Annotated in this window: 50 protein-coding genes; 30 read left to right on the top strand and 20 right to left on the bottom strand. The window is 51.0% G+C overall.

What is annotated here, in order from left to right; all coding sequences use genetic code 11:
• Positions 1-158: 158 nt before the first annotated feature.
• Positions 159-3,083: a c-type cytochrome gene (locus tag AACZ40_RS02865; RefSeq protein ID WP_291176926.1), complete on the bottom strand. Its 2,925-nt coding sequence runs from the start codon at positions 3,081-3,083 to the stop codon at positions 159-161.
• A gap of 350 nt (positions 3,084-3,433) precedes the next feature.
• On the opposite strand from AACZ40_RS02865, the gene AACZ40_RS02860 reads away from it, so the two are divergent.
• From AACZ40_RS02860 to AACZ40_RS02840, 5 genes are read left to right on the top strand one after another with little or no spacing between them, the layout of a single operon-like run.
• Complete coding sequence (locus tag AACZ40_RS02860; protein ID WP_291176923.1) at positions 3,434-4,576, top strand: sugar-binding protein; 1,143 nt, start codon at positions 3,434-3,436, stop codon at positions 4,574-4,576.
• The gene (locus AACZ40_RS02855; RefSeq protein ID WP_291176921.1) at positions 4,569-6,101 is read left to right on the top strand and encodes a sugar ABC transporter ATP-binding protein; all 1,533 of its coding nucleotides are present in this window, start codon (positions 4,569-4,571) and stop codon (positions 6,099-6,101) included. The genes AACZ40_RS02860 and AACZ40_RS02855 overlap by 8 nt, the downstream gene beginning before the upstream one ends.
• A gap of 39 nt (positions 6,102-6,140) precedes the next feature.
• Positions 6,141-7,130 (top strand): ABC transporter permease, encoded by a 990-nt coding sequence (locus AACZ40_RS02850; RefSeq protein WP_291176918.1) that lies wholly within the window; start codon positions 6,141-6,143, stop codon positions 7,128-7,130.
• Positions 7,131-7,160: 30 nt separating this feature from the next.
• Positions 7,161-7,415 carry a hypothetical protein gene (locus tag AACZ40_RS02845; RefSeq protein ID WP_291176917.1) on the top strand — a complete coding sequence of 85 codons (255 nt, stop codon included), beginning with the start codon at positions 7,161-7,163 and terminating at the stop codon, positions 7,413-7,415.
• 57 nt (positions 7,416-7,472) lie between these two features.
• Complete coding sequence (locus AACZ40_RS02840; protein ID WP_291176914.1) at positions 7,473-9,137, top strand: formylmethanofuran dehydrogenase subunit A; 1,665 nt, start codon at positions 7,473-7,475, stop codon at positions 9,135-9,137.
• A 114-nt stretch (positions 9,138-9,251) separates the two neighbouring features.
• On the opposite strand, the gene AACZ40_RS02835 is transcribed toward AACZ40_RS02840, so the two are convergent.
• On the bottom strand, positions 9,252-9,917 hold the full coding sequence (locus tag AACZ40_RS02835) for a carbonic anhydrase (protein WP_291176911.1): 666 nt from the start codon (positions 9,915-9,917) through the stop codon (positions 9,252-9,254).
• A 1,037-nt stretch (positions 9,918-10,954) separates the two neighbouring features.
• On the opposite strand from AACZ40_RS02835, the gene AACZ40_RS02830 reads away from it, so the two are divergent.
• The 4 genes from AACZ40_RS02830 (at position 10,955) to mog (ending at position 17,677) form a co-directional block, all read left to right on the top strand.
• Positions 10,955-14,080 carry a DUF2309 domain-containing protein gene (locus tag AACZ40_RS02830; protein ID WP_291176906.1) on the top strand — a complete coding sequence of 1,042 codons (3,126 nt, stop codon included), beginning with the start codon at positions 10,955-10,957 and terminating at the stop codon, positions 14,078-14,080.
• Between the two features lie 62 nt (positions 14,081-14,142).
• Complete coding sequence (locus AACZ40_RS02825; RefSeq protein ID WP_291176904.1) at positions 14,143-15,534, top strand: proton-conducting transporter membrane subunit; 1,392 nt, start codon at positions 14,143-14,145, stop codon at positions 15,532-15,534.
• The gene (locus tag AACZ40_RS02820; protein WP_291176901.1) at positions 15,531-17,012 is read left to right on the top strand and encodes a proton-conducting transporter membrane subunit; all 1,482 of its coding nucleotides are present in this window, start codon (positions 15,531-15,533) and stop codon (positions 17,010-17,012) included. Before AACZ40_RS02825 ends, AACZ40_RS02820 begins: the two co-directional genes overlap by 4 nt.
• 122 nt (positions 17,013-17,134) lie before the next feature.
• On the top strand, positions 17,135-17,677 hold the full coding sequence (gene mog, locus AACZ40_RS02815; protein WP_291176898.1) for a molybdopterin adenylyltransferase: 543 nt from the start codon (positions 17,135-17,137) through the stop codon (positions 17,675-17,677).
• Between the two features lie 72 nt (positions 17,678-17,749).
• On the opposite strand, the gene AACZ40_RS02810 is transcribed toward mog, so the two are convergent.
• The 7 genes from AACZ40_RS02810 to AACZ40_RS02780 all read right to left on the bottom strand — a co-directional run bounded on the left by AACZ40_RS02810 (position 17,750) and on the right by AACZ40_RS02780 (position 24,535).
• On the bottom strand, positions 17,750-18,601 hold the full coding sequence (locus AACZ40_RS02810; protein ID WP_291176895.1) for a TatD family hydrolase: 852 nt from the start codon (positions 18,599-18,601) through the stop codon (positions 17,750-17,752).
• Between the two features lie 161 nt (positions 18,602-18,762).
• Positions 18,763-19,002, bottom strand: coding sequence for a hypothetical protein (locus AACZ40_RS02805; protein WP_291176893.1), 240 nt, complete (start codon positions 19,000-19,002; stop codon positions 18,763-18,765).
• Between the two features lie 257 nt (positions 19,003-19,259).
• On the bottom strand, positions 19,260-19,778 hold the full coding sequence (locus AACZ40_RS02800) for an N-acetyltransferase (RefSeq protein ID WP_291176890.1): 519 nt from the start codon (positions 19,776-19,778) through the stop codon (positions 19,260-19,262).
• Between the two features lie 2 nt (positions 19,779-19,780).
• On the bottom strand, positions 19,781-20,734 hold the full coding sequence (locus tag AACZ40_RS02795) for a metal ABC transporter substrate-binding protein (RefSeq protein ID WP_291176888.1): 954 nt from the start codon (positions 20,732-20,734) through the stop codon (positions 19,781-19,783).
• Between the two features lie 8 nt (positions 20,735-20,742).
• Entirely contained in the window at positions 20,743-21,921 is a 1,179-nt protein-coding gene (locus tag AACZ40_RS02790; RefSeq protein ID WP_291176886.1) for an ABC transporter permease, read from the bottom strand.
• A complete protein-coding gene (locus AACZ40_RS02785) occupies positions 21,918-22,589 on the bottom strand; it encodes an ABC transporter ATP-binding protein (RefSeq protein WP_291176883.1) in 672 nt (223 codons plus the stop codon). Before AACZ40_RS02785 ends, AACZ40_RS02790 begins: the two co-directional genes overlap by 4 nt.
• A complete protein-coding gene (locus AACZ40_RS02780) occupies positions 22,586-24,535 on the bottom strand; it encodes a hypothetical protein (protein ID WP_291176880.1) in 1,950 nt (649 codons plus the stop codon). The genes AACZ40_RS02785 and AACZ40_RS02780 overlap by 4 nt, the downstream gene beginning before the upstream one ends.
• Before the next feature lie 160 nt (positions 24,536-24,695).
• Here AACZ40_RS02780 and AACZ40_RS02775 point away from each other — a divergent pair, with 160 nt between their 5' ends.
• A complete protein-coding gene (locus AACZ40_RS02775) occupies positions 24,696-25,685 on the top strand; it encodes a hypothetical protein (RefSeq protein ID WP_291176877.1) in 990 nt (329 codons plus the stop codon).
• Entirely contained in the window at positions 25,682-26,176 is a 495-nt protein-coding gene (locus AACZ40_RS02770; protein ID WP_291176875.1) for a hypothetical protein, read from the top strand. Before AACZ40_RS02775 ends, AACZ40_RS02770 begins: the two co-directional genes overlap by 4 nt.
• 5 nt (positions 26,177-26,181) lie before the next feature.
• Here the strand turns inward: AACZ40_RS02770 and argB are convergent, their stop codons facing one another.
• Positions 26,182-27,084: an acetylglutamate kinase gene (argB, locus tag AACZ40_RS02765; RefSeq protein ID WP_291176872.1), complete on the bottom strand. Its 903-nt coding sequence runs from the start codon at positions 27,082-27,084 to the stop codon at positions 26,182-26,184.
• Positions 27,085-27,583: 499 nt separating this feature from the next.
• Between argB and AACZ40_RS02760 the strand changes: the two genes are divergently transcribed.
• Positions 27,584-28,081, top strand: a complete 498-nt coding sequence (locus AACZ40_RS02760) for a hypothetical protein (protein ID WP_291176869.1) — start codon at positions 27,584-27,586, stop codon at positions 28,079-28,081.
• Positions 28,082-28,178: 97 nt separating this feature from the next.
• Here AACZ40_RS02760 and AACZ40_RS02755 read toward each other — a convergent pair whose 3' ends face one another.
• A complete protein-coding gene (locus tag AACZ40_RS02755; RefSeq protein WP_291176866.1) occupies positions 28,179-28,865 on the bottom strand; it encodes an ABC transporter ATP-binding protein in 687 nt (228 codons plus the stop codon).
• A 54-nt stretch (positions 28,866-28,919) separates the two neighbouring features.
• Positions 28,920-30,275: an ABC transporter permease gene (locus AACZ40_RS02750; RefSeq protein ID WP_291176863.1), complete on the bottom strand. Its 1,356-nt coding sequence runs from the start codon at positions 30,273-30,275 to the stop codon at positions 28,920-28,922.
• Between the two features lie 288 nt (positions 30,276-30,563).
• Here AACZ40_RS02750 and AACZ40_RS02745 point away from each other — a divergent pair, with 288 nt between their 5' ends.
• The 4 genes from AACZ40_RS02745 to yidD are packed head-to-tail and all read left to right on the top strand — an operon-like array spanning position 30,564 to position 32,585.
• Positions 30,564-31,490, top strand: a complete 927-nt coding sequence (locus AACZ40_RS02745; protein WP_291176861.1) for a DnaJ C-terminal domain-containing protein — start codon at positions 30,564-30,566, stop codon at positions 31,488-31,490.
• 5 nt (positions 31,491-31,495) lie between these two features.
• The gene (locus tag AACZ40_RS02740; RefSeq protein ID WP_291176859.1) at positions 31,496-31,933 is read left to right on the top strand and encodes a hypothetical protein; all 438 of its coding nucleotides are present in this window, start codon (positions 31,496-31,498) and stop codon (positions 31,931-31,933) included.
• On the top strand, positions 31,930-32,334 hold the full coding sequence (gene rnpA, locus AACZ40_RS02735) for a ribonuclease P protein component (protein WP_291176857.1): 405 nt from the start codon (positions 31,930-31,932) through the stop codon (positions 32,332-32,334). Before AACZ40_RS02740 ends, rnpA begins: the two co-directional genes overlap by 4 nt.
• Positions 32,334-32,585 (top strand): membrane protein insertion efficiency factor YidD, encoded by a 252-nt coding sequence (yidD, locus tag AACZ40_RS02730; RefSeq protein WP_291176854.1) that lies wholly within the window; start codon positions 32,334-32,336, stop codon positions 32,583-32,585. Before rnpA ends, yidD begins: the two co-directional genes overlap by 1 nt.
• A gap of 7 nt (positions 32,586-32,592) precedes the next feature.
• On the opposite strand, the gene AACZ40_RS02725 is transcribed toward yidD, so the two are convergent.
• Positions 32,593-33,705, bottom strand: coding sequence for a hypothetical protein (locus AACZ40_RS02725; protein WP_291176851.1), 1,113 nt, complete (start codon positions 33,703-33,705; stop codon positions 32,593-32,595).
• A 486-nt stretch (positions 33,706-34,191) separates the two neighbouring features.
• Here AACZ40_RS02725 and AACZ40_RS02720 point away from each other — a divergent pair, with 486 nt between their 5' ends.
• The 3 genes from AACZ40_RS02720 (at position 34,192) to AACZ40_RS02710 (ending at position 36,295) form a co-directional block, all read left to right on the top strand.
• On the top strand, positions 34,192-34,662 hold the full coding sequence (locus AACZ40_RS02720) for a universal stress protein (RefSeq protein WP_291176849.1): 471 nt from the start codon (positions 34,192-34,194) through the stop codon (positions 34,660-34,662).
• A gap of 123 nt (positions 34,663-34,785) precedes the next feature.
• Complete coding sequence (locus AACZ40_RS02715; protein ID WP_291176846.1) at positions 34,786-35,145, top strand: 2Fe-2S iron-sulfur cluster-binding protein; 360 nt, start codon at positions 34,786-34,788, stop codon at positions 35,143-35,145.
• 121 nt (positions 35,146-35,266) lie between these two features.
• Complete coding sequence (locus AACZ40_RS02710; RefSeq protein ID WP_339673163.1) at positions 35,267-36,295, top strand: prenyltransferase/squalene oxidase repeat-containing protein; 1,029 nt, start codon at positions 35,267-35,269, stop codon at positions 36,293-36,295.
• Between the two features lie 27 nt (positions 36,296-36,322).
• Here the strand turns inward: AACZ40_RS02710 and AACZ40_RS02705 are convergent, their stop codons facing one another.
• A complete protein-coding gene (locus AACZ40_RS02705; protein WP_291176840.1) occupies positions 36,323-37,255 on the bottom strand; it encodes a histone deacetylase in 933 nt (310 codons plus the stop codon).
• A 636-nt stretch (positions 37,256-37,891) separates the two neighbouring features.
• On the opposite strand from AACZ40_RS02705, the gene AACZ40_RS02700 reads away from it, so the two are divergent.
• The 3 genes from AACZ40_RS02700 to AACZ40_RS02690 all read left to right on the top strand — a co-directional run bounded on the left by AACZ40_RS02700 (position 37,892) and on the right by AACZ40_RS02690 (position 41,401).
• Positions 37,892-39,211, top strand: a complete 1,320-nt coding sequence (locus AACZ40_RS02700; protein WP_291176837.1) for a hypothetical protein — start codon at positions 37,892-37,894, stop codon at positions 39,209-39,211.
• Positions 39,212-39,349: 138 nt separating this feature from the next.
• Positions 39,350-40,387 (top strand): mandelate racemase/muconate lactonizing enzyme family protein, encoded by a 1,038-nt coding sequence (locus AACZ40_RS02695; RefSeq protein ID WP_339673161.1) that lies wholly within the window; start codon positions 39,350-39,352, stop codon positions 40,385-40,387.
• Between the two features lie 33 nt (positions 40,388-40,420).
• Positions 40,421-41,401: a leucine-rich repeat domain-containing protein gene (locus AACZ40_RS02690; RefSeq protein WP_291176831.1), complete on the top strand. Its 981-nt coding sequence runs from the start codon at positions 40,421-40,423 to the stop codon at positions 41,399-41,401.
• A gap of 11 nt (positions 41,402-41,412) precedes the next feature.
• On the opposite strand, the gene AACZ40_RS02685 is transcribed toward AACZ40_RS02690, so the two are convergent.
• A complete protein-coding gene (locus AACZ40_RS02685) occupies positions 41,413-42,216 on the bottom strand; it encodes a glycosyltransferase family 2 protein (protein WP_291176828.1) in 804 nt (267 codons plus the stop codon).
• Between the two features lie 284 nt (positions 42,217-42,500).
• Positions 42,501-44,225: a sensor domain-containing diguanylate cyclase gene (locus AACZ40_RS02680; RefSeq protein ID WP_291176825.1), complete on the bottom strand. Its 1,725-nt coding sequence runs from the start codon at positions 44,223-44,225 to the stop codon at positions 42,501-42,503.
• A 362-nt stretch (positions 44,226-44,587) separates the two neighbouring features.
• On the opposite strand from AACZ40_RS02680, the gene AACZ40_RS02675 reads away from it, so the two are divergent.
• The 4 genes from AACZ40_RS02675 to AACZ40_RS02660 all read left to right on the top strand — a co-directional run bounded on the left by AACZ40_RS02675 (position 44,588) and on the right by AACZ40_RS02660 (position 48,932).
• A complete protein-coding gene (locus tag AACZ40_RS02675) occupies positions 44,588-45,358 on the top strand; it encodes a DUF1080 domain-containing protein (RefSeq protein WP_291176822.1) in 771 nt (256 codons plus the stop codon).
• A 231-nt stretch (positions 45,359-45,589) separates the two neighbouring features.
• A complete protein-coding gene (locus AACZ40_RS02670; protein ID WP_291176819.1) occupies positions 45,590-46,528 on the top strand; it encodes a hypothetical protein in 939 nt (312 codons plus the stop codon).
• A gap of 450 nt (positions 46,529-46,978) precedes the next feature.
• Positions 46,979-47,995: a 3-deoxy-7-phosphoheptulonate synthase gene (gene aroF, locus AACZ40_RS02665; RefSeq protein WP_291176816.1), complete on the top strand. Its 1,017-nt coding sequence runs from the start codon at positions 46,979-46,981 to the stop codon at positions 47,993-47,995.
• A gap of 49 nt (positions 47,996-48,044) precedes the next feature.
• Positions 48,045-48,932: a sugar phosphate isomerase/epimerase family protein gene (locus tag AACZ40_RS02660; protein WP_291176813.1), complete on the top strand. Its 888-nt coding sequence runs from the start codon at positions 48,045-48,047 to the stop codon at positions 48,930-48,932.
• A gap of 14 nt (positions 48,933-48,946) precedes the next feature.
• On the opposite strand, the gene AACZ40_RS02655 is transcribed toward AACZ40_RS02660, so the two are convergent.
• The gene (locus AACZ40_RS02655) at positions 48,947-50,416 is read right to left on the bottom strand and encodes a sulfatase (protein ID WP_339673155.1); all 1,470 of its coding nucleotides are present in this window, start codon (positions 50,414-50,416) and stop codon (positions 48,947-48,949) included.
• Positions 50,417-50,551: 135 nt separating this feature from the next.
• Between AACZ40_RS02655 and AACZ40_RS02650 the strand changes: the two genes are divergently transcribed.
• On the top strand, positions 50,552-51,241 hold the full coding sequence (locus tag AACZ40_RS02650; protein ID WP_291176807.1) for a protein-L-isoaspartate(D-aspartate) O-methyltransferase: 690 nt from the start codon (positions 50,552-50,554) through the stop codon (positions 51,239-51,241).
• A gap of 11 nt (positions 51,242-51,252) precedes the next feature.
• On the opposite strand, the gene AACZ40_RS02645 is transcribed toward AACZ40_RS02650, so the two are convergent.
• On the bottom strand, positions 51,253-52,731 hold the full coding sequence (locus tag AACZ40_RS02645) for an amidohydrolase (protein ID WP_291176804.1): 1,479 nt from the start codon (positions 52,729-52,731) through the stop codon (positions 51,253-51,255).
• Positions 52,732-53,210: 479 nt separating this feature from the next.
• Between AACZ40_RS02645 and AACZ40_RS02640 the strand changes: the two genes are divergently transcribed.
• On the top strand, positions 53,211-53,699 hold the full coding sequence (locus tag AACZ40_RS02640; protein WP_291176802.1) for a hypothetical protein: 489 nt from the start codon (positions 53,211-53,213) through the stop codon (positions 53,697-53,699).
• 128 nt (positions 53,700-53,827) lie between these two features.
• Here AACZ40_RS02640 and AACZ40_RS02635 read toward each other — a convergent pair whose 3' ends face one another.
• The gene (locus tag AACZ40_RS02635; RefSeq protein WP_291176799.1) at positions 53,828-54,397 is read right to left on the bottom strand and encodes a tetratricopeptide repeat protein; all 570 of its coding nucleotides are present in this window, start codon (positions 54,395-54,397) and stop codon (positions 53,828-53,830) included.
• Between the two features lie 391 nt (positions 54,398-54,788).
• Here AACZ40_RS02635 and AACZ40_RS02630 point away from each other — a divergent pair, with 391 nt between their 5' ends.
• Both AACZ40_RS02630 and AACZ40_RS02625 read left to right on the top strand, forming a co-directional pair.
• Complete coding sequence (locus tag AACZ40_RS02630) at positions 54,789-55,811, top strand: DUF1559 domain-containing protein (protein ID WP_339673148.1); 1,023 nt, start codon at positions 54,789-54,791, stop codon at positions 55,809-55,811.
• 145 nt (positions 55,812-55,956) lie between these two features.
• On the top strand, positions 55,957-56,442 hold the full coding sequence (locus AACZ40_RS02625) for a hypothetical protein (RefSeq protein ID WP_291176793.1): 486 nt from the start codon (positions 55,957-55,959) through the stop codon (positions 56,440-56,442).
• Positions 56,443-56,445: 3 nt separating this feature from the next.
• On the opposite strand, the gene AACZ40_RS02620 is transcribed toward AACZ40_RS02625, so the two are convergent.
• The coding region (locus AACZ40_RS02620; protein ID WP_339673143.1) for a DUF1501 domain-containing protein at positions 56,446-57,671 on the bottom strand (1,226 nt) is incomplete at its 5' end.

Here is a 57,671-nt window from a genome sequence, read left to right as displayed (position 1 = left end):
GGATTCTTCATCGTTTCACTTTGGCCCTTTTCGGATGCAGGTTATCGATTCAAATATCAGTATGCTCTATTTACATAGAAACTTGATCCCCTTTGATTCTGATCCATCCTCTGACCAGATCATTATTGCATCTGGCTTGAAAAGGACTTTGCCTGGAATTACTCCTTCTTCTGAAACAGGGGATGCTGGGGATCTCCGCCGGAGCGTAAGAAAGCGAGCAGGTCGAGTGCTTCTTCTTTCGTGAGTGTATCGATGAGTCCCGTAGGCATCATGGATGATTTGGAAGGCAGCATTTCTTCGACAGTATCACGGTCAATCGAAGTCAGATTACTGGGATTGGCCATATCCGTAAGCACCATCAGGTTTTTTCCATTGAGATTAATTACACGACCATTGACCACGCGACCATCATCCAGGATGAACATGGTCGAGGCATACTGATCTGAGATGACCTTCGAGGGCTCAATGATCGACTCCAGCAGGTTCTGTGCATTGAAACGGCCCCCTGCCCCGGTCAGATCGGGGCCAATAGTGCCTCCCTCTCCGGCAAAGCGATGACATTTAAAACAGGTGGCAGCGGCAAACATCCTGCGTCCCTGTTCGAAGTTTCTTTGTGAATCATCGCTGACTTCCGCATTCAGTAATTCATCCACCGTCCATTTCTTTACGAAAGGTCGCGGCGGCCCTTCTGCTATCGGTTCTGCCTTTTCGAGGTTCACTTCCAGAACAGGTTTTAACATTTCCTTTTCCGCATCAGACAGGTTTTTAATCGCTTCTGCCCGAATATTGACCAGGAATTTATTGAACGACATCCCCCCTTTATGGGCGGTTGACTTGAGATACCACTCGAAATATTTCTTTCGCAGTTTGTCATTCCAGCCTGTTCTCTGATTCATCAGCACCTTCGCATAATGAATCTGTTCTTCCTGTGTGAGCGCTTTGTCCTGCAGTTCCAGAGTCCGTTCAATGACCTGGGGCGCATTTAGATAAACCAGTACCCGGCTCAGCTCACGATTCATAAAGGAATTGTCAGCCGGATATGCCTTGTTAATCTGCGCCAGCACATCCAGACGTTCTTTTTCTGTCGGTGCTCCGAGCCGAATAAACACCAGCTGATACAACCGCAGCAGATCTATTTTCTGAGTGTCTGAGAGTTTCTTCCAGTCCAGTTTTTTCAATACATTCACTAACGGCGTTTTGAATGCCGGGCTCCCATTGCGTGCCAGTGCGATTCCAGCTGTGATGAGCGTACTCGGATCATTTTCCAGCAGCACACAGTTCTGCCATTGTTCGACAGGCTGGTGCTCAAGGGCAATCCGGGCAGCGAAGCGGATGTGCCGATCTACATGTCCCAGGTAAGGCCAGACCGAATAGACAATCGTTTCATCCTTTTGTCCATGCAGTTCTTCCAGGTCACGGCGTAATTCCCGCAAACCGGCGAGCGCATCTGGATCTGGTTCTGCAGGAGCCGTCGATTCATCGCCTGTATAAGTAATACGATATAAACCGGACTGCGTGCGTCGACCGCCAATCGTAAAGTAAAACGCACCATCCACAGGACTGACGACCAGATCGGTCACAGGCAGAGGCGTAGCGGAAGCAAACTTTTCGTACGTCGCGGTATAGGATGATCCTTCAGGCTTCAGGTGGACGGCATAAATAATCCCGTAACTCCAGTCTGAAATGAATAACGCCTCCTGATATTTCGCAGGAAACTTCGCCCCGGTCCCAAAGATAATTCCCGTCGGTGATCCCTGACCAATATTTACCACTGCCGGCAGACTGTCGGGATAATAGTCGGGCCATTTCCCCGTCCCCGATCGCCAGCCGAATTCACTCCCGCTGGTTACGTGGTTAACACGGGTTGGACGATACCAGGGAGAGCCCACATCCCATTCCATGTCGGCATCATAAGTAAACAGTTCCCCTTCCGGATTAAAGGCGATGTCATATTCGTTCCGGAATCCAGTACTGATGACTTCAAATTCTTTCCCTTCCGGATCGGTACGGCAGATCCAGCCACCCGGCGCCAGTTTACCGGCAGCATGACCGCGGGCATCCCACAACCGATGCAGCAGCAGATCCTCGCCCCAGTTACGGGGAACCAGCGATTTTTCGGGATCGGGCAGGTCGGTATGATTTCCCGCAGCGATATAGAGCGATTTTTTATCGGGCGAAAGAATGATGGCATGCGGTCCATGCTCTCCGCCTCCTTTAATTTCGCGCAGGAATTTTACTTCGTCAAACTGATCATCGCCGTTGGTATCTTTGAGGCGATACAGGCCCGAAGGTCGTTCCTTCCCACCATTCACAACGGCATACAGACTGTCGAAGGCATACAGCAGTCCGTGCGCCATGCCCATATCGACCTTCAGTTTTTCCACCTGAGTGTTATTTACTTCAAAGCCAATTTTCGCTGGCGTAATGCGATACAGGTCCCCGTACTGATCGGAAGTAATCAGACGTCCTTTGGGATCAATGGTCATACTCACCCACGAACCCTGGACTTCAGTGGGAACTGAATACAGTAATTCCACTTTGAAATCTTTGAGCAGTTTGATCTGGTCTGCTGGGGTTGCTGTTGCGGAGCGGGGCGCTTCGGTATTTCCCAGTGAGATCGATTCGATCTCGATCAATCCTGTCTGACTGGCCGGATCAATGCGCAGGCCGGTCATTTCCGAATCGGCGTAGAATACAAATGAGAGTTCCTGCCAGTCGGTGTTCTTTTTCTTCAAATCGAATCGTTCAGAACGCTGGTCCGCATAGCTGTTATTTTTCTCTGTTTTCCAATAGACCTCGCCTTTCAGTGGAAAGTCGGCCCGCAGTTTTAATTTGACCTGTTTCCAGCCGGCAGCTGATTTTAACTCGCGACCGAAGTGGGGATCTTTGCCGGTACTGTTGACCTGCAGCAGATGATCTTTGACCGACAGCTGGCAATCTGTGTAAGCAGTCCAGCCATGGTCCTGATTCTCAAAAGTCCATGTCTGAGTTGATGGAGCCTCAGTAGCGTCGGCGGCCATCAAGGTTTGAGAAAGCAGCATCAAGCTGATGGCGAAACACAACGATTGAATTACTTGAATCATGTAGCTGCCCCTGATTCGTGATCAATTGGAAATAGAATTGCAGTGGAACGGAAATGTGGTATTGTCAACTGGATCGAAAGCAATCTGCCAGCATCGCTGTTGAACAGATTGACAATAGGGAAAAGTTTCAGATATCGGATTTCGGCTGTTAAAATAGAGCGATTTCTTCATCATAACAGCTGGATTATGCATTGAAAACTCGTCTGTATCCATTTTTATTTTTTGATTTCCCGCAGGCGAACTCGAAATTTGTACGAAATCATTGCATCATATACGGGAGTGATTCATCATAATTCTTCTCAATTCTTTGAGCTGATCGTACGCACAATATAAACAAGGAGCCTCACTTGATGACCTGTCGCGAATTGATTCGGAACTGCTGCCTTTTTGCAATAATCTTTAGTATCTCACTCCTGTTACCCGCCTGTAACCAGCAGAAAGGGAACGGTAAAAAAACAGTTGCCTTCGTCACAAACGGAGTCGACCCGTTCTGGGTGATTGCCCAGAGAGGTGCTGAAAAAGCGGGTGAAGACCTGGATGTGAATGTCGAAGTGAGAATGCCCCCCCAGGGTGTGGCGGATCAGAAACGAATGGTTCAGGAACTGCTGGCTCAAAACGTCGATGGAATTGCGATCAGCCCGATTGATCCGGAAAATCAAAATGAGCTGTTAAAAGAAATCGCCGCGCGATCGATTCTGATCACTCAAGATTCCGACGCACCGGAAAGCCCACGTCAGTGCTATATCGGCATGGATAACTACACCGCCGGTCGCATGTGTGGAGAACTGGTCAAAGAAGCCCTGCCGGATGGAGGCGAGGTCATGCTGTTTGTAGGGCGTCTGGGTCAGGCCAATGCCCGTCAACGCAGGCAGGGTGTGATTGACGAACTGATGGATCGCTCGCACGACGGTTCACGCTACGACAAACCAGGTGAGGTCATCAAGAATGACAAATACTCTATTCTGGATACCCGTACTGACGACTTCGACCATCCGCAAGCCAAAGCGAATGCGGAAGACGCGATTGCCAATCATCCCAATTTAAAATGCATGGTCGGTCTGTTTGCTTACAATCCCCCGCTCTGCCTGGAGGCGATTCGTGACGCCGGGAAACTGAAAGAAATCAAGGTTGTCTCATTTGACGAAAATGAAGCCAGCCTGCAGGGAATCATGGATGGTACGGTCGTAGGCACTGTCGTTCAAAACCCTTACCAGTACGGCTACGAATCGGTACGCGTTTTGAAAGCACTCGCCAACGGTGACAAGTCGGTGATCCCGGAGAACGAAATTCTGCACATTCCGGCTCGCAAAATCCGTAAGGACAATGTTGAGGAGTTCTGGATCGAACTGAAATCACTGCTCGACGATTCTGCGAAAAAGGATCCGGGGCAAACCGTAAACGAGACAATAAAATCTGCAATGAAAACTGATCCGGGAGCAACACCAGACCCCCGTTACCCACAACAGCAGAAAGAACCGCAGAAGGATGAGTAGTCCTGCCACGACTCATCCGGCACCACTTCTCGAAGTAGCTCAGATCTCCAAACAGTTTCCTGGCATTAAAGCCTTGAGCCAGGTCAGCCTGTCGTTAAACCATGGGGAAGTACTGGCTGTCATTGGTGAAAATGGTGCCGGTAAAAGTACGCTGATGAAAATCCTGGCGGGTGTCCAGCCTCCGGATTCGGGGAAACTGCTGATTGAAGGAGCAGAAGTCTCAATCTCCGACGTAGAGGCTGCGTTGGAGCATGGGATCGCCCTGATTCACCAGGAGTTGAACCTCTGTGAAAATCTGGACATCGCAGCCAATATTTTTCTGGGACGTGAGCCCGCTTCCTGGAATGTGATTAACCAGCAGCAGACTTACGTCGAATCCGAAAAGCTGCTAAAGCAGGTGGGGCTGAATCTTCCTCCGCAAACCCTGGTAGGTGATCTGACCGTCGGGCAGCAACAGATGGTCGAAATTGCCAAGGCTCTTTCGATCAATGCCCGAATCCTGATTATGGATGAACCCACCTCATCCCTTTCTCTGCACGAATCGGAGGCCCTGTTTGCCGTCATCCGGGAACTGAAGGCGCGAGGGGTCAGTGTGATTTACATTTCCCATCGGCTGGGCGAGGTCAACGACCTGGCCGATCGTGTCGTCGTCTTACGCGATGGCGAAAACGCAGGCGATCTGGACCGTGCCTCGATCTCCCATGAACGGATGGTGCAATTAATGGTGGGCAGGAATGTCTCCCAGTTTTTTCCGCATACGCCCCATGAGCCCGGTCAGGTCGTTCTGGAAGTCAAACAGCTCCGTACCCCCGCCTATCCGTCCCACTTCATCAACTTTTCGATCAGGCAGAATGAAATTGTTGGTATTTCAGGACTGGTCGGAGCAGGCCGTACAGAACTGCTGCAGGTGCTGTTTGGCATCGACTCTCCTCTCAGTGGTTCCATCTCTGTTGCCGGACAGGAAGTACAGATCAATTCACCGCGGGATGCAATCCGAGCGGGTCTGGCACTGGTACCCGAAGACCGTAAACTACAGGGGCTGGTGCTGGAGATGGCAGTCCGCGAAAACATGAGTCTGGCCAGCCTGACGCGCGATCGAAAATCACTGGGTAGAATTAATTTTAATCAGGAACGCAACATCTCCGAAGAGATGATCGCGGTGATGAATATCAAAACTCCCAGCGATAGTCAGATCGTGCAGTTTTTATCTGGCGGAAATCAACAGAAGGTCGTGCTGGGAAAATGGCTGGCCATGAATCCCCGCGTATTGCTGCTCGACGAACCCACCCGCGGCGTTGATATTGGTGCGAAAGAAGAAATCTACACACTGATGAATCAACTGGCCTCTCAAGGCATGGCGGTCCTGTTTGTCAGTAGCGATCTGGAAGAAATCCGCGGTATCTCTGACCGTGTGCTGGTCATGCATGAGGGACAAATGACTGGCGAACTCTCCCGCGATGAATTTAGCGAGGAGGCCATCATGCAACTGGCGACCGGCCAGACTTTCAGCCACAGTCAGACGTAATGATCATCTAAGCTGAAATCATACCTGAGAATCAGAATCATGAAAAAAATACTGGGAATTTTAATCTTACTGATTGTTGTCTGCGGCGTGACTGCCATCTCGAATCAGAACTTTGTGTCTGCGTATAACATTCAGAATGTGACGCGACTCACATCCCTGTTTGGAATTATCAGTATTGGCGTCGCCTTTGTCATCATTTCCGGCGGCATTGATCTGTCGATCGGTTCGGTGATCTGCCTGATTGGAACCATGCTGCCATACCTGCTGGCCAAAGGGGTTCCCGTTCCGCTCGCCTTCTTGCTCGTCGGAGTCCTCTCTATCTGTATCGGCCTCGCACATGGTTTACTGATTACCAAACTGAAACTGCAACCCTTTATCGTGACCCTGTGTGGCCTGTTGATCTATCGGGGTGTCGCCCGGGGGATTACCGAGGATCAAACCCAGGGCTTCGGTACGGCTCATGCGGGACTCCGCTATCTGGCGACTGGTAAAATCGATCTCCCCTTCATCGAAGGATTCAAGCTACCTGTGCCGTTCTTAATCATGCTCGGTTTGGCTCTGCTGGCTGCTTTCCTGCTGAATAAAACGATTTTTGGCCGCTATCTGAAAGCCATCGGAAACAATGAAGCGGCCGCCCGTTATTCCGGCATCAATACCGACCGGACGGTGATCATGGCATATGTGATCTGTTCGTTTCTGGCCGGAGTCGGCGGGGTCCTGTTTGCCTTGGATATCAACTCCGTACAACCCGAGGGAATCGGCAACTTTTACGAATTGTACGCGATTGCAGCAGCCGTTCTGGGAGGTTGCAGCATCCGGGGTGGTGAAGGCAGTATTCTGGGTGTTGTGATCGGGGCGGCTTTGATGCGGGTTCTTCGAAATTCAATTACCATGCTGGGGATTCCCTCCCAACTGGAATTTGCTATCATTGGAGCAGTAATTTTAGTCGGCGTGATTACTGACGAGCTTGTGAAACGCTATGCACAAAAACGCAGAGCCAACCAGCAATCCGGAATGTACAGCGGATAAACCCGACAGATTATCAATGGATCAAACAACATGATTACTTATGAATATTTCTGTGAAGCAAACGGAAAAACAGTAGAAGTCAGCCACCGCATGTCAGAATCGTTTCAGACCTGGGGCGAAGTCTGTCAAAAAGCGAACCTCCCCTTAAACGGGACTTGTGAATCGGCCCCGGTGGAACGCCTGATTTCAGGGGGACTGTTATTCAAAGGGGAAAGTTCAAACAAGAAATCCCAGCTGCCGATGGCTGATCCTGGCTGTGGTCGCTCCAACTGCTGCCGTCATTAACTTCCCTTTCTGTCAACGCGCTACTCGATAAAATCCTCTGCTTCTTGAAGGTCCGCTGTGTCTTTGTCCCGCATTAAAAATGGAACGATTTACGATCCGGCAAATGGAGTCAATGGCGAAGTCCGCGACCTGTGGATTCAGGATGGTAAAATTATCGACCGTCCCCCCAACGCCGATTCGTTCTCGGGAAAGACACTGGATGCTACCGGCTACGTTGTGATGCCGGGGGGCATCGATATGCACTGCCATATTGCCGGCCCTAAAGTCAATGCGGGTCGCAAAATGACGCCGGACCTGAAACGCACAGCGCCCCCCATCTATCGCGGCGAACACACTCGATCGGGAACAGGCGGCGTTGTCCCCAGCACCTTCGCCACTGGCTATCTGTTTGCCAGCATTGGTTACACGACAGCCATGGATGCTGCCATTCCGGGACTGCATGCCCGTCATGCTCACGAGGAACTGCAGGACACGCCGATTCTGGATAAAGGCTTCTACCTGCTGTTCGGCAACAATCACTTTGTGATGAAACATCTGCGGAACCAGGACCAGAACGCCCTTGATGCCTACTGCGCCTGGCTGCTGGAATCAGCCAAGGGATACACCATTAAAATTGTCAATCCCGGAGGTGTCGAAGACTGGAAGCAGATCAGCCGCAAGTCGATCAAGGAACTTGATTCGCCAGTCCAGAATTTCGGCGTCACGCCTCGAGAAATTGTACGTGGTCTGGCTGGCACTGCAGACCGTCTGCAGCTGCCTCACTCTGTGCACATCCACTGTAATAACCTGGGGATCCCCGGAAACTGGGAAACCACCCTGAATACGATGGAGTCATTGGAGGGGCATCGCGGGCATTTAGCGCACGTCCAGTTCCATTCGTACGACGGCGATCCCAACGATCCAGCCAGTTTTTCCTCGGCGACTCAAAAACTGGTGGATTATGTCAATACGCACGAAAACATCACGGTGGACGTGGGACATATCAATCCCGGTACCACGCTCTCGATGACCGGTGACACACCTTTCAGCCAGTTTCTGCATAACATCAACCGAAATAAATGGTATACGGCCGACTGCGAACTGGAGAGCAGTTGCGGCGTGATTCCCATCGAATATCGACCGCAGAAAAGTCTGATCAACGCAGTTCAATGGGCGATTGCACTGGAATGGTATCTGTTGATGGAAGATCCGTGGCGGGTCATCATGACCAGCGACCATCCGAATGGCGGTGCCTTTTATCATTATCCGGAAATCATCTATCTACTGATGGATCGCAGCTTCCGCCTGGAATTTCTGTCCCGGATGCCCGAAGCGATTCGTGAACGCAGCGTGCTGGCTGATCTCGAACGGGAATATTCACTGTATGAAATTGCCATCATCACCCGGGCGGCTCCCGCGCGGGTTCTGGGCATGAAAGACAAAGGACACCTGGGAGTGGGTGCCCACGCTGACATTACCATCTATGCTCCACAGCAAAATCGACAGGAAATGTTCGAGCGTCCCCGCTGGGTCTACAAAGACGGTCAACAGGTTGTCGCGGACGGCGAAATCCAGGCGCATGCGTTCGGCAAAACGTACTACACTTCGCCTGACTTTGATCAGGAATTTCTGCCCCACATCGAAAGCTGGTTCAACGAGAACTATTCGATTCGTTTCCGAAACTACCAGATCGACAGCCAGGAAGTTCCCCAGGCAGAAGAAATCGCCTGCGCAAAACCTTAAGCTGTATCCGTCTGACGCAAGCACAAAAGCACTCTCAGAACTAATCCAAGAGTGCTTCATCCGGTTTAGACTCCAGTAGAAACAGCAGCTAAAACGCGTCGCATTTCACCATTGCTAAATCGGAGGCAGTGTTCTATCCAGATTCACGTCGGCTGCGACGACGTTTTCCAGGGGCAGGTACTGTCCTTCGTCCGGATTAAAGTTGAAGACATCACCCGTTTCGAATTTATAGACCCAGGCATGCAGCTTTAAACTTCCCCGACTGATGGCAGCAGCAACCGAAGGGTGGGTCTTCAGGTTTTCGATCTGAACCAGCACATTTTCTTCTACTGTTAAAATAAGTCGTTTATCCGGATCCGTCAGATGTTCATAGTTTTCAGAAACAATTCTACGAGTTGATTCTGCGTGTTCCAGATAGGCTTTGACTGCGGGCATTTTTTCAACAAGCTGCGGATTCAGTAAACCCGCCATAGCACCACAATGGGAGTGACCGCAGACAATAATATCTTTGACATTCAAAGCACTTACTGCATATTCAATTGTCGCTGCTTCCCCTCCATGGACGGCTCCATACGAGGGCACAATATTTCCAGCAGTGCGCAGAATGAACAGTTCTCCCGGCCTGGTTTGAGTCAAATAGTTCGGATTGATTCTCGAATCTGAACAGGTAATGAATAAGGCCAGCGGACTTTGACCTTCCGCTAACGTCTCAAAAAGTTTCTGATCCTGGCTGAAATAATTCCTTTGAAACTCATGTATCCCATCAACTAGTTTTTGCATCTGCCTGCTCCCAAAACCTGAGTTATTATTATCTGTTCCTGACAGAATTTTATTCAAATGACCTTGCTGTTAGTCAGATGATTTCTACCAGAACAATATTACACATACAGACAGTGATCAAGGGCTAGAAGCATTGCTTTTTAGGGACCTCAAAACTCAAGCTGCCCCTTCTCATAATCCAGCCGGTGTCCACTCATATTGGCCAGACCGAATGTGAATGTGATCTCTGGCCTCTCCCTGAAGCATGCTATGAGGGTGCCAGAATCACTGAAAACGAACTTGCAGTTACCCAGTGTAACTATTATATTAGCGCACTCAAATGCGTTAGTATAATTTTTCAGTATGGTGTCCTCATCACGGCTCTGATCAAATCCGTGGCAACGGAAGCTGTTGAACGACATCATCCTGCTGGAATCTTTGATGAAACTCTTTGTTTTACATATTCTCTTTTTAGGGGTTTCCTTCAGCACTGCATTGACTCTGGTCTCTCAGGAAGAACCACGGGACATTCCAGTCGAACAGCCTTTTGAGAAATTCGAAGAGACTGAATCCTTTGCAAAAATGAAAAAATGGGATCTGTCATTCCACCTGTTCAGGGCGGGAACTGCCGATTCCTATCCCGACCATTCATTTGATTTCCTGCATCTGAAACTGACTCACGTCCCCTCATCAGTCTCACAGAGTCCGGATTGCTCGCGCGCACCGCCAGTCGACATTTTTTGCTGCTAGTGCTTTGTCAAGCTGGAAATTGAGGGTTGGGGGTGTTGTTTACGTGCTCCGTTGTCGCACTCTCGTGATATCTATCAACCCAAATTTTAAAATGACACTCCACTGGTTCTCATACCTGCAACGCGCGCTCTCATGATCCTGCTCGATCATGATCTTCTTGCTCCTGCCCTGATTGAAGTGTTTTAAACCATTTCGCAGCTCTGAAATGGCTCCGGACAATCGCTTCGTGTCTACTTTGACAGTGCAAACAGCAAGTATGGAATACCCAGAGGTATTTCGAATTTCTGAATTTTATGCAGTGAAAAATCATGAATCAATCCGCCCATCAAGCTTCAGATCAACAAACCGTTCCCCCTGTGTCTGAGGATGACTCTGTTGATCTCCGACATTTGATCGAGCATACGGCTCATTATTTGCCGGCCCAAGGGCCGATCACTGTCTTCGTACACCATAACACTCTGCACGCTTTTGAAGACCTGCCATTTGAAGAAGGCGTCGTCGCAGGAGGTCGAACTTTCGGGTGCCATCCGTTTTTGTCGGAAGATCGATACCGGAAAAAACTGGATAACGGGCGGATTCGTATCCAGGACCTCGAAGCCGTTTTACTGGACGACCTTGGCGAAAGTTCCGAAATATTAATTGGTGGCTTCGGTACGCGGTTTGCGCTCCGTCTGGCGATGTTGCAGTTTCCGCTGCATTCCGGACCGGTATCTGAACTCCGCTGGTTCATCGCTCAAACGGATGCCTTACGTCATTTCCGCCAGGAAGTCGATCCGGTGGTCCGGGAGCAGACCATTACCGCAACGCGGCACTGGATCATGCGTGAGTTTCTGAACGGAGCTTCGGATAATCAACAGGGACACGAACAAATCCTGAACAGCCTGTTCGATCAGTTCGGGAAATCTTCGATTGAAAAATGGAATGACAGAAAATGGGAAGCTTTTGTATTACATTTTCTGTGGCGTGTCTGTTCTACAGGAGCACAAAAGATAAACGCTCCCTCTAAGCAGCCGTCTCAACCGCTCAGACACCGGGATCTGCTGCTGCGAGTTACTGATATGGATACGGACCTGATTGTACACGATGTCCTGATACGATTTTGTGCTGCATTTCTTGATCAGGGGATCAGTTCCTGGTCTTTACCTCAGCGGAATCTGGGATTCTATCATGCTTTTTTTCAAGTGTATGCCGATTCCAGGATCAGTCCGGCTATCGAACTGAAAGGCTTAGATCGTGAAATCCAGAGACTGGAGTCATCAGACACTGGTCCTCTCGAATCTATTGCAGAATCACTTTCCCTGCTGGGAGTCACTGCTGATGAGCGGGAAGCCTATATATCTCAATCACTTTTAGCATTGCGTGGCTGGGCTGGTATGCTGTGGCAAATGGAAACCAATGCAGAGTGGATGCCACAACCAGCGCCTGCTGACACCCTGATCGGATTTCTGGCGATCCGGCTGATACTGGACAGACTGGTCATCGAACATGTCATGAAGCATTCGTACGACGAAACAGGCCAGTTGGATTCGCTGCGGACAGCTATTCTCAACCAGACGGGTAAACAGAAATTCTGTCAGACCAGTCAGCGTGCTTTTACGATCTTTCAGCTTGCCCAGGTTCGGGGCTGGAACCCGGAAGATCTACTCCACCTTTCCCAGACACAGTGGTCGACTCTCATCAAAGAGATTGAGGCATTTTCCAGCCTTGAGCGTCGTCGTATTTATCACCTGGCTTTTGAGAGAAAATATCGCAATGAAACACTCGATGCGGTCTCCACGCACTCGAGCCGTCTTCGAATTCAGCAGGATCAAATCAATACTTCCCGATTAACTGCTCCCGCATATCAGGTTGTCTGCTGTATTGACGATCGCGAAGAATCGTTCCGCCGCCACCTGGAAGAAATTGCACCTGAGTGTGAAACATTCGGCATTGCGGGTTTCTTCGGCGTTGCCATGTACTACCGAGGCGCAGCAGATGCACACTTCACCCCACTCTGTCCGGTGAATATCAAGCCCGTACATTATGTCCAGGAAGAAACGCTGCATTCCTTTGAACAGGTCAGCCGACGACGGGCTGAGACGCGGCGGCGAATTGGACGGGCCATTCATCAGGCCCATGTCGGAACGCGAACTTTTATTGGAGGCTTTTTAACGGGGATCCTGGGATCACTGGCTGCATTTCCCCTGGTTGCCAGAATTCTGTTCCCCCGTACAACGGCACAGGTTCGCAGAATATTCAATCGCATTGTGCAGCCCCCAGGCACGCAGCTACGACTGGAACGAATTGACTCCCGACCGGGCTCCCAGGAGGAACAGCTTGGCTATTCCATTGAGGAAATGGCAGTCATTGTCGAAGGGGGACTCAAGGCAATCGGGCTTTCCAGATCCGAACTGTTTTCACCACTGGTGGTCATTTGCGGGCACGGATCGGCCAGCCTGAATAATCCCCATAAAGCCGCTTACGACTGTGGCGCATGTGGAGGAGGTCGTGGCGGTCCGAATGCCCGTGCATTTGCACAAATGGCGAACGATCCACGAGTCAGAAGGATCCTTGCCGATCGTCAGTTCATGATTCCAGACAATTCCTCTTTTATAGGCTGCTATCATAACACCTGCGATGACAGCGTCACCTGGTACGACCTCGACGGGCTCCCGTCTTCGCAGCGTAAATTATTCGCGAAAGTGGAAAAACAGTTTAACCAGGCGCGAGCTGGCAGTGCGCATGAACGTTGTCGCCGATTTGAATCTGCTGAACTCGCTCTCTCTGTGAATGAAGCACTGCGACATGTTGAGGGCCGTGCGGAAGATTTGTCTCAGACGCGACCGGAATGCGGTCATGCCACGAATGCATTATGCTTTGTCGGCCGCAGGAAATGGAGTCGGGGTCTGTTTCTGGACCGTCGTGCATTCCTGACCTCTTATGATCCAAGTCAAGATGATGCGGACGGCTCCATTCTGGAACGTACGCTCCAGGCCGTGATTCCCGTCTGTGCCGGGATTAACCTGGAATACTTTTTTTCTTATGTGGATTCCTTTGGATATGGTTGTGGTACCAAACTCGCTCACAATATTACATCACTGCTAGGCGTGATGGATGGAGCGGCCAGTGATCTGCGTCCCGGTCTGCCTTTACAGATGGTCGAGATTCACGAACCCGTTCGCCTGCTGTTCGTGATTGAAACCACGGTCGATGCGATGAATCGTATTATTGCCGACAATCAGTCGATTGCCCGGCTCGTACAGGGCAACTGGGTCCAACTGGCAGTTTTCGATGTGGAAACGTCCCAGATCCATTTATTTCATCGGGGAAGATTTCAGCCCTACCTGCCGGAGACGCAAGAGATTCCGACCGTAGACTCCTCCATCCACTGGTATCGTGGCTGGCGCGATCATCTGGGGTTTGCTTCCATCCGGGAACATCAGACTTCGCCATGAGAAACAAGAGATGTTTACCGTAAATCGATTTCCTCAGTTCTGAATTAGACATCTGGATCACCATGAACTCTGATACTGTATTTCACTTTTCAGGCGTGTGTGTCGTAGCCAGCCCTGCACTGCTGTTCGCGATCCTCGGCATCACATCTCTGATTGGCAGACCAGTCGGGGAACGAATAATCGCTCGCGCCACCCAGACACTGGTCTTGATTGGCCTGTTTGCCTCCATGACGATCCTGGGACTGATGCTGTCTTATGGAATAAGATATGTCCCGATTGAGCTTGGTAACTGGGTGGTTATTCCTGAACAGCATTTTCACTTTCATTTGAAATTTATTTTTGATCGTCTCTCGATTCCCTTCTGTATCCTTTCATTTATTCTCTGTGGTACCGTGGGGGCATTCGCCAGCCGCTATCTGCACCGCGACCCCGGCTACAATCGCTTCTTCGTCTGTTATTCCATTTTTCTACTTGGCATGGTGGTCTCTTCACTGGCAGGTACGATTGAGACGCTCTTTTTCGGATGGGAACTCGTCGGTCTGTCTTCGGCATTACTGGTTGCTTTTTTTCATGAAAAAGTCAACCCGGTTCGAAATGGAATGCGCATCTGGACCATTTACCGGATTGCGGATGCCGCTTTTCTGTTAGCCGCATTGATGCTGCACCATTTAACGGGAGCCGGTGATTTCGTAGGCCTGATGGGAACCGGTTCATGGCCCGACGGTCATGCGACGATTACCGAACAACATGCCCTGATTGTCGGAATACTGCTGTTAATTGCCGCCGCCGGAAAATCAGCACTCGTCCCGTTCTCCAGCTGGCTGCCTCGAGCCATGGAAGGGCCCACCCCATCCAGCGCGATTTTTTATGGCTCTCTGTCTGTCCACCTGGGAGCCTACCTGCTGTTACGAGTCAGCCCGATTCTCGAACTGTCCCTGACGTTAAGAATCGCCGTCATCTTGCTCGGGTTGATCTCAGCAATCTATGGAACCCTGGTAGCCCGGGTGCAGACAGATATCAAAAGTGCCCTGGCGTTCGCCTCTCTGACCCAGGTGGGTATTATTGTTGTCGAAATCGGCTGTGGGCTACGCTACATTGCACTGATTCACATCATCGGTCATGCCTGCCTGCGAACGCTGCAACTACTGCGAGCCCCTACTTTACTGCACGATTATCACACGCTGGAAAATGCGATTGGCTCCCCGCTTTCCCATAAGAAATCAATTTTTATTCGGGTGATTCCAGAACAATATCGCAACCGACTCTATCGATTTTCGCTCGAACGGGGTTACCTGGATGTCTTGAGCGACCAGTTCATCGTCCGTCCGTTTATCTCCCTGTTCTGTTGGTGTGATAACATGGAACGCCGCTGGAACAAACTGCTCACCGGCAATGAATCCAAAAAGTCGGATCCGATCAAAACACGTTCTGACTCGATGGAGGATTACCTATGATTCCTGAACTTCACCTTCCCTGGATGGAGATATCGATCCTGATTTCTCTGGCTGGTTCACTCTGGCTTAAGACGACACAGAATCGTGATATTGCCTACAAACGCTGTCTTATCATCTGCACCCTCGTCTTTCTGAACACAGTCGTCGGCTGGATAGACTTTGTCAGTCTGCAGACCTTTGCAGCGGCAGATCATTTCCGTCTTACAAAACTACTCTGGGATAAAGACATCTTCATTGTAGACGAATTGAGCGCCCCGTTACTCCCTCTGGGTGCGCTGCTGTATCTGCTGACCGTACTTTCTACTTTAAAAACCAAAGGACACCGCTTCTCATTCAGCAGGACTCTGTTATCGGAAGCCATTCTATTAGCAACGCTCAGCAGTCGGGAACCCTGGGTGATTATCTCCCTGCTTTCAGTAGCAACGATCCCGCCTTACCTGGAAATCAAATCGCATAGAGAATCTCCCCGCGTTTATGTACTGCATATGGGTCTCTTTGTCGCCTTACTGGTATCAGGAGGAGTTCTGTCTGGTTTCGGAAACGCGCATGATGCTATCACACTGATGGCCGGTGCCCTGCTCACCACTGCCGCTCTGTTGCGGAGTGGAATCGTACCGCTGCACTGCTGGATGACAGATCTGTTTGAAAAAGTCACTTTTGGAACGGCCTTGCTGTTTGTCACGCCAATGACAGGAGCGTATGCCGTCATGCGACTCGTATATCCGATCGCGCCTGACTGGGCTCTCCAGGGTATCGCACTGATTTCTCTGACCACGGCTGTCTATGCTGCCGGCATGGCATTAGTACAGAAAGAAGCACGACGATTTTTCTGCTATCTGTTTCTTAGCCATTCTTCTCTGGTACTGGTAGGCCTGGAAATGGCAACTCCCCTGGGATTGACCGGTGGACTGTGTGTCTGGATTTCAGTCGGTATTTCCCTGGCAGGTTTTGCGTTAACCTTTCGTTCAGTGGAAGCACGCATTGGACAGATTTCTCTTACAAAATACCATGGGCTTTACGAGCATACACCGACTCTGGCGGCACTGTTTCTCGTTACAGGACTCGCCTCAATCGGTTTCCCCGGGACCCTGGGGTTCATTGCAACGGAGTTACTGGTGGAAGGCGCTATTGAAGTTTATCCACTGGTGGGAACAGCAGTATTGATTGCGGCGGCTTTAAACAGCATCGCAATTTTACGTGCCTATTTTCGGGTCTTTACCGGTACACGCCATGTCGCATCTATCTCGCTGAGGGCCCGTGTTTCTGAACATATCGCAATTCTGATCCTGGTCGCGCTCATTCTGGGTGGGGGGCTTTATCCACAGTTCGGTGTGGCATCCCGTTATCACGCTGCAAAAGAACTGATTCAACAACGTGGCTCTGTTTTTCAGCATTCCACGTCAGATGCAAAGGGGGCCAAGACAGAGCTACCCGCTGCACAACCACCTGTGATCAGCACTCATCATAATAGCGAGTGAAAGGATTTCGGTTTTAAGCAGACAGATCTGGTCCTGGATTGCTTGCCTTGCGAATCGGGCTGACCGGTTATATGGTATTGTGGCAGAAGTTACTTGATATTTTGCTAACAGAAAGTTTCCCTGTGCCACATTCAAATATTGCCCGCATTGGAATTGTAACGGTTTCCGACCGCGCCAGCCGCGGAGAATATGAAGACCGCGGAGGTCCTGCGATCCAGGACTATCTTTCGGAAGTCCTGACCAGTGACTGGCTGCCTGTCGCACGCGTCATTCCCGATGAACTGCAGACAATCACGAAAACTCTGAAAGATCTTTGTGACCAGGAGCAGTGCTGCCTGGTTGTGACCACGGGCGGGACCGGCCCGGCGAAACGGGATATCACACCCGAAGCGACACTCGCTGTCTCTGAAAAAGAGATGCCGGGATTCGGGGAACTGATGCGAAAAGTCTCGCTCGAAAAAGTACCAACCGCGATCCTGTCCCGGCAGACAGCTGTCATCCGAGGTGGAACGCTGATCATCAACTTACCCGGTCAACCCAAAGCGATTCAGGAATGCCTGGACGCGGTGTTCCCCGCTGTGCCCTATTGTATTGATCTGCTCGAAGGTCCTTTTCTGGAAACAGATGAAGCTCGACTCAAAGCGTTTCGCCCTAAAAAGAAATAGGCGCAATAAAAAAACAGGAGCATCCGGACGAATCCCTGCTCCTGTTTTTTATTTCAAAACTGAATCTCAGAGTTAATTCTGTACTAAATTTGCACTGTCCTCTTCGATCGTCTCCAGTCGAACGGGCTTGATATCAAACTTGGGATTCTGCCCCAGGAATCGAGCCGGGTTGTTGTGAAAGACCTCGATGGCATCCTGAACGGAATACCCGCGAGCCCGGTACTGCACGACACACTCCTGAAGTGTGAATGGATCGCTGGGTCCCCAGTCGGCTGAGGAATTCACCAGAATACGTTCGTGACCGTACATTTCCAGCATGTCAACGGCCCGTCTGGGAGTACACTTGGTGATGGGATACAAAGTAAATCCGACCCAGTAACCAGCTTCCAGAGGCTCGCGGATCGTGTGTTCTTCCACATGGTCAATCCAGACCCGTTCCGGATTGACATTCATGTGGGACAGCACTTCGAGTGTCCGTTTGGTGCCACGTACTTTATCCTGCAGGTGGGGAGTATGAATCAGAATCAGCTGATCATACTTGATGGCCTGCTCGACCTGGGCTTCGAATATTTCTTCTTCGTTTTTAGTCGTTTTGTGGAAACCGATTTCCCCCACCCCCAGTACGGTGGGCTTTTTATAAAACTCAGGCATATGCTTGAGTACTTCACGACTGAGTTCCGGGTTCTCTGCTTCTTTGGGATTCACGGCAACCCAGCAGTAATGTTTGATGCCATATTCGGCAGCTCGGGTCGGTTCAAATTCACTGATCTGGTGAAAGTAATCCAGAAACGTTTCCGGGTACAGGCGATCAAAGCCGGCCCAGAATGCGGGTTCCGCAACGGCAACAACGCCGGACATGGCCATGCGTTCGTAGTCCTGGGCTGTGCGGGCAATAGCGTGATAATGAGGTTGAATGATTTGCATAATCGTCTCACTGATAAAATCTGATTGAAGCGGGCAGGGAGGAATTCGGTTCGACCACTGGTCCATCAATCCTGTGTTGACAGGTGGCCGATGTCAGGCGAACACACTACCGAGCGTGCGGACCATTTCGACCAAAATGCCATGCCAGGTCTGATAAGACACTAGTCGAGATCTGAGAAGAGCAACAGCATCCGCTCTGATCGATTGGGCAGATGGCTCTCCTCTTGCAAAAGGGCGATGGCCTCACTCAGGAGATCCAGCCGGGAATCCTGCAGGGGTCCCGACCCTTCTTCATGATCGTGAGCCCGGTCAATGCGATCCAAGGTCGCCGCAAGTTCTACCAGGGCACAACGGGCTTCGAGATACTCTCGATCCAAAACCTGTAAAGCTGTTTGCATCATTTAAACCTTTCGGATTTTTACGTCTGGTGAAGCTCCTTGATGATACACGAGCGTTTTCAACAAATCTTCAGCATGGACCTTCCTGAGGCAGGGCCCAGCGGATTCGAAAAACGCGTCATGGAACCCGTTCCCGGATTCCATGATTCACTCCTTATTATATACCTTACATCGGTACTTCCTACTCTCTCAACTGAGTTCAACTCACTTTCCCCGAAAGCAGAAACAAAATTCCAGTATAAATGAATCAGTCGTAGTAATTACGGCGAGTAAAAAACCGGATGATACAGGGCTCTTCCCGGTTTCTCCTGGAAACGGTCCCAACCCAGAAAATGGATCATAAACGCATCCCGGTTTTCACCGGTAAAGTCACAGGAAAGTCCATAAATCCATGCTGGTTCAAAGCCGAAACGGAGATAATACTCGGGATGCCCCAGCACAATCACAAACTGCTGCCCTCGTTTTTGTAGCTCCTGCAGTCCTGCCTGTACTAATTCAGACCCGACTCTCTGCTTTTGAAACTCAGGTAAAACGCCCAATGGTGCCAGCCCCCACCCGTTGATCTTCGAATCGTCTGTATAGTGGATTTTCGCGGGAGTCAACAGGATGTGCCCTATCAGCTGATGATCCTCGCTGAGGGCCACCAGGGAAATCTGCTCCGGACAAGCCGCTCTCAGGCAATCCACCAGATCCGCTTCCGCAGGTTGACCGAACGCTGCTTCGTGTACCGTTCTGATTGCGGCGTTATCCGCAGTTTGTTCAAAACGAATCTGCATCATTATTAATTTTCTGGAGTGGATGATTTTTGTTGTTGTTTGAGAAACGTTTGCAGATGGGTTAACTGCTGCTGCATGTTACTGACATAATCCCCCTGTGCCGGAGCCACCGTCAGCGGGTTCAGTGTGAATACTGTAATTCCCTGTTCTGCTAATTTGTGGACCAGTTCTTCGGCTGGCTCCGTTTCACACAACATCAGGGATATCTTCTTCTGTTCCTGTAAAGCCTTGAGCCGTTTCCAGTCCTCCGTGTTCGGGGCCTCATTTGATTTCCAGTGCAGATGAAACATCGTCCAGTCACAGCGCCTCGCCAGATATTGATACACGGGTCGACGGGAATACCATTCCAGTCCCGGATAGTCTTCCTGAATCTGATCCAACTGCTCATTTATCGGTTTCAGTGAATCGTTGAGTTTTTCCAGGTTGGCTCTGATCTCGTTTTCTGATGGGGGATTCAGTTTGATCAATCGCTCTGCAATCGCCTCAGCCTGCCTTGCCATAAGTTGCGGGTCCAGCCAGAAAAAAGCAACCGTCCCTGCATGCGAGTGTGCCCCCCCTGAACCATGGCTGTGCACTTCAAAATCAGGAACAGTAATCAACGCATCCTTGATCGCGAGCGAACTGCGTAAGACCTTTGAGCGAGGCAGAGAGAGTTTTTTAACCCAGTCTGCAAAGTCAGCACCATTCGTTACGATGAGGTCTGCCTGTTGTATGGTCTGAATTGTCGCATCGCCGGGCAGCCAGGTTTCCGGATCTTCAGCGGGGGGAACCGGATTCAGAATCTGAAATTCCGGTCCTGCCAGTGATTCGACGATAAACTGCAGCGGATAATTGACCACGACCACCAGTCGAGGCCCCTCCTCTGCTACCGGCCGTTGGATTTCTTCCGTTTGCGACTGACAGCCAGAAACAGCCAGGACAAGGCATAAAACCGATATTTTAAATATGGGTTGCATCATTTACACCACTAAATAAACCACATACGCATTAACTGATGGATATACACTCTCAACACTAAAGTCAAAACAGCAACGATGACCAGACTGGCTGCCAGGATGAAACAGAGTTCAGTCAGCTGCAGTTTCCAGATTGTAGAACGGCTGCAGCCCAGCTGAAACATCGTCTGTCGTTCCCGCTGGCGTAATCTCAATGACAGAATGAATACCAGCGCCAGCAGTAAACCTACCGAAATCGAAACCAGCAGTGTATTCGCATCGAACAACTGTTTGATACGAAAGACCAGCTGCAGTAATTCATTAACGATCTCGACTGGTCGTATCAGCTGGATTGCCGACTCTTTCGTATCATACATTCCCAGCAGCAGCACTTCCGATTTCGGATCATGGGGAACCAGGATCATGGATGTCACGGGAAAAGACTCGATATCACCATGAAAATGGAATGAAGCCAGATTCTCTTCGGTCACTTCATTGAACTGGGGAACCGCGGCGTTCGCTACGGTGCTCTGGCCCTGCTGTTGTAATACCAGGTCTTTATCGGTTTCCGCATCAATACTCTGATGTCCGTGCCCGATACCGGAGATAATCCATTCCGTTTTCAAATCGACGAACACGGCATCGTCATCGGGTGAAAACGCCTGGGCCAGCACGCCTGCCACTCTCATCTTGAGTGGATAGTTGCCTGACAGATCAAATACATTCAAGGGATCGGACATTAACCGGTCCCCCGGCTTCAACTGCAGTCTGTCTGCGACATTCGCTCCGACTACACAGTCACCCAGTCGCTGGAGACTCGTACCGTCAGCGACCTCAAGTTTGCGGAACTCAAAATAATCCAGCGTGGTTCCCGCAATCGGCGCCTGCTGCGCAGTGAAACGCACCGCCAGAGGAATTGGCAGAGCGTAGCCTGTTTCCTGTATCGTTTCGACTTCCTGCATTGAAGTCGTTTCCAGGTCAGCCTGGCTGAAATACATGCTCTGCAATGCCAGGTCAAAACGGCTTCCCTTCATCCCCGCCACCAGGGGCGTTGCGTGAGCCCGTGCCATCAGATCCTGTTCAAACTGTGTGACTCCAAACTGCAGCAGCACCGGCAATAATATTGCCAGCGAAACACACAGCACCAGCGTAATCGACTTCAGCCTGTTATACAGCAGATAGCGGATTGTCAGCCTGAAAATCCCACTCATGACTTTGATACCACTTCATGAAACTGTTCAATGTCAATGGTTCGGTCGAACTGATCCAGCAGACGATCATCGTGAGTAACCATAATCAACGTGGCATTGGTCCGTGTGGCATGTTCCAGCAGCAGATCCCGTATCAGTCGTTTGTTTGCGGGATCCAGATTCCCTGTTGGCTCATCGGCTAACAGTATTTGCGGCTGTGGTAAGAGTGCCCGGCAGATGGCGACCCGCTGGCGTTCTCCTTGCGAGATCTGATCGATCCGACCTGCCAGGTATTGGTCGATCTGCATGGAAGCTGCCAGGTCCCTTGCACGGGCTTCGACACTCTGATCCAGCTTCAACGCCTGATTGATATAGTACGGGAGCAGAATATTTTCGCGAACATTCAGGTAGTCAATTAACTCAAATTCCTGAAAGACAAATCCGATTTTCGAGATTCGATAATTGCGTCTCTGACTGTCATTAAGTTGATTCAAGTCGACATCGCAGGAAATCAGTGTGCCCTGATCGGGAACCAGGATACCTGAGATCAGATTCAATAGAGTCGTTTTCCCACAGCCACTCGGCCCAACCACGGCGACCTTTTCTGCTTCCCTGACTTCCAGTTGAGGGATATTCAGTTGAAAGGCAGAGTGCGGGTATCGGAACTGGAGCTGTTGAAAGCGGATCATGGCGAACTCTTATCAGCGGTCTTTTTTGAGGGAGTCGACTCTTCGGTATTCACAGGTGCTTCCTCTTTCACTTCACGCAGGCTGGTCTGAAAGCGCAGTCGCTGCTCATCCAGTAGATCCATGCCGGTCAGCTTCCATGTGCCCTCCACCGGTTCCAGATAAAAGATGCCTTCATACTGGTTGGTACGCGTATGAATATGCCCCCAGTGTTCGACCGTGCCTGCAACGGTCCAGGTTGATTTTACGGCGAAACTGCGTTCGTCCTTCAGATCTTGATTATTCTGATTTCGGTCGGTTTGCAATTCAATGACTTCCCAGTCAACATCAGTCACACGCGCGATGGCGCCTCCCTGTTCCTGCATTTTCAGGCTCTGGTTGATCTGTCGATAGAGGGTCTCCAGGAATGAACCCTCGGCACTCTTCGCCAGGGCATCATACACATCACTGTCAGAGTGATAGTCAAACGATCGATAAATGTTCTTATGCAGCGTTTTAAAAACAGCTTCCGCTTTCTCAGTCGAAATCTCAGGTACGGGTTGCAGTGGACTGGCAAAACTGACCTGGGCCAGCGGCAGGCAGAGCAGACTGACAAAAAACAGAATTGCAGCAGCGGTCAGGGTCCTCTTGCGGGAGTGCCCCCGCCGAACCAGGCTCAGACACATCATGAGCCCCAACAGAAAACCGAAGCCACTCACAACCGGGATCGTCCACACCGGTCGTGGCTCCAGCGTGACAGCGACCGGATTCACATCCAGGCTGACTTTGCGTCCCGGGTTTTCCCACATGAACTCACTGTTCCGCTCCAGCTTGGAAAACACCGGCTTATAAGACTGGTCAAAAGCAAAGCAGACCGCTTCCACACTCCAGACACTCCGATTAAACATATCCCAGGTCACTTTGACTGTATCGGGCGTCCCTTTGGTACTGTAAGTCAGAATGATCCCGACGCGAGCATTGGCGACACTCACACGCTTTTTCTCGGCTCGTTTGGCAAAGTCGGTGAAATCGAGACCATAAAAATCAAGCCGGGAAACCTCTGGTTTCACCGTGATTCCATCGATCTCAATCGGATTGGCTTTCGCAAAGTACTCCTCAATTCTGGCACGGGACGCTTCCTGCTCTGCGACCGAAAGAAAGTCCGGATTTTTTTTCTCGAGTGTGAAGAATGACTCCAGTGTTGCCAGCGGTATCAGAATTTCGTGCCTGACTTCGAAATCTTCGATGTACAGAAATGAATAGATCGTTCCGTAGCTGGTAATGCCGAGCGTCTCCTCGCGTCGATCTTTGAGCCACGCCTGCCAGTCTGCTTCCGATGCATCTGGATCTAACGGAGGATGTTCCCAGTTAAACCGAATCGTCTGCGGCTCGCGAGGCTTCATGGCTACGGCGTAAGGAGTTTCAGAACCTTCCTGTTTCAGATTGAACTGAACCATCGCCGGGAAACCCGCGTTGGAATCGACCAGTTGCTGGCTGAACGTAAGAAACTCGGGTGGTTTTTCCAGTGGGTATTCCAGTTCAAAGACCAGCGTAAACTGCATCAGGTCGCTCATCGCAACCCCTTCAGGCTTCACTGAAGAGTCATCGACGGAAACCACTTTCCCCTGCAGTTTCTCTCCATTGATATCGCGCACCAGCAGACGGTCCAGCAGGAACTGTTTATGCTGTTCGATGGCTTTTTTGATTTTCGCCTGGGAAACAATATTCTCTTCGTCGGGTTCCAGTTTCTGAAAGAAGTACAGATCTTCTACATAAATCTGCATCGAGATCAGAACTTTATCCCGCTTCACATACACATTTTCCTGGCTGACAGAAATCGGATGTGCCTCACTCGTCGCGGGAAAAAGTCCCCCGATCAACAGAGACAGGCAGAACAAAAACAGAAGTTGATACCGGTTCTTCGGACCAGGCAGTCTCTCAAAATCGCAGACTGTATTGGCAACTCGCATGGTCATATTTGATATTCGCAGCAGAATGATTGTGAATCAATAAGGAGAGTGGCGATCAGGCAGGTTTTGTTACTTTTCTGTACTATTTGATCCTACCGAGACACAGTATAGAATTGCAATCGTGGCCTGCTTATAAGACACTACGAATAAAGAATTCACGATGCTTGAGAAAAAAGGGACTCCGATGGAAGAAAATCAGAAATCAGACCAGCCCGAAACCAAAGAATCACAAGATGTTAACGCTGAACTGCCCCCTCCGGTGAAAACGCGGCTCCTGAAGCGAACCGCACTCTGGTTTCTGGCAGTAATTCTGGCTGCCTCCGCGATGATTTATCAGCGCGCCACAGGTCCCACTTATCCTATGAAGGTAGCGGTTACAGAAAATATGGTCGCGAAACTCATTCGGACGCATGAATCGACGGGCGACGCCACTGTGGAAGTCCCTGTCCCCCAGGCTGAAGCGAAAACGGCAACCGCTACCCTCTTCTATAAACGATTCCGTACTGACGACGATTTTACTCCCGTCCCCATGAAAATCGAAACCCGGGAAAACAGGACTCAGCTTGAAGGGGACCTACCCAAACAGCCGGCAGCGGGAAAGCTCGAGTATTACATTGAAGCAGAAATCGCCGGTCAGCCACTGCGGCTTCCCGAGAACAAAGACGACAATGTCGTCATCCGTTTTAAAGATCCTGTCCCGGATGGCGTTCTGATCCCCCATGTGACATTGATGATTATTTCCATCTTACTGGGGATGCGTTCCGGCCTGGCTGCGCTCTTCGCTCCCTATAATATGCGTCAACTGGCCTGGGCCACGCTGTGTGGCATGACAGTCGGAGGCATGATCCTGGGGCCAATGGTCCAGAAATATGCATTCGGTGAATACTGGACCGGCTTTCCTCTGGGAGGTGACTGGACTGACAACAAAATGCTGTTCATGTTCCTGGCATGGGTTTTCGCCTGCTCGGTCATCGGCCTCAACCCCTATAAGAAAAATACGAAGATCGGACGGGCGGCGGTCTTCACAGCCACGATCGTCATGACGGTCTGCTACCTCATCCCCCACAGCATGGGGGGCAGCGAACTCGATTACAGCCAGGTCGACAAAGGCATTGATCCCAGCAAAGCCATTGAGACAGGTCGAAAATGAACGCCGCTCAGGTCCACCTGATGACGGTCCACGTCCCCATTATCGGCTGCTGGGGCCTGTCGATCCTGTTTCTGCTGGCGTGGATCTTTCGCGATGAGCGTCTGTTTCAAATCTGCTGCTGGCTGTTACTGACAGTCCTGCTGATCGCAACAGTCGCTTACTTTTCCGGTCCCCTCGCCTATGAAATGCTGGAACAGCAGGTCGTACTGAATACAGAGACGGTTGAATTCCATGCGATGCTGGCGCGTTCCTGTCTGTTAGCGATGGTCGTGCTGGCGATGGTCGTGGGAAATGCCCTGCTCCAGGGCTTTCAGGGGGAAACGATCCCCCGCTGGCAGCGTATGCTCATCCTGACAGGTACGATTGCCATTGCTGTTTTCTGGAGTGCTGCCGCCCACTGGGGAGGGCTGATTCGGCATCCGGAAATCGGATTTTCCAAATCAGAACCCGTTATGGACGCAGATGCCACTCCCCTGATCAAAGAGCCGTGAGCGACTTATTTGACAATCTCTGTCCCGATCCCTTTATCGGAATAGATTTCCAGCAGGATCGAATGCGGCAGCCGGGCATCAACGATATGCACCTTGCCCACACCGCTGGCAAGCGCTTCCAGGGCAGCATCGACCTTGGGAACCATTCCGGCATCGATCGTTCCGTCAGCTATGAGTGCGCGACAACGTTGCGTCTCCAGATGGGAAACCAGTGTTTGCGGGTCGTGCCGATCCAGGAAAATTCCGGGCACATCACTCAGGAAGACCAGTTTTTCGGCTTTCAGAATCCGGGCCAGGGCAGCCGCCGCTGTATCGGCATTCACATTCAGCTTCTGTCCTGACGCATCCAGGGCTACGGAAGGGATGACCGGGATCGCATCAGACTGACAGACTTCCGCCAGCAGATCCTGATCGACGCCTGTCACATAGCCTACATGCCCGAGATCGACGTCTGAGCCGTCTTCTGCCTGCAGAGTCAGTTGCTCCCCACTCAGACAGTTACGGGTTCCAAAATGCAGGGCTTCCGCTTTAGCTCCCTGTGACTGGATTTCCTCAACCAGCGAAGCACTGATCTGATTGGCAAGCACATCGGTGGCAATCTCCAGAGTCTGCTCATCAGTGAAGCGGCGTCCGTTTACGAAACGGGGCTCAATCCCCGCTGAGTTCATCGCCTGGCTGATTGCTTTTCCGCCACCGTGTACCAGAATCGGATGCATGCCTACCGTCCGCATGAAGATCACATCGGTCAGAAAACTTTTGACGGCTGCTTCTTCTTCCAGCGCACTTCCCCCCAGCTTAATCACAACATACCGGCCACGAAATCGACGAATCCAGCTTAACGCTTCGATCAATACGGCTGTTTTACGAACGGCATCTTCCACAATGAACCTTTCATCCTTCCCGGACACATCAACACTTCCAGATCTGTTACCCTGAGACAAGGTAGCTATTGTAAGTGACTTGAAGTTAGTGTCAAACGAGCAGCAGGCAGGAACAAGGTACCCGACCTGCTGAACAGATCGGTCCAGTGGATTTTCTTTTTTTATTCGCAATTACAATTTTTGTCTCAACTTCAACTGCAATCATCTTAAATCGGGAATTCGACCGGTTTTCAGGTCGTTGATCTGGCATAATCCAACTTGAATGACACCCCTGTCAGGCTTCACAATCGGACTGATCAATACTGTCCCGGCAAGTAGAGAGAAAGGCATGACAGTCCGGTTCGGCAATTTTGCACCGACACACACCTGATACAAACCATCTCTTCAGAAGCCATGAAATGTTGTGTGGTCGTTCTAAGGATTTCCCCGATACATAACTCTACAGAATGAGAGTGTTTTCGCTCACCAGAACTGCATTGCCTGTCAACAACTCAGAGACCCCAAAGACCGAGACGGAGAAACAACGTTGGCCCACTCACACTTGCCGATTCAACACCTGATGAAACAAATGGAAAACTTTGCTTCAGAACCATCTAACCTTAATTGTCGTCCCTCATGGATCAATGATTTTGTCGATGAGATCGCCGACATTTTTAATCCTTTTGACGAAGTCGGCCGTGTCGGCTTCGACTGTCAGTTTACAGAAGAATGCTGGGAAGTGGGCCTGTTTCTCGGCAGCACGGAAATTGTAGGAGGTCAGCGGGACGGACAGTTCATCGCCGCCAGCTTCCAGTTTGATTTACTGCAACTCCTGGATCGTTTCGAGTCGGTCAACCGGTTCCACTTTAATTTCCTGGAACAGTCCGACTCCACGAAAAGCAGCGATCCTTCCTCTGCCTACATCACGATTGAAGGACACCTGACAGACCTGGAAATCGTACGTCTGAATGTCTATGCCACTCCCCCTCAAGAGGCAGGACCCGGGTTCCGTAAAACACACGATGGTAAAATCGATACCGTCTGAGATTAGAAACACCCTGTTAAACAGGCAGATAGACAGAAACCAATCTTCTTGCGACGCGAGCAGCTGCGATTCATGAGTCCTGGATCGCAGCTGTTTTTTATTCCCCCGGTTCGCATGCCTCATCTTCGGCCACCTTCCCGTCACGTAAGTGAAGAATATAATCCGAGTCCCGGATATAGCGTTCATCATGCGTGACGATCACGACGGTCGTCTTGTACTCTGCACTCATCTCTCGCAGGCAATCAAAGATCTCCCCACCGGTTCTGGTATCGAGTTCCCCGGTTGGCTCATCAGCCAGAATCAACAGAGGCCGTTTTAACAGCGCGCGGGCAATCGCGACACGCTGCTGCTCTCCCCCCGAAAGTTGACTGGGGCGATGCGTAATCCGGTTACCAAGTCCAACCTGCTGCAGTAATGCTTCGGCACGTTGTCTCTGATCTGCCGTCACCCCCTGGGGCAGATAAGGAGCCAGCACATTTTCCAGCGCATTCAGGTTTTTCAACAGGTTGAAATTCTGAAATACAAACCCGACTTTCTCCCGGCGGTAGAGATCGCGTTCATTCCGGCTCAGCGTGGAAAGCGAACGGTTCTGTACGAATATCTCTCCTGCAGAGGGCGTATCCAGCGCTCCCATCAGATACAGCAGCGTACTTTTGCCGCTTCCGGAAGGACCGAGGATAAACGAAAATTTCTGGCCGGGAAACCGACAACTCACTCCCTGTAATGCCTGCACTTCCGTCTCACCACTCTGGTGGATCTTCCATACATTTCGAACTTCAATCATTCTCTCTCTGCTTTCTGAATCCGGAATAAAATCGCTGGCAGCGGTGGGTCGGGATCAACCTCGACGTATTGCATCAATCGGTGTCATGCGTGTCGTCCAGATCGCGGGATACAGTCCTCCCAGTACTCCCAGCAGCGTACTGAAGACCACACCAAATAACAGTAACCCCGGGCTGGCATACAGGTGCACCTGGCTGGCAAACTTCCAGTTGACGACGGCGATCGCAATGAGCCCGAGGATCCCTCCCAGCACACCGCCCAGCACACCCAGCAGAGAACTTTCCGCCGTGATCAACAGCATTACATCCCGATCAGACCAGCCATTCGCTTTCAGAATTCCAAAGTCTACCACTCGCTCCATCACGCTCATCAGCATCGTGTTGATAATACTCAGCATCGCAATCAGAACGCCAATCCCCGTCATCAGGCCCAGAAAAATATCCAGATCCGCAGTAAACGTATCCAGCCGTTCGCCCCAGTCAGAAGCAGAACGGACTTCCAATGCGCTTTCTGCAGACTCCGCTTCCGTTTTTTCTATTTTCAGATCTGAGATTGCTGCTTTCGAATCACCCTGTCCTGCTTTTGAGGCGGAATTCTTTTCAGTGGGAGTATTACCTTTCAATGCATCATCGATGGCGGTTATAAAATCCTGGAGGAGATTCGTATTTGACGAATTGGCCAGAGCCAGAGCAGTCGGCTGCCAGGATGCCAGTTCACGACCTCGAAACTGATCTTTTATTTTCTCGACCAGTTCATCATTGCCAATTTCTCCGGACTGTTCGATGTAAAAGCAACTGACGCTCTCCGGATCGAACCGCGTGATTTCGCGTACCACTTCAATATCCAGAATGATGGCGACATCCAGCAGAATCGACCCCGACTCGTACAGCCCGACGATATTCATCGTCTGGCCATTGACTTCAATCTGGTCACCAATCTGTTTTTCATGCTGCTCGGCAATCTGGCGACTGATGACGGTATTTAAGGTTCCACGATCTTCCAGAGTCAGAAACCGACCTTCATAGATGGCTTCACGGTAAATCCCGTGTTTCAACTCTAATCGTGTGGGCAGATCGGTTCCAAACAGAAAACGGGGCGGACTGATCACAGGTTTCCCTTCAATCAGATTCACCCGGGACCAGATTTCCGGGTTCACAATCGCCACACCGGGCACGTCTTTGATCTCGGCTCCCCAGGCCCGCGGAATGCGCGAGAACAATGGGATTGGTGCGCCGGGCTGCATGGCTACGATGCCTGAGATTTTCCCGAACGTCTGAGACACTGTCTCTTCCAGCCCGCCCGCGATAGAAAACAGGCCCACCATACCGGCAATGGCGATCGTTAAACCCATTAAACACAAAAAAGAGCGAACTGAGCGACTCAGAAGATTTTTTATCGCGAATTTTAACATTAATGCTGTTTTCCAGTCTGTTGAATCGATCCCGCCTGTGCCGAGTAGTGGCATTCTACGCAGATCCGATCCATCAATGAATCATTTAGATTCGTATTCTTATAATAAAAGCACTGTTTATAAGCAGTTATAGACTGAGCTAACTTGAAAACCAGTGAATTTCGAACGTAGAATGCTCCCAGCTGAGCATCTCTCAGGAAAGCATTCTACGAGTGAAAGGGCCATTTCGAATGGCCGGCTCTCTCGATCAATATTTGACGCCTGGTACATCAAACGAATTTCAAATCCATGAGCAAACGAGACTATTACGATATTCTGGGAATCTCCCGCAGCGCGACTGCTGATGAAATCAAAAAAGCGTACCGAAAACTGTCGCGCCAATACCATCCCGATATGGCACCGGATGACAAAACGGCTGACAAGAAGTTTAAAGAAGTCCAGGAAGCCTACGAAGTATTACGCGACGAAAAAAAGCGAAAACAATACGACCAGTTCGGGCATTCTTTCCAGCAGGCAGGCCCCGGCGGTGGAGGATATTACCAGTCTGCCGGTGGTGCGGGACCGGTCGATTTTGAAGATCTCTTTGGTGGTGGCGGCATTGATCTAGGTGATTTATTTGGTGGCGCGTTTCGCGGAGGTGGAGGCCGTCGCGCACAACCCCGCCCGCAGAAAGGGGAATCAAAACGCCTTTCCATCGACATTCCCTTCCACCTGGCTGCCGTGGGCGGAGAACATGAGATCAGTCTCCAGAAAGGGGGCACTGCCGAGCGCCTCACGGTGAAAATCCCTGCTGGCGTCGATAATGGTTCCGTCATCCGCTTAAGTGGTCAGGGAAACCCCGGAGTTCATGGCGGCCCGGCGGGCGATTTACTGCTGACGATCAAAGTCGGTTCACATCCCTATTTCAAACGGGAAGGGAGCAACCTGTTACTGGAAGTCCCCATTACACTCACCGAGGCAGCCCTGGGAGCGAAAGTGGATGTACCCACATTGACCGAAGGAGAAGTGACAGTCACGATTCCTGCCGGAACCTCGAGTGGCAGCAAATTACGACTACGGGGGAAAGGGATTATCGATCAGAAATCCAGGCAGCCCGGCGATCAGATTTGCGCCATCAAAATTGTCGCCCCCAAAGCACTCAGCGATCAGGCAAAAGCCCTGTATGAACAACTCAAAGACTTACCACAGGAATCACCCCGATCGAAAGCATGGTGAATTCGATGCAACTGAAACTCGCTTCCCGCTCCCGTAAATGGATCAACCAGCTCTTACTGTGCGGCGTGTTCTCGCTCACTCTATGCCTGTCAGCCCAGCCCTTACCAGCACAGGAGCAGGAATCCGGTTCGACAACAGTTACCGAGTCGGAACAACCGGGCATGGAACTTCCCGACGATCCAGCAGCAAAACAGGCGGATTCAGAAGAACCTGAAAAAGATGAACGTCCGCGGGAACTGGGTGTCATGATCCTGATCGTCTGGCTTCTGGCCGGCGCCGGTATTGGGATTTTGATCTTCACTTCCTTATTCGGACATTCGGTACGCAGCATGATTCGGCGTCCCTATCCGAACCAGATGCATCCCCCTAAAAAAGAACAGCCAGAAACGCCCGTGAAAACCAATACGGAAGCTGAGACAGACGACGAAAAAACAGAATCATGACCGGCTCTCAGGACGATTCTCAGCGGCAGAAGACTTCTGTCAAAGCATTCGGTTTTCCGAGCGAGTATCGCATTCGCAGTCAGCAGGATTTCGATGCGGTTTATGCTGCGAAACAGCGGGCCGGCGATCAGAATCTACTGCTGTTTGCGATTCGAAACGGACTCCCGCACACCAGGCTGGGCCTCAGTGTTTCAAAAAAGAACGGCAACGCCATTCGACGGGCGCGGAAGAAAAGGCTGCTGCGCGAGGCATTCCGTCTGATCCACTCTCGATTGCCTGCAGGCCTCGATCTGGTTGTCATTCCCCGTGCCGATCGGGAGGGGGATCTGGCAGAATATCAGAAGTCCCTCAAATATCTTTCACAAAAACTGAACCGACGTCTGGAGCAGCAACCTGGCTGATGAAACAGATCGCCCTGCAACTCGGCCGCTTGCTGTATCAGCTTCCCGCCCGCATACTGATCGGTCTGGTTCGCATCTATCAGATGACACTCAGTCATCTGATAGGCAGACAGTGCCGTTTCCACCCGACTTGCAGCGAATATTTTATTCAGGCCGTCAAAAAATATGGTGCGATCAGAGGATCCTGCAAAGGGGTCCTGCGAATCTGTCGCTGTCACCCGTTTCACCCTGGAGGTTATGACCCACCCTGAAATCAGGTTAGTAAACTTGACGGGGTGTGATCAGTACAGGAGTATCCTCGACCACATTTTCAGTCTGGGTCCGGATTACAGGCTGGCTCTGTTCATGACTGATTTTTCGCAGTGGTACAGACTCTTCCTGTGAAATCATGGAAGGGACCGACAGTTCCCGGGGATGATTGAATGCCGGCTGCTCGGAGCTGAAGTCTGGTGTCGAGACTGGAGTAGCCGTTTTAAATTCAAATTTTCGGACCTGCTGCTGCTGAACCTGTTTCGAGTAAGGCCACATTTCCAGTTGATCTCCGGAAGTTGAGAAATCTTCTACTGTCAATGGCTCACGGATCGCAGAAACTCTCCACGAATTGTTGAAGTTGGTTGCTTCACCAGGAGGTGGCAGTTGGGGTAACTGCTGTGATTTCAATTCGGGCTGAGGCTGAAATTTCTGCGGAGGGGCAGGCAGTGTTGTCGGTGCAGGATTGGCTGGTTCCGGCTGCAGCATTTCCTCTGGCATCTCAGCTTCTTCGAACTCAGGACTCGAATTGATACAGGAAAGTTCTCCCTCAAATGCTTCTTCTTCGATGACTTCGACATGACTGCCTGAAACTTTTCGAACCCAGTCAGGAGTTTTTACATGTGATTTCATTCTGGAGTAGAAACCTTTGACTTTCCCATTCATCTGCTTGACTTTATTCGACATCGAAGAGGAAACCGTTGAATAGTGAGGAACCAGTCCCAGGTACTTTTGGGCCGGCTCTTCCGGTTCAGCATCAAATGCGGCTTCATCTTCAAACATGGATTTGAAATAAGCAGAATCATCGTCGGTTGCTTCATCCGAAACCCGGCGGATATCTGATGTCTTCCTGTTTGATGTCTGCTCTGGTCCGGGAGGAATCAGGCTGGGGGGAGCTGCTGGAGGAAAGCTGTCCTCCAGCGGTGCAGGTGCCGGTTCCAGACGATAATTACCCGGGCTCTGATATCGGGGAATCGTGGTTTCCATCTGCTCATGATACTCAGGAGCGGGACGGGAAGCCTGCTGATAGACTTTCTGTTGAGCATACTGGCAGCCAGCTAACCCTGTCATGGAAAACACGCACAGTGATAATGAGATCGTTTTCGAATAGGGCTGTAACATCTTCGTTCCTCTTTCCGTGTCCATCAGACAGTGCCGATTAAAAAAACCACTTTCCCAATTTGACAAGTTCATAATATGTGGTATGGCACACGGAATAAAAATCGGTTAAATCTGCCATTTATGCATATATGAAAGTGGATAATCAGTTAGAATAGACTCAACAGCCATCCGTTTATTCTTACTGAAACGATTTCTCATAAATGCAGGTGTCGTGATTGATAAATCTATTATTTGCGATCTAACGATCGTATTATCTGTAAGCGGTTTCACGGTACGGAACATCACTAAACTAACGATTGTAGCGGCTGAATCAGTTTCCCGGATCTGTTAAACTGCAGGGATTGAACCTGCTGTGAATCACAGGCTCTGTGACGGGGCTGGAGCGGGAACCGGCTGGATCGAATCCGGGAAGAGATTGAGATAAGTGCAAAACAGGTCTCTGAAGCGACTGCAGGTAATGGATATAATGAAACAAGGAGTGACCCCATGATTGATTTGAAGAAAATTCTCGTACCGACCGACTTCAGTGAATTCGGCCAACAGGCGCTGCTTTACGGCTGTGAACTCGCCAGCCGGTTTAATGCCGAATTACACCTGCTGAATGTAGTGCAGGATGCTGTCGCCATGTTCCCGGAACCGAATATGATGGGAACATCGATGAACGATCTGGTAGCAGACATGCAGAGCCTGGCGCAGAAACAACTGGAAGAAATGCCCGGTCTGCCTGGCACGGAAAACCTGAAAATCGTGCGTGAAGTCTGTGTCGGGCCCGCATTCCTGGAAATTATCCGTTATGCCAAAAAAACGGAAATCGACCTGATTGTCATCGGAACACATGGTCGGACAGGCCTCAAACACATGCTGCTGGGTAGTGTGGCTGAAAAAGTGGTCCGCAAAGCCCCCTGCCCGGTTCTGACGGTATCTCACCCAGAACGGGAATTTGTAATGCCCACTTAAATAATCTGCTGCCAGTCACTATAATTCATTGAGTTATTATCACAGGAGACTCGTAGAGGTACTGAAGCGTATCCATTCACGAGAAACTCCGGACTCAACCCCAATGAAAATACTGAGGAAACAATGCCAAAACTGACCGTTGAAAATGTAGGAGAATTCGAAGTGGAATCCGGTAAGCGCCTGGTACTGGCACTGACCGAAGATGCCCGAGTCGATCAATTACATGCCTGTGGCGGCGCAGCACGCTGTACGACATGTCGTGTTGAATTTCTTGATGGTGAACCTGATAAAATGACGGCCGCCGAAAAGAGTGTTCTCCAAGCACGTGATGTCACAGGCTGCCGTCTCAGCTGTCAGATTCTCTGCGATCATGACATGACCGTCCGGGCAATCAGCCGTCTGGAAGGCAGCGGGCGCGCTGATGCAGGACATATTCCCAAACCCGAAATCGAACCTCAACCTGTTGAATGGGTTGATAAATAATCCGAAACCCAAACCCGGGAAGCTCTTTTTTTTTCAATCTGCGGTCGATTCAGAGCTTCTCATTTATTACCGGCACTGGTGAATGACAAGCGCCGGGTCCTCTGTACAGAGGGAGTAACTGATGCGATTCATGCTTTCAATTGTTCTGATAATGACAGGTCTGATCCTGTCCAGTTCAGATAGTATTGCGGCCAAAAACCGTGACCCGAAATTTCAGCAGGCGGTTTCCAATGCTCTGGAATACCTTGCCAGGGAACAGCGTCGCCAGGGATACTGGGAGGCCAATGGTGGACAGTACCGGGTGGCCATGACAGCCCTCGCCGGAAATGCTCTGCTGGCAGAAGGTTCTACCACGACGCGCGGTAAGTACGCGAAGAACATCCAGAACGCCGTGGATTATCTGTTGGAAATGAGCCAGCCTAATGGTTTGATCGGTTATAAAAATGACTATCATTACACCTATGGACATGGCTATTCCATGGTTTTTCTCTCACAGGTTTATGGCGAAGAAGAAGACGCACTCCGCCGCGAAGAACTGAAAAAAGTACTGATGAAAGCCGTCGACTTCTGCGCGGGCGCCCAGACAACCCGTGGCGGCTGGGGATATGTTTCTGCCAAAGACGGCAATGATTTCGATGAAGGTTCCACCTGTATTACCCAGGTCCAGGGATTACGCGCCTGTCGGAATGCCGGCATCCCCGTGGATAAAAAGATCATCGACCGCGCCAAAAAATACATTTCCGACTGCACGACTCCGGAAGGGGGCGTCCAGGACAGTATCCGGGGGGGCGGTGCCCGGCCTGCCATTACCGCTGCCGCCTGTGCCGCCCTGTTCAATGCCGGTGAATACGATTCTGATCACCTGAAAAACATGCTCGATTTCTGTCAAAAGAATATCTGGCCCGGCGGAAACTCCAATCGCTATTTTGGCCACTGGCATTACGCCCATTTTTATTATGCCCAGGTCATGTACCGCGGCGAAACCAAAGACTGGGATAAATATATCGAAGATATCGGCAAGCAGATTCTCCGCAAACAGTCCGCCTCCGGTGCCTGGATGGAAGGGCATGTCGGCCCGGTTTACACAACCGCCATCAATGCAACGATTCTGCAGTTGGATAAAGGCTACCTGCCGATCTACCAGAAATAGCCAACGTGCTCACCAGCAGAGACGGCCTCAGTTTCCGCTCAGGCTCGTTAAATGGCAGACCACTGATTCCGCCAGTTTCTGAGGATGATAGCCGCCTTCCAGCAGACTGACGATTCGGCCTCCACAGTATTCATCCGCGATCCTTTTCACCAGGCGGGTTAATGTCCCGAAATCCTCAGTCTCCAGTCCCAGTGAACCAATGGGATCATCCTTGTGCGCATCAAAACCCGCGCTGATCAGAATCAGTTCAGGCTGGCATCGGGTGGCTGCATCCTCCAGCATCCGCTCAAACTCGGAGAAATAGTCCTCGCGGGAGATTCCAAACGCCAGCGGAAGGTTCCAGATCGTCCCCAGCCCCGCTCCCGATCCCGTTTCATGTCCCAGTCCGGTCCCGGGATAAAACGGATGCCGGTGTGCAGAAAAAAAATAGACGGCTTCTTCTTCGTAAAAAATATCTTGAGTCCCATTCCCATGATGCACATCCCAGTCAACGATGAGCACACGATTTAAACCATGAAAGTCAACGGCGTGGCGAGCTGCGATGGCCACATTATTCAACAGACAAAACCCCATCGCCCGATCTGAAAGTGCGTGATGCCCCGGTGGTCTGATGGCACAAAAAGCCTGCTTCACCTGTCCGTTGATGACTTGATCTACGGCTTCCACCGCGCAACCTGCTGCATAGTGGGTGACATGATAAGAGTCCGCAGACATCACGGTATCAGATTCAATGCGGCCCCCGCCCGCTGCTGAAAATGCCTGTAACTGATTCAAGTATGCTTCAGGGTGAACCCTTAAGATCTCCTCTCCCGATCTGGTCTGGGGATCATTCAAGATCAGCAGATTGGGAATCGCTGCCGTAGAAACCTGGTTCATCACCGTTTCCAGACGCAGAGGGCATTCCGGATGGGATCCGGTCTGGTGTCGTAAGAATGTATTACTCTGAATATAAACTGTCATACGATATCCATTTCAGACAGGCCAATCACATACCAATCCTCAGAATCCTGATAACCGCCATAAACTGCTTCAGACAGCCGGGAAAAGTGAACATTCTCATCTCAATCAATGACTGTTGCTGTTTCTGTATTTCCAGCAATCATGGTAGAATCTGATTCACTTTTACTTTCGCACTGGAAATCCGGAGTCGCTTCACACTGACAAAAGAATTCCGGCTTCAGGATTGAGAAAATTCTTGACAGTTCGTAAGGTAAAGCGATAACGTAAGATAATAAAATAGAGCCACCGAAGACAGGGGAATTTATTCCTGCAGCGACAACCGAGTTATTTTGACCGTACAAGCGGGAGTGGAACGGTCATTCCCTGAACCTGCTGCTCGAAAATGGCAGATTTCGTTGGTATCTGCTCTTTATTTATCGTATGATTATCAGTGATTCATATCCTCATTCCGCTTCGTTCGGAACCAGAATAGCAGTCGGCATTTAATCACAGGAAATCTATTCGGCTGCCGTAGAGTTATTTGCCTTATTTGTGTAATATTTTCCTTGAATGTAACGCTCCCTATTGAAGCCGAGAAAACCCTGTGCAACTGAATGTACCGGGGTTCGAGCAGAACGTTGAATGAAGGAACTTTCCGTGCGACAATCCATATGCTCGTATCAGGCCTTTTCAGAAATTGAAATGCTGACCGCCAGAGTATTCAGACATTCTCTGTTGGCATTCGGTCTGCTACTGTGTTCCAGTTCGATACTTCTCGGCCAGCAACCGGCAGAACCCAACGCCCAGAATAATGCAGCCGATAATGCGCTCAATGTATACAAAGAGTTAATGACTCCCGAGGAAGCCATCAGTTTCCAAAAAACCAAGCAACGGGATTTCGACGAGCTGCTGCGAGGGGGAAAAATCAATGGAGCCGAAGACAAAAAGCTGATTGCAGAGGGCGCCCGATATTATCTGTACCTGATGACTCTCAAGCAGGATCCCAAAAAACCGGAAAATGAAACCGATCTGAACAAACTGCGGGCAAACATCCTGCGTGATATTCAGTTCTCCGGCCGGGTTTCCGGAAACTTTCAGGCACGCGAACTTTACCTGGAAGAACTGACAAAACGGGCAGAAGACCTGCTCGACAATCATCGTCTGGTCCGGTTCAGTGCCGTCGTGTTACTTTCACAACTTGATCTGCGTGATGAAGACCGACGCAAGAAAATAGATCGTGTCGCTTACACGATGGCCTATGTTCCCCTGATCAAAGTTCTGAACGATAAAACACAGCCGACTGAACTCAAGATTGTCGCTGCGAATGGACTGGCCCGCATCGGACAGACGGGGAATGCAACCAACCAGTTACGAATCAAAATCGCAGAGGAAATTATTGACGAACTGATCCCGTCCGTGAATGAGTACTCATGGTATCAGCGCAGTCTGGTAGAAGCCCTCGGTTCGTTGGGCATCACCGATAATCTCGCACGGCGGCCCATCGTTACCGACGCGTTACTGAATGTCATGGGTGATCCAAAACGGACCTGGGAAGTCCGTTCCACTGCGGCCCTGAATATTGGCAAGCTGCCTCTCAAAGCGAACGCCGACATCAAACTCATCACCTATTCCATCGTGGACATGACAAGAAAAATGGTTCAGGCTTATAATGCCAACACTGCCGGATACTGGTGGAAACGCTGTTTCTGGAATGTCTATCTGGCATTCAAGCCAGCGAACGCGGCCGATAATACCGGATTGGTCAAACAGCAGGTCAATCAGACTGTGGTCAATGACGCCTACAAACAGGTCATCAAGCCGATCGCCACAATCGTACAACCCGGAGAGACCCCTAAAATCAATGCCGATGTCACCAAGGAAATGGATGACTGGCTGAAGGAGAAACTACCCAAAAACTTCCGGGTGGCTCCCGTTCAGGCCAAACCACAGAACCAGCAGGTTGCAGAAGGAAAATAAACCCTTCTGTTTGCTGTTGCTCGACACTGCTTTCTCGTCTTCGCTTCTGAATCTTACGTTACAGATTTCCCCGGATTCTGACCGACCATCTCGTTTAAGATCCCTGCTTTTTCTATCATTTTTCAGTAGAATAGCAGCATGAAAATCACAAACGTCCGCGCAATACAACCAGCAGGCACAAACTCGCCTCCCGACTGGCGTACCAGCCTGGGTCAGATTCTCGTCGCCATCGATACCGACGCGGGTTTGACCGGCTATGGTGTCGGCGGAGGAGGTCTGGCAGGACAACACGTGGTCACGACCGTTCTCCGCGATCTCCTGCTTGGCAGAAACCCGGAGGAGATTTCACGACTCTGGGACGAGATGTATCAAGCCACGCTGGCATTCGGCCGAAAAGGAATTGCCATCATGGCCATCAGCGGAGTCGATCTCGCGCTGTGGGACCTGCAGGGAAAGCGGGTACAGCAACCCGTGGTCGCACTGCTGGGAGGCACTCCCGGGACAAAAATACCGACTTATCACACGGTCTGGTCTGCCGAAGATCTCGCGACAACCGCTGAGCATGCCGGTTATAAATTACATCTGGGAAAAGTGGCTGCCCCGGAACAACGCGAATTGATGGTCGCCTCCATTGAGCAGGCGCGAAACAGCATCGGCCCTTCTCCTTTACTGATGGTCGACGCCTGGATGAAATGGGACATCGAAACTACCATCTCCATTGCGCAAGAGATCCAACCGTTTCAGATCGAATGGATTGAAGAACCCCTCTCCCCGGATGATCTGGCCGGCTACGCAGTCCTCAAAGATAAATCGGCAGTCCCCATCGCGGGAGGCGAGCATGAATTTACTGCAGAAGCGTTTCGTCCGCTCATCGAACAGCATCTGCATACAGTGCTCCAGCCTGATGTCAACTGGTGTGGTGGTTTGACGGAACTGATCAAAATCTACACAATGGCACAGGAAGCCGGCTTGCGTGTCTGTCCGCATCGGGGTTGCGAAATCTGGGCGTTGCACGCGATCGCTGCCCTGGATTCCCAGCCACTGGCAGAGACCGGTCGCCCCTGGATGACCTGGGTCAAAGGACAACCGGATATCCAACAGGGCATGATCGAAGTTTCAGACCGGCCCGGCTTCGGTCTGTTATTCGATGAACGTCGTCTGCCACTTGTAAACTGACTCGAATCCATCTCCACTGAAATGCTGAATAATATGTATAAACCAAGCCAGCTGATTTTCCCTTTTCTGATTTCTGCTATCAGTATCATTCTGGTGAACGGCTGCAGCCAGGAAGCTGCGCCCGACAACAAGGCGAAAACAACCAAAGCAGATCCCCCCGTCCCGGTCGCTCCTGCCGGTCCAGTGATCATCTCCGAACAGGATATTCACGAACGCCTGAAAAAAGATAATCCCGACTACCAGAACAATGCGGAATTCGGAAAAGAAAAAGGGATTATCATTTCAGCCAAACTGATCGGCGTGGAAGATATTTCTGCACTCAAAGCTCTGAAACTGCAGTTCCTGGATCTGATGAACTGCCCGGTATCCGACTTAAGCCCGCTGAAAGGCATGGATCTGCAGTACCTGGATCTCACACATTGTCCGGTTACCGATCTGAGTCCTCTGAAAGGAATGAAACTACAGGAACTCTATCTGGAAGGATCCTTTGTGAGTGATCTCAGTCCGTTACAGGGTATGCCCATTCGTATTCTCAGAATGGAGCACACTCCCGTTTCGGACATTTCCCCACTGGAGGGCATGCCCCTTAATCAACTCAATCTGTTTGATACCAAAGTCAAAAGCCTGGGTCTGGTCAATACACTGCCTCTTAAAACACTCTGGATTCCCAGTACCGAAATTACGGACCTGTCTCCGCTCAAAGGCATGCTGCTGGAGAGCCTGGATATTCAGGATACGAAAGTCGCCGATCTCTCTCCTTTGAGAGGCATGCAGTTTCTACGTCTGAACCTGGCGAATTCTGCTGTCACCGATTTGACGCCTCTGAAAGGCATGCCTTTGCAGCGGCTGATATTCACACCTGCCAACATCACAAAAGGCATGGACGTGATCAGAGAAAACCCCACCATTCAAGGTCTGGGCACCAGCTTTGAGACTGTTAAAGCCGCTGATGAATTCTGGAAGGAATACGATGCGGCTCAGCCGGCTCCAAAGCATCAAAAATCTGAAAATTAAACAGGCCTCAGTCAATCGACAATATACTGCCTGTCCTGCGAGAACAGATCCGATTTCCAGATCTTCAGACGGTTCAACCAGTATTGCAGCATGACAGCCAGAGTCAGAATCCCATAACGGGCACTGCGTCTGAAATTGATACTCGATGCTTCTTCAAAATAACGGACTGGAACCGGGATGTCGCTCAGCTTGAATCCACAGTGTACCGCCTGCGCCAGGAATTGCGTATCGAAAATAAAATCGTCTGAATTCTTATCGAAGGGAACTGTCTCCAGGACTTCACGGCTGTAAGCACGAAACCCACTGTGAAAATCTCCCAGGTTCTGTCCCAGTGCGATATTTTCGACAATGGTCAGGAAACGGTTTGCAACATACTTATAAAAAGGCATCCCCCCCGCCAGGGTTTCCGCACGGGTTCGGATTCGGGAACCAAGAATCACATCGCAGATTCCCAGTCGGATCAGTTCGGTTGCTACCGGAATCACGCGACTGTCATATTGATAATCGGGATGAATCATCACAACAAAGTCTGCCCCTGCAGACAGGGCATAACGATAGCAGGTCTTCTGGTTTCCACCATAACCTTTATTTCGCTCATGCTGAATGACCGTTAACCCCAGCCGCTTGGCCACTTCAACGGTGTTATCACTGCTGCAGTCATCGACCAGCACGATTTCATCAACGGAGCCTTCCGGGATGTCAGCCACGGTCCGTTCCAGGGTACTGGCAGCGTTGTAGGCAGGCATCACAGCGATCACACGCCCTCGCCCCGGTTGAGGTACGGAACTGTTTGAGCTGGATTCAGGATCGGACATAAGACTATCAAATTCAGAGATTCAGAGCATGAAAGGTTGGCTGTTCTGCTTCCCTTACAGAACAGGAATACCGCGATGACCACAGCTAGAGCGCGTCACATTTAACCATAGCGTCTCACATTCTATTATACTCAACCCAAATGGCCTTGGAGACGCTACAGTAAAATTGGACACAGTCTAGACTGCTTATACACAACTAATGCGAGCCGGTCAGACATCGGAATGCATTGTTTACGAGAAGAGAGACGTAAACAAGTCAAAACAGTCTCGTTTTAAGGAATCGCTTAAACCGGAGCGGAACTCAGGCTGCAGATTCGATTGCGGCCTTCTGCTTTTGCCTGATAAAGGGCGCTGTCTGCAGCTGCCAGCATCGCCTGAACACTGTCCATCACATGGGGTGAATAAGTCGAAATCCCCAGGCTGGCTGTGACAGGAATACGAACTTCATTGAATTCGATGACACTCACTTCAATCGAATGCCGAATGACTTCTGCGATACGTTCTGTACCCGTCAATCCGACTTCCGGTAACAGGATCGCCAGCTCTTCACCACCATAACGGGCGGCGATGACGTTATCCGATGATCGTATCTCCTGGATCCGTTCTCGTAAAATCTGTGCCACTCGTCGCAGGACTTCATCCCCCGCCTGGTGACCATAATTATCGTTGACCGCTTTGAAGTGATCCAGGTCGATTAAAATGAGAGAACAGGCAGTCTCGGCTGACTGAGCCCGATGAAACTCATCTTCAAACAGTTCATCAAATGAGCGCCGATTGACCAGCCCCGTTAATCCATCCTGCCGCGCCTGGCGTTCAATCGTCGCATGGTTGAGCACTTTCAGAAGTGTATTCGACAAAAACTGCGATGCCCACGAGATCAGTCTTAAAGATCGTTCATCATAAGGTTGACTGTCCTGACTGGTCAGACAGAGCACACCAATGCGTTTCCGGTTTGTGATCAGTGGCGAGATCAAGGCAGCCCCGACCAGGGAACGGATCCCATGGTTCTCCAGTTGATCGCCCGAAAGAGACGTATTTTCTCCGGAATTGAGCCCGAGTTGTACCAGGTTCATCTCATGTTCCCGCCAGCGGGCTTTCACTCCTGACTGGAGCGTGATACCACATTCGACGATCGCCTTACAGCCACTGGCGTCGCCGGGAGTCGAAAGAAATAACCCTGCTCTACTCGAATTGGTCAAATGTCTTAATCGATCCAGAAACTCTTCCAGCATAATTACCGGTGTCTTGAACTGCTGATCTGCCAGAGATCGTAATTCAAGCTGTTCCCGCGTGACGCGTAACTCAAACCGATGTGATTCAAAATCCTGATTCTTGACAATATTACGCGAAACACAGATCAGTAACCGCTTCGCCAGCTTAACCTGCTGTACTTCATCAACACCTTCGGGATACAGTTCAGTCGTGATAAAGATTCCGGAAATATCTTTTTTGTCATACACGGCCAGCAGGCACAGCTTTTGAATCCGCGCTTTGTCCTGATCGTGAAAACATTGATAGATACTCGATTCTCTCAGTTTCTCACCACGCAATACCAGCACGTTCTGATTCCGCAACTGCGTCAGAATACTCCGGTCAATTTCGTAAACCGCTTTTGTATTCCGCGAAATTCCCCGTGATTCACGCAGTTTAAATTCACCATTAATGTGATTCAGGTACAAGCCGAATCCATCTCGCAGTGATGGAACGTAGCGTTTTAAAAGCAGCTCAATTGCCTGATCAAAATCGGACTGTGAGACGAACTCTCTTAAAATATGATTCTCGATCAGCGTCATCGCCCGATCGGACTGAATATCATGCAGCTCTTCTTCAAATTCAGAAAGGTTACGCTGGAACTGTTCGTTTTCTTTCCGTACTGCTGACATCTTAAAAGTGTAAACAATGTATTGCAGAAGACAGACACCGGCGATGGCTGCAACACTGGCGTTTGTAACGCCCTGCGAGACATTTTGAGTGACCACTTCGATGATGGATGCAATTAGGTAAGACAACTGAGCCCTGCGCTTTCTGACCTGCAAACGAGATTATATCTGATGAATGCCGCGGAATCTCCACGAGGTTCATCAAAAACCTAGCTCAGAAAACGCGGATAGATGAACACATTTTTCTGACTCACACCACGATTTGAGCTCATCATTTTGCCTGACCCCTGAATTCGTTATAATCCCGTTAAACCGATATTTTTGGCTTTCGGTTTGGTCACCATTATTCTCTAATAGGGAAAAGTCTGTCGCGTAGCGATTCTAACCGTTTTCTCTGAAACAGGATGAGGTCCAGACCGCTTGAACCGCAACAGGTTTCTGGCTCAACGATTTACCATTTCCCCACCTTTTGACAAAGCGTCAGGTCTGCTATGAATATTTTAAATCATTTTGGAACCCCGGTTTATCAGTGCTTCCTGCCGAAAACCTGTCTGCTACTGGTTCTCACTTTCAGCTGGCTGACTGCTCAGTCTGTCTCAGCAGATACGCCCCCAGAAAAAGAGGACGCCAGGAAAACGAACGCCTCTCAAAAAACAGGGAAACAGCCGGAACACGAGTGGATTTCGCTGTTCAATGGTAAGAACCTGGATGGCTGGAAAGTCCCTCAATTCGGAGGGGAAGGCGAAGTCCATGTCGAGAAGGGAAACCTGATCCTGGAAATGGGCGTTGATCTGACCGGTGCAACGCTCGTCGATACCAAAAACCTTCCCCTGACAAATTATGAAGTGGAACTGGAAGCCATGCGGGTTGACGGGACTGACTTTTTCTGTGGACTGACTTTCCCCGTCAAGAAGGATCCCTGTTCACTGATTTTAGGCGGCTGGGGGGGAAGCTTGTGTGGCATCTCCAGTATCGACGGAGATGATGCCTCACAAAACAGTACGACCACCTTTCAGACATTCAAAAAAAATCAATGGTATAAAATCCGTCTGCAGGTGACCGACCATAAAATTCAGGTCTGGCTGGATGGAAAGCAGATTGTGGATCAGAATCTGAAAGATCGCAAAATCTCAATCCGCCACGAAGTCGAACTCTCCCGACCGTTTGGATTCACTTCCTTCTGCACCACTGCTGCATTGAAGAATATCCGCCTGAGAAAACTGACTCCTGAAGAAGTCGCCAAAACAGCACCGCAGAAATAAAACCACATGTTGATTTTGAGCAACACGCCGATGGATTAAGTCATCACGGGTTATTAATTCGATAAGTGCTCTTCCCTCATAAGCCGTTCTAAGAACGGTCTTTAGGAACAGACTTACGATTCCCCATGAAAGTGGTATTCCGTTTGCGTTTACCCTGCCAGAGAAAGTATTGGAATTCTTCGTGATTCCAGGCTCCGGGTCATTTCACTCTCAAGGCAGAACGGCATTCCATTGAATTCGCAAATTACCGCAGAAATCACAGCAGTCATTGCATCTCAAAGTCTTGCTCTCATTGAAGGAACAGCCCCCTTTTCGTCCGACGTACTCTGTGACTTCTGGTATCACGGGCAGGAACATCTGAAACAACGACGACGTATACTTGAGCCGCTGGCACAATCTGATATTCCGCAAGATCTCTCGGAATCAGAACTCGAAGTCATCTTCAAAGATTTCTTCGCCGAAGAAATGCTGATACGAATCGTCACGACAGTTTTCGCGGCTACAGATCAAAAGCGGAAACAGTGTCAGGCAGAACCAATCGCACGCAGTCTTTTTCTGGCATTTCTGGATCTGAAACGAGTTGTGCTGGCAGTAATGGTGGCAGAAAATCATCTGAGTCTCGAGGCACTTAAACGAATCAATCGTACGAGACGGTCCATCGAACGCTGGACCGATCTGATGCTGGGGCAGTTTGTACTGCGCTACAACATGCAGGAATTTGCGCACGAACCGGAACGCGCCCGCGATTTTGGAGAAGACCAGGCAACGAACCTGAATGCCCCTTCTCCCGTTCAAACCTGGGAACTGATCACAGCCGGTTTACGCATTTCGTTCCCAGCCGGACTGACCAGTCAGAGCAGTGACCACTGGGAAAAAATGCTCGCAACCATCATGGCCTGTTACCCTGCAGACTGCTTCCACCAGTCCGCGCTGATGAAATCGATCCAGCAGATTCGCATCTCACGCAGTGGATTCGCCGACGAAACACACCCGGATCGAATTCCGGAGCTGTTTCGCATACCACTCCCGGGCTCTGCTGCCACGACGACAAAGCCTCCACACTTCAAACCAACGGGCCAGAAGCAACAGGGAATCAAAGCCACTCCCCCCAACCAGGGCATCAGCTTTTCACATCTCCATAAGCGAAGTCCCAAGGGACCTCATTTCTAGAGCGCGTCACATTTTACAATAACCGCTCTCGATCTATTATACCCGGTCCGAAGGGCTCTGCAGACGCTACAGGAAAACCGGAAACAGTCTGGCTCTCACACCGATTGAGAAACTTTTTGATTTTCCCGGTTGACTTGATTTGTTCTACAGGAGTATGATCTACGCATTGGATTTCCATTGAAAGAAATTCGATAGAAATCCTATTTTGTTCGTTTTGGAGTTTCTCCGTGACACATCGGTTTGGTACTTTTAGCTTTAATTTTGTGCGGCTGTCCTTTTTTTCAGCCTGGCACTTTTTGAGCTATTGGTTTACCGGCACAGGTTACCTGACCGATCGAATACATACCGTTCATAACTGATGAACACCCCTGAAATCGATTGGCCCTGTAACCTGACTGGTTACAGGGCTTTTTTTATTCCCTGAGACTGAAATAGAAATGAGTCAACGCCATGATTGTTGTTATGAAACCCAATGCTACTGAAGAAATGGTCCAGGCCATGGTCAGACGCGTCGAAGAAATGGGCCTCAAAGCCCATGTCATCGTCGGCGAAGAACGGACCGTCATTGCCGCTGCCGGCATCAAACGGGACGGGCACCAGGAAGTACTGGAATCCTGCGCGGAAGTCGAAAAAGTCGTCCCGATCGTCGCCGCTTATAAAGTTGCCAGCAAAGAAACCAAACCCGAACCTACGATCGTCACCACTCACGGACTCAAAATAGGTGGTTCCCATGTCGGCGTGATCGCGGGTCCCTGCTCCGTGGAAAGTGAAGAACAGATACTGCAGGTTGCCCACCAGGTCAAAGCCGCCGGTGCCACCGGTTTACGAGGCGGTGCCTTCAAGCCGCGTACCAGTCCCTACTCGTTCCAGGGCATGAAAGAAGAAGGCCTCAAACTCCTGGCACTGGCACGCGAAGAAACCGGCCTCGCCGTCGTCACGGAAGTCATGACACCCAACCATGTTGATCTGTTATGCCAGTATGCCGACGTCCTGCAGATCGGCGCCCGCAATATGCAGAACTACCATCTCCTGCAGGCGGTCGGCGAAACCCGTCTGCCCGTTCTGCTCAAACGCGGCCCTTCCGCCACGATCGAAGAATTCCTCCTGGCTGCCGAATACATCCTCGATCAGGGCAATCAACAGGTGATGCTTTGTGAACGCGGCGTACGAACATTCGAAACACACACCCGTTTCACACTCCCGCTGGCCACCGTTCCTTACCTGCATGAACGCACTCACCTGCCCGTCGTCATCGATCCCAGTCATGGGACAGGCATCGCCAGCCTGGTACCTCCCATGTGTGCCGCTGCGATCGCCGCCGGCTGTGATGGCCTGATCCTCGAAGTTCACCCGGATCCCTCCCGCGCCATGAGTGATGGCGCCCAGTCACTGACTCCGGATGCCTTCTCTCAAACGATGGATCTCTGTCGCAAGGTTGCAGCAGCCGTCGGAAAAGAATTAGGATAAACCAGCCGTCCTCCATCATTTGAAGCGACCTGTTCCCGGGAGTCCGTTCATGAAGCTCTGTCTTTTTTCAGTCAGTTATGCCGGTTTCTGGGGACAGCATGCCTTGAGCCTGAATGAATTCATCGCCCAGTCTGCAAAACTGGGCTACGATTCCGTGATGCTCATGGGAAAACGTCCCCATCTGGCTCCCCTTGACAGTTCTCCGGAACTGATCGAATCCATCAAGGGAGCCCTCGAACATCACCGGGTGAATTGCGCCATCATCGGCGGCTATACTGATTTTGCTGGGTCTGCTGCAGCCGAAGTTCCCCTGATCGAACTGCAGATTCAATACGTCCAGCAACTCGCGGAAATCGCCAGTCAGCTGGGCGCCTCGACGGTTCGCATATTTACCGCCTACGATTCTCCCCGTCAGACTCCCCAGGCACTCTGGAACCAGACGGTATCCGCGTTACAGGAATGCTGTGACCGGGCCGCTGAGTTCAACGTGACGGTCGCCGTTCAGAACCACCACGATGTCGGTGTTCATTCCGATGCCCTGCTGGAACTCCTGTTTGATATCGACCGCCCCAACTGCAAACTCGGCTTCGATGCCTGGTCACCTGCCCTGCGCGGCGAAAACCTGTTCGATGCCGCTCGCAAAATGGCCCCGCATACCGCAATCACCACCAATGCCGACTACATCAGGTTGCCCCGCTTTACTTACCAGCCCGATCTCATCAACTATCAGCGACAGGAACCGGATCTGGTCCGCGCTGTCAAATTCGGAACGGGTTTCATCGATTACTCTGCGTTCTTCCATGGCTTAAAAGAGGGCGGCTTCAATGGCATCGCCACCTATGAAATGTGTTCTCCCATCCGCGGCGGAGGCAGCCTTGATAATCTGAATGCCTATGCCAGCGAATACCTGACCTGGATGAAAACGCATCTGCTCTGATCCCCGATCCCCGCTTATTTTTTCTGCGCGGGGAGATACTGCAGCAGCTTTTTCACGACCTCTGGTTTTGATTTCGCCAGGTTCTCTACCGGGTCCGGCGTCTCAATAATATCATACAGCTCAATTTTGCCTGGCTTCCCCTTGTTCAACGTTGTCGTCAATCGATACTGCTGAGTACGCACACTCACCGCGTCATTCCAGTAACTGAGCGCCGCCTCGCGTATCTCTTTCTGCTCACCCGTCAGAATCGGTTTCAGACTTTTACCATCCAGCGGATACTCCGTCTTCCGAAATGCCGGCTGACACAAATCAATCAGCGTGGGATAAATATCCACGGTCTCCACCAGAGCCGCCGACTTCAATCCCGCTGCTGATACACCTGGCGCCCGAATCATCAACGTACTCTTCAAAGCCCGTTCCAAAGGCGCATGCTTGGCCCATAATGCAGAATCCCCCAGAAACCAGCCATGATCGCCCCACACGATCACAATCGTATTCTCGCGCAGTCCCAGCTCATCCAGGGCCGTTAAAACCTTTCCCACCTGCCGATCTGTATAACGTACACACGCCAGATATCCTCTTCGCACATTCTCCCGCGCTGCGGGTGACAGGGGGCGTGTTTTCTCATACTCCATATCATAACTGTAGAATTCCCCGCTCTTATGCCAGTACGTCGACCCTGGTTTCTCCGGGTGGGGGACCGGGGGAATTTTCACATTCTCAAACGCCTCCCAGTCCTGTTGCGGCGCGACAAACGGCAAATGAGGCTTGAAGAAACCCAGTCCCAGGAAAAAAGGCTGATCTCCCTGTTTATATTCTAGCAGTTTCTCGATCGCTGTTTTCGCCAGCAGACCATCGGGCAGATCTTCATCCTGTTCTACTTTGAATTCCATCAGGTCCCGGATTCCGCTGCCATCCTCCCGACTGCGTCCGTTCGCATACGCGAAGAAGATTCCCCAGCCCCGTTTCCAGGATCCAAAAGGAGTCGCCAGCTCATCCCACGCATGAGGAAGTTCATCCCGGCCATCCCCCTGCCCGTTATATTCAAAGACCCGACCGTCGGCCGTGTGGGAGATTTTTCCAATACACGTCGTCCGGTAGCCACTCCGCCTAAACAGCTCGGGCATCGTCTGCGCACCGGCTGTCTGTTTCGCAGACAAGGCTGAGGGACCACTGTAAAACGCCTGGTTTTTGCGGGTCACTCCCGAATTCTGCGGACTCCGCCCCGTCAGCATGGCATAGCGGGATGCGCCACAGGTAGGAACCTGCACAAAATGATTGGTAAACAGTACGCCTTCTGACGCCAGTTGATCCAGCGACGGACTCTGCACATAAGGCAGGCCGTAACACCCCAGTTCTGTGCGTAAATCATCAATGGCAATCAACAGCACATTCGGCTGCGATTTCCCGGAAGTCTCCGCAGCGGAATTTTGACTCTGTACAAGCAGCATACTTAAAACAGCAACCAGACAGCAGGCGTTCATTCGAATCCACATAATTCAAAATCATCTCCGAAAAGGATGTACGCAGTAACTTCAATCAGACACAATAGAATTATAACAGACCGATATCGTTTTTTCCTTAGAACTGAGCGACACATTTTCCGGAAAGGTACTCTCATGAGCAGTCATTCCGAATCCAGTCTCAACGATGATCCATTCGAAAATGCCAGACAGACCATGGTCGAAAAGCATCTTCGCCAGCGAGACATCCACGATCCCCGCGTCCTTGCAGCCATTAAATGTATTCCCCGCGAACAGTTTGTCCCACCAGGGTCGCAGCGTTTTGCCTACAACGATTGCGCGCTCCCCATCGACTGTCACCAGACCATCTCGCAGCCCTACACCGTAGCCTTCATGTGCGCAGCAGCCCAGTTGACGGGAGACGAACGTGTCCTCGAAATCGGCACAGGCTCCGGTTACGGCGCCGCCGTCCTCTCACAACTCGCACGTGAAGTCCATACTGTCGAACGCATCCCCGAACTTGCCGAAGAGGCGACCGGGCGACTCCAGCGACTCTGCTATGACAATGTCCACGTCTACACCGATGATGGCACTCTCGGTCTTGCACAGGCTGCTCCCTTCGATGCCATCATCGTCACTGCGGCGGCAGAGCGGTTACCTGAGCCCTACCAGCAACAGCTGAACGAGGGGGGAAGAATCATCATCCCCCTCGGCTCTGAAACCACCGGTCAGCGCATGTATCGATTCACGCTTCACAACGGAAAGCTCACCGAGGAAAACCTGGGCGCATTCGTTTTCGTCCCGCTGATCGGTAAATTCGGGCACCCTTCTGATCGTCCTGAATAACCGGCCGTTGATTAGCGGATTTTTACAGGTGGTTTCTGTCCTTTCGGAATGAGGGTGATGTATTTTCGGTCTTTCATCCGCTGATCAAAGTCCGCTTTGGCTTCTGTCACCAGCGCCGGGTTCTCCATGAGTTCAACCGTCGTGGCCGCCAGTGCCTGGGCTGCATAGAGAATTCCCTTCTCACCAATCGAAGAACCGATACAGGCCACATTCTGCCAGCTGTGACCGGGGTTCCCTGCAGCAAAACAGGTGGTCCGTAATCCCCCCGTCGGAATATGCCAGCTGATATCCCCTACATCAGTCGAACCTTTAGACGACGTTCGGGATTCCAGCAGTGTATGCACCCGACTGTCGATCGCCACGGGAAACTGCTGACCGAATTCCTCGATCAGAGGCTGCTGAATCCGGCGGGCAAATGCTTTCTCTTCTTCCGAAAATTGAGGCGGGCCGATGGTCGTCAGCTTTTCGTGAATCACTTCCGACAAAGGCGTATTGGGAATCAACTCGTGATTATCCGTGTCAACCTGGATAGCCAGTTTGGTCCGGGTCATCAGTGCCGCCCCTTTAGCAATGTCAACGACCCATTGATAATTCCGTTCCAAATCCTCATGTGTATTGGCCCGCACGTAATACCAGACGGTCGCCTGGGCAGGAACCACGTTCGGCTGACCACCGCCGTCAATAATCACGTAATGCATCCGCGCGTCTTCCTTGACGTGCTCGCGCATAAAATTCACCCCGGTATTCATCAGCTCAACCGCATCCAGCGCACTCACGCCACTCTCCGGACTGACCGAAGCATGCGCGGGCAGACCGGTGAAGGTGAACTTGACCGACACCAGTGCTTTCGAACTCCCCAGATGCACGTTGGTGTTATTCGAGGGATGCCAGTGCAGACAGATATCCAGATCCTTGAACTGTCCGTCCAGCAGCATGTAAACTTTTCCCAGTCCCGTCTCTTCCGCCGGCGTTCCATACAGACGCACGGTTCCTTTTAACTGATGCTTGTCGATCGCCTCCTTCGCCGCCAGTGCGGCCCCCAGAGCGGCTGTTCCCAGCCCGCTGTGACCACAGGCGTGTCCCGCGCCGCCTTCCGTTTGTGCTTCACGAAAGGGAACCGTCTTCTGAGACAGGCCGGGTAATGCATCGTATTCCGCAAGAATCCCAATCACGGGTTTTCCGCTTCCATAACTCGCTACAAATGCCGTCGGCATATCGGCCACACCACTCTTCACCGTAAACCCGTCCTGTTTCAGTTTCTCTATCAGCAGTTGCGAGGACTGATTTTCCTGCAGACCGACTTCCGCATAATTCCAGATTGACTGATTCACGGCTTTCAGGTCGTCCGCACGACGGGTGATATCATCGACGGCTGTCTGCTGGGCTGCACTCAGTTTCTCCGGTTCTTTTTCCTCCGCATCGACAAAGCGGAACAGCAACAGCACACTCAGAACACATCCGACAACTCTTACAAAAGTCGCTCGCATCATGGTCTTTCTCTCCGTAATCGGAATGTTTTTTGAAATGGGATCAGTTCAGACTACCAAAGCCTGCGCAGGTTGTCATCTCTTTTTCCGGTTCACTACCATTTGAGCAGTTCGACGCGTACCCGTGAAAGAATTCAACTTGACTCACCCGTGCCGCTGCCGAAATTACGCAGTTATGCGTCGCGCGCGTTGCCCGCTTTTCATCTTGGTAAATACAACGAACCAGGATGAATCTGATCAGTGATCTGGCTGCTGGATTCACTGGAACATCACCTGTTTTCGAGACACAACTGCAGATTGCTTCACCACTTTTCGAACCCGCTTTCAGAACGTTTTCCGCATCCTTACTCCGCCTGACACGCTCAGGCAACAAAAACAAAGTCAAAGCGGCGCATGAATGCGGTTGACCTGCCCGAGCCAACCTGCATGATCTCGTACATCGCACTAACGTTTCTTTTATTCTCTTCTCAGGAGACCAGACCATGACCACACCTTCTCCCCGAACCCGTATCACCCGCGAACAGCGTCATCATCTGCTGCAGACCATCAAGGCATTACTCGGCATGCACAAACACCCGTCTGAAATCAAACGGGTCGTCAGTAAAGAATTTCAGCTCTCTCCCCGCTCCGTCGAACGTTATATCACACGTGCCCGCCGGGAAATGGTCGAAAGTGTGACGGTCCCCCTGGAGCAGATGCGTGCCGAAGCATATCACTTTTACCTGTATAAGCTCAGTAATCCAAATCTCTCTGAACGTGAACAGATCCGTTGCCGCGAACGCATGGATAAACTGCTCGGCCTCGACACCCCCACCCAGCCACGGCAGAAACGCTTTATACGAAACCTGACTCTGGAAAAGATCAAGAACATGTCAGTGGAAGAGCTCAAAGAAACACGGAAACTCGTTCACAAAGATTATTACCGGATGACAGGTGAACCATCTCCAAAAAACGATTCAGCAGGTAGATGAAAAATGAGCACTGAAACGACTGGTCAGATGTGATAACGGAATACTGGCTTCAGCAGCTTCACTGTTGAAACGGACTGCCAGATGGGAGCCTATCCTTAAAGAAATTCTGGCAGCATTCCAGTATCCGCCTATAGCACGATCCCGTCATAGCGCAGCACGTATTCGCGGCTGAACACTTCCGGCTCGAGTTTCATCCCCTGCTTGCGATCCCGCTCTGCCTTCTCATCCTCACCCTGGAAATGATAAGCCAGCCAGCGATGGAAGTAGCCTTCCCAGTTAGCAGGGTCCAGTTCAATCGCCCGGGAATAGTCGTTGATCGCCAGTTCCGCTTTTTCATCACCCCAGCGGATCAGCCCCCGGTGCACATAGATCGAAGCCAGCCGCTCGGAATCATAGCCGCGCTCTTTCTCCGCCACCTTGATCGCGGCCGTCAGATCATCCTCGGCGGAAGCATACCGCCCCACTCCCATGTAAAGCAGCGCCCGGGCAAATCGCACATCCGCATCGTTGGGATTATCATCCAGGGCCACATTGAATTTCGCCTGCTTTGTCTCAAAATCGTAAACGCCATCCTGCGGCGTAAAGTCAGCCAGCGGTCGATAGAGTTCCGGCTTGGTCATCGGAACGGGAATACAGGCAGCGAGACTACACAACAGCAGCACACCGCACGACAGCAGGCGGAAAGACAGTTTCAGCATCACAGAACATCCTTGTTCGACCGTCCCAGCCAGACAGTATGCACACAAGCCTTTTACCAGCAATATGTTACAGCATCTTCGAATCCAGCCGGCAGCAGGCAGCAGTAACCCCCTCTGCCCGTAATGTAAACCAGAACTACCATTTCCTGCAATACGATTTGTTTTCATCGGTGAGTGTTTCGTAACAACTTCGTATTAACGACGGGTTAAAGATCGATGAATAAATGTCGACTCTCTTAGAATGACATTGAACGTCTGAAAATCGATAGATAGCTTAAACGCAGGAAGACCATGCTTCGCAGAGTAGCCTCTTTTTGATTTCAGAAATCTGTCACTCTCATATTTGTGGTTCTACTCTCATACCGTTGCTCTCACTAACAAGGAACACACGATGCGCAAAGATTCCTGCTTCCACTTCATTTCCCGGATTCATCGTCGACAGGCTTTTACCTTGATAGAATTACTGGTCGTCATTGCCATTATTGCCATCCTCGTGGCTTTATTACTCCCGGCAGTTCAGCAGGCCCGCGAAGCAGCCAGGCGGTCGAGCTGCAAAAACAATTTAAAACAACTCGCACTCGCCTTACAGAACTACCATTCAACCTTTGGTGTCTTTCCCCCCGGCAGTGTCAACGGTGCGGGTGATAATCCGAACGGAGCCCATGGCTCGGGGGCAGTCGCCATTGGGGGTTCCTGGATTCTCATGATCCTGGCCAATCTTGAGCAGTCGGCCATGTTCGACGATTTCATGACCATCGCCAATGAACGCAATGAAGTTCAGGACTGGCTCGGAAATGGAACCTATACCTCACAAGGCATGGATGTGGGCAGCAAACCATATAATGCCATGCTCTGTCCGTCACCCCCCGTCAATCGAGAGCAGTTTGCTAACGGAACCGGGCTGGAACACCTGGCCCGGGGAAATTATGCCGCCAACTACGGCAAAGCCGGATATGGGAGCGTACATACCAGCAATGCGAAAATCGGGGGTATCTTCGGCAATAACTCCAGCATCGGCATACGGGATATTAAAGATGGAACTTCCAATACATTGGCTTTAAGCGAACTGAAATTTAGACTGCAAAGTTCAACCGGCCCTTCCAGCCAGGACACCCGTGGTACCTGGCCATACGGAGTTATGGGGGCGAACATTTTCAGCACTCAGACCAGTCCCAACAGTTCCACACCGGATGGGATCTGGGGCTGCCGCAGCTATCCTGATGAAGGAATGCCCTGTATCCAGATCGGGTCACCTTATACCGAAATGTATTCCGCAACTCGCAGCTATCATGCCGGTGGCGTCCAGGGAGCCATGGCTGATGGTTCGGTCAGGTTCTTCTCAGATAATATCGACCTGACACTCTGGCAGGCATTGAGCACTCGAGGCGGACGGGAAGTGATCGAAAACTTTTAAATCCAAGGCAGTCTCATATTTCATGGGCAGTATTGAAAGCTTACCCGGCATTGCTACCTGTGTTCTGAGCCTTGCATGACGCTGAGTCATCCTGATATGAAATCAACCTGATCCTCTTTCAGTTCAAAGCAGCATTATGAAATTAATGAAATACCGATCTTGCCAGTATTCACTCCTGCTCTGTTTCACCTGCATACTGACAGGCTGTGGTGATGTGGGGAAAGCTCCCGTTTTCCCCACCAGCGGCATTGTCATCTATAATGGTAAGCCCATGGTTGGGGGAGGAGCGATTTCGTTCATCCCGGTCTCGCCACAGAAAGGCAAGGCCGCCGGGGGAACCATTACAGAAGATGGTTCGTTTATAATGTCTACTTATGAAGAGGGAGATGGTTCCGTCGCCGGTGAATTCCGCGTCACGATTTACCAGTCCACGTCACAGGAACCAGATACCGAATCCATGCCCGCAGACGGGGAAGCAGCTGGGGCAAAGAGCACTGAACCGATCCAGATTGTGGAACAGAACGACATAATACCCCCCATCTATTCTGATGCGTCCAAATCACCGGTCACAGTCAAAATAGATCCGAACGGGAATAACGAGTCATTGAAAATTGAACTGAAGCGCATGTAACAATCAGCTCAGAATCCCCTTGACCACGTGGGCCTCTTCGACGCCCGTCAGTTTGGCATCCAGGCCGCGATAGGGGTAGGTCAGTCGCCGGTGGTCGATGCCCAGGCAGTGCAGAATCGTCGCATTCATGTCGCGGATGTGAACCGGGTTCTCGACAATGTTGTAACAGAAATCATCGGTTTTGCCGTATTCATAACCCTGTTTGATGCCACCGCCGGCCATCCAGATCGAGAAGCAGCGGCCATGATGGTCGCGGCCCGCACTCGGGCTGCCAATCGCTCCCTGGCTGTAAACGGTGCGACCGAATTCGCCTCCCCAGATCACCAGCGTCTCATCCAGCAGCCCACGCTGCTTCAGATCTTTGACCAGCGCTGCCGAAGGTTGATCCACATCCTGACACTGGTTGGGTAACTGGCTCTTAATGGACACATGCTGATCCCAGCCCCGGTGAAACAGTTGCACGAACCGCACGCCCCGCTCCGACATCCGTCGCGCCAACAGGCAGTTTGCTGCGAAGCTGCCCGGCTTACGAGCTTCGGGACCATACATTTCGAACGTCTGTTCCGTCTCGCCGGACAGATCCATCAGGCCGGGCACCGAAGTCTGCATTCGATAGGCCATCTCGTACGAATTGATCCGCGCCTGAATTTCCGGATCGCCAATCTCTTCCGCCTGTCCCCGGTTGAGCGTCGCCAGATCGTCTAACAGTTTCCGTCGCTGTTTGCGATCGATGCCCGCCGGATTCGACAGGTACAATACCGGACTCGAACCGGGACGCAGTTTGACGCCCTGGTGACTGGGAGGCAGAAAACCCGATCCCCACAGCCGATCAAACAGAGGCTGCCCGGGATTCTTCCCCGTCCCCTGCGATAGCATCACCATATACGCGGGCAGATTTTCATTTTCACTGCCCAGTCCATAACTCAGCCACGAACCCAGGCTCGCATGACCGATCTGCTGGGAACCGGTATTGATAAATGTAATCGCCGGGTCGTGGTTGATCGCTTCGGTATGCACCGATTTGACAATCGTAATGTCATCGGCAATCGTCTGGGTATAAGGCAGCCGTTCGCTGATCCAGGTCTGATGCTGACCGCACTGCTTCATCTCCCAGAAAGGCGCCACGACGGGAAACGATTTCTGTCCCGCCGTCATGCCCGTCACCCGCTGCGTCCCTTTAACCGAATCGGGCAGATTCGAGCCGTGCAGTTCGCGCAGCACCGGTTTGT

The sequence above is a fragment of the uncultured Gimesia sp. genome, from assembly GCF_963972345.1.
GTDB lineage: Bacteria > Planctomycetota > Planctomycetia > Planctomycetales > Planctomycetaceae > Gimesia.
This window is presented reverse-complemented; position numbering and strand designations above follow the sequence as displayed.

Excerpts from the sequence above, each read along its gene's own strand:
- AACZ40_RS02865 (WP_291176926.1), bottom strand. The coding sequence starts at position 3,083 with ATGATTCAAGTAATTCAATCGTTGTGTTTCGCCATCAGCTTGATGCTG.
- AACZ40_RS02860 (WP_291176923.1), top strand. The coding sequence starts at position 3,434 with ATGACCTGTCGCGAATTGATTCGGAACTGCTGCCTTTTTGCAATAATC.
- AACZ40_RS02855 (WP_291176921.1), top strand. The coding sequence starts at position 4,569 with ATGAGTAGTCCTGCCACGACTCATCCGGCACCACTTCTCGAAGTAGCT.
- AACZ40_RS02850 (WP_291176918.1), top strand. The coding sequence starts at position 6,141 with ATGAAAAAAATACTGGGAATTTTAATCTTACTGATTGTTGTCTGCGGC.
- AACZ40_RS02845 (WP_291176917.1), top strand. The coding sequence starts at position 7,161 with ATGATTACTTATGAATATTTCTGTGAAGCAAACGGAAAAACAGTAGAA.
- AACZ40_RS02835 (WP_291176911.1), bottom strand. The coding sequence starts at position 9,917 with ATGCAAAAACTAGTTGATGGGATACATGAGTTTCAAAGGAATTATTTC.
- AACZ40_RS02830 (WP_291176906.1), top strand. The coding sequence starts at position 10,955 with ATGAATCAATCCGCCCATCAAGCTTCAGATCAACAAACCGTTCCCCCT.
- AACZ40_RS02825 (WP_291176904.1), top strand. The coding sequence starts at position 14,143 with ATGAACTCTGATACTGTATTTCACTTTTCAGGCGTGTGTGTCGTAGCC.
- AACZ40_RS02820 (WP_291176901.1), top strand. The coding sequence starts at position 15,531 with ATGATTCCTGAACTTCACCTTCCCTGGATGGAGATATCGATCCTGATT.
- AACZ40_RS02810 (WP_291176895.1), bottom strand. The coding sequence starts at position 18,601 with ATGCAAATCATTCAACCTCATTATCACGCTATTGCCCGCACAGCCCAG.
- AACZ40_RS02805 (WP_291176893.1), bottom strand. The coding sequence starts at position 19,002 with ATGATGCAAACAGCTTTACAGGTTTTGGATCGAGAGTATCTCGAAGCC.
- AACZ40_RS02800 (WP_291176890.1), bottom strand. The coding sequence starts at position 19,778 with ATGATGCAGATTCGTTTTGAACAAACTGCGGATAACGCCGCAATCAGA.
- AACZ40_RS02795 (WP_291176888.1), bottom strand. The coding sequence starts at position 20,734 with ATGATGCAACCCATATTTAAAATATCGGTTTTATGCCTTGTCCTGGCT.
- AACZ40_RS02790 (WP_291176886.1), bottom strand. The coding sequence starts at position 21,921 with ATGAGTGGGATTTTCAGGCTGACAATCCGCTATCTGCTGTATAACAGG.
- AACZ40_RS02785 (WP_291176883.1), bottom strand. The coding sequence starts at position 22,589 with ATGATCCGCTTTCAACAGCTCCAGTTCCGATACCCGCACTCTGCCTTT.
- AACZ40_RS02780 (WP_291176880.1), bottom strand. The coding sequence starts at position 24,535 with ATGCGAGTTGCCAATACAGTCTGCGATTTTGAGAGACTGCCTGGTCCG.
- AACZ40_RS02775 (WP_291176877.1), top strand. The coding sequence starts at position 24,696 with ATGCTTGAGAAAAAAGGGACTCCGATGGAAGAAAATCAGAAATCAGAC.
- AACZ40_RS02770 (WP_291176875.1), top strand. The coding sequence starts at position 25,682 with ATGAACGCCGCTCAGGTCCACCTGATGACGGTCCACGTCCCCATTATC.
- AACZ40_RS02755 (WP_291176866.1), bottom strand. The coding sequence starts at position 28,865 with ATGATTGAAGTTCGAAATGTATGGAAGATCCACCAGAGTGGTGAGACG.
- AACZ40_RS02750 (WP_291176863.1), bottom strand. The coding sequence starts at position 30,275 with ATGTTAAAATTCGCGATAAAAAATCTTCTGAGTCGCTCAGTTCGCTCT.
- AACZ40_RS02745 (WP_291176861.1), top strand. The coding sequence starts at position 30,564 with ATGAGCAAACGAGACTATTACGATATTCTGGGAATCTCCCGCAGCGCG.
- AACZ40_RS02740 (WP_291176859.1), top strand. The coding sequence starts at position 31,496 with ATGCAACTGAAACTCGCTTCCCGCTCCCGTAAATGGATCAACCAGCTC.
- rnpA (WP_291176857.1), top strand. The coding sequence starts at position 31,930 with ATGACCGGCTCTCAGGACGATTCTCAGCGGCAGAAGACTTCTGTCAAA.
- yidD (WP_291176854.1), top strand. The coding sequence starts at position 32,334 with ATGAAACAGATCGCCCTGCAACTCGGCCGCTTGCTGTATCAGCTTCCC.
- AACZ40_RS02725 (WP_291176851.1), bottom strand. The coding sequence starts at position 33,705 with ATGTTACAGCCCTATTCGAAAACGATCTCATTATCACTGTGCGTGTTT.
- AACZ40_RS02720 (WP_291176849.1), top strand. The coding sequence starts at position 34,192 with ATGATTGATTTGAAGAAAATTCTCGTACCGACCGACTTCAGTGAATTC.
- AACZ40_RS02715 (WP_291176846.1), top strand. The coding sequence starts at position 34,786 with ATGCCAAAACTGACCGTTGAAAATGTAGGAGAATTCGAAGTGGAATCC.
- AACZ40_RS02710 (WP_339673163.1), top strand. The coding sequence starts at position 35,267 with ATGCGATTCATGCTTTCAATTGTTCTGATAATGACAGGTCTGATCCTG.
- AACZ40_RS02705 (WP_291176840.1), bottom strand. The coding sequence starts at position 37,255 with ATGACAGTTTATATTCAGAGTAATACATTCTTACGACACCAGACCGGA.
- AACZ40_RS02695 (WP_339673161.1), top strand. The coding sequence starts at position 39,350 with ATGAAAATCACAAACGTCCGCGCAATACAACCAGCAGGCACAAACTCG.
- AACZ40_RS02690 (WP_291176831.1), top strand. The coding sequence starts at position 40,421 with ATGTATAAACCAAGCCAGCTGATTTTCCCTTTTCTGATTTCTGCTATC.
- AACZ40_RS02685 (WP_291176828.1), bottom strand. The coding sequence starts at position 42,216 with ATGTCCGATCCTGAATCCAGCTCAAACAGTTCCGTACCTCAACCGGGG.
- AACZ40_RS02675 (WP_291176822.1), top strand. The coding sequence starts at position 44,588 with ATGAATATTTTAAATCATTTTGGAACCCCGGTTTATCAGTGCTTCCTG.
- aroF (WP_291176816.1), top strand. The coding sequence starts at position 46,979 with ATGATTGTTGTTATGAAACCCAATGCTACTGAAGAAATGGTCCAGGCC.
- AACZ40_RS02660 (WP_291176813.1), top strand. The coding sequence starts at position 48,045 with ATGAAGCTCTGTCTTTTTTCAGTCAGTTATGCCGGTTTCTGGGGACAG.
- AACZ40_RS02655 (WP_339673155.1), bottom strand. The coding sequence starts at position 50,416 with ATGAACGCCTGCTGTCTGGTTGCTGTTTTAAGTATGCTGCTTGTACAG.
- AACZ40_RS02650 (WP_291176807.1), top strand. The coding sequence starts at position 50,552 with ATGAGCAGTCATTCCGAATCCAGTCTCAACGATGATCCATTCGAAAAT.
- AACZ40_RS02645 (WP_291176804.1), bottom strand. The coding sequence starts at position 52,731 with ATGATGCGAGCGACTTTTGTAAGAGTTGTCGGATGTGTTCTGAGTGTG.
- AACZ40_RS02640 (WP_291176802.1), top strand. The coding sequence starts at position 53,211 with ATGACCACACCTTCTCCCCGAACCCGTATCACCCGCGAACAGCGTCAT.
- AACZ40_RS02635 (WP_291176799.1), bottom strand. The coding sequence starts at position 54,397 with ATGCTGAAACTGTCTTTCCGCCTGCTGTCGTGCGGTGTGCTGCTGTTG.
- AACZ40_RS02630 (WP_339673148.1), top strand. The coding sequence starts at position 54,789 with ATGCGCAAAGATTCCTGCTTCCACTTCATTTCCCGGATTCATCGTCGA.
- AACZ40_RS02625 (WP_291176793.1), top strand. The coding sequence starts at position 55,957 with ATGAAATACCGATCTTGCCAGTATTCACTCCTGCTCTGTTTCACCTGC.